51 protein-coding genes (1 of these 51 only partly in view) are annotated in these 56,805 nt (G+C 66.0%); 24 read left to right on the top strand and 27 right to left on the bottom strand.

The genetic code is table 11. The annotated features are described in order from the left end of the window. The 3 genes in view from LQ144_RS12135 to LQ144_RS12125 are tightly spaced (at most 6 nt apart) and all read left to right on the top strand, a layout consistent with a single transcriptional unit that may run on beyond the window. Nucleotides 1-230: the 3' portion of a class I SAM-dependent methyltransferase gene (locus LQ144_RS12135; protein WP_230118962.1), read on the top strand. Its footprint begins 634 nt before the window's first position; 230 of the gene's 864 nt are visible here — the last part of the coding sequence; the start codon falls outside the window, past its left edge; the stop codon is at nt 228-230. After that, a complete protein-coding gene (locus LQ144_RS12130; RefSeq protein WP_230118961.1) occupies nt 227-1,420 on the top strand; it encodes an aminotransferase class I/II-fold pyridoxal phosphate-dependent enzyme in 1,194 nt (397 codons plus the stop codon). The genes LQ144_RS12135 and LQ144_RS12130 overlap by 4 nt, the downstream gene beginning before the upstream one ends. A 6-nt stretch (nt 1,421-1,426) precedes the next feature. Further along, nucleotides 1,427-2,053 (top strand): dihydrofolate reductase family protein, encoded by a 627-nt coding sequence (locus tag LQ144_RS12125; RefSeq protein WP_230118960.1) that lies wholly within the window; start codon nt 1,427-1,429, stop codon nt 2,051-2,053. 31 nt (nt 2,054-2,084) lie between these two features. On the opposite strand, the gene LQ144_RS12120 is transcribed toward LQ144_RS12125, so the two are convergent. After that, entirely contained in the window at nt 2,085-3,299 is a 1,215-nt protein-coding gene (locus LQ144_RS12120; protein WP_230118959.1) for an MFS transporter, read from the bottom strand. A 190-nt stretch (nt 3,300-3,489) separates the two neighbouring features. On the opposite strand from LQ144_RS12120, the gene glgX reads away from it, so the two are divergent. The 4 genes from glgX (at nt 3,490) to LQ144_RS12100 (ending at nt 8,029) form a co-directional block, all read left to right on the top strand. Next, nucleotides 3,490-5,733 (top strand): glycogen debranching protein GlgX, encoded by a 2,244-nt coding sequence (gene glgX, locus LQ144_RS12115; protein WP_230118958.1) that lies wholly within the window; start codon nt 3,490-3,492, stop codon nt 5,731-5,733. Nucleotides 5,734-5,918: 185 nt separating this feature from the next. After that, complete coding sequence (locus tag LQ144_RS12110; RefSeq protein WP_230118957.1) at nt 5,919-6,152, top strand: hypothetical protein; 234 nt, start codon at nt 5,919-5,921, stop codon at nt 6,150-6,152. Between the two features lie 275 nt (nt 6,153-6,427). Further along, nucleotides 6,428-7,321 carry a hypothetical protein gene (locus LQ144_RS12105; RefSeq protein WP_230118956.1) on the top strand — a complete coding sequence of 298 codons (894 nt, stop codon included), beginning with the start codon at nt 6,428-6,430 and terminating at the stop codon, nt 7,319-7,321. A 21-nt stretch (nt 7,322-7,342) separates the two neighbouring features. After that, entirely contained in the window at nt 7,343-8,029 is a 687-nt protein-coding gene (locus tag LQ144_RS12100; protein WP_230118955.1) for a class F sortase, read from the top strand. 242 nt (nt 8,030-8,271) lie between these two features. Here LQ144_RS12100 and LQ144_RS12095 read toward each other — a convergent pair whose 3' ends face one another. Together LQ144_RS12095 and LQ144_RS12090 are read right to left on the bottom strand one after the other, a co-directional pair. Continuing rightward, the gene (locus LQ144_RS12095) at nt 8,272-9,120 is read right to left on the bottom strand and encodes a phosphatidylinositol-specific phospholipase C/glycerophosphodiester phosphodiesterase family protein (RefSeq protein ID WP_230118954.1); all 849 of its coding nucleotides are present in this window, start codon (nt 9,118-9,120) and stop codon (nt 8,272-8,274) included. A gap of 342 nt (nt 9,121-9,462) precedes the next feature. Further along, nucleotides 9,463-11,445, bottom strand: coding sequence for an amino acid transporter (locus LQ144_RS12090; protein ID WP_230118953.1), 1,983 nt, complete (start codon nt 11,443-11,445; stop codon nt 9,463-9,465). Nucleotides 11,446-11,799: 354 nt separating this feature from the next. Here LQ144_RS12090 and LQ144_RS12085 point away from each other — a divergent pair, with 354 nt between their 5' ends. Further along, nucleotides 11,800-13,230: a potassium transporter TrkG gene (locus LQ144_RS12085; protein ID WP_230118952.1), complete on the top strand. Its 1,431-nt coding sequence runs from the start codon at nt 11,800-11,802 to the stop codon at nt 13,228-13,230. Further along, the gene (locus LQ144_RS12080) at nt 13,223-13,915 is read left to right on the top strand and encodes a TrkA family potassium uptake protein (protein WP_230118951.1); all 693 of its coding nucleotides are present in this window, start codon (nt 13,223-13,225) and stop codon (nt 13,913-13,915) included. Before LQ144_RS12085 ends, LQ144_RS12080 begins: the two co-directional genes overlap by 8 nt. A 6-nt stretch (nt 13,916-13,921) precedes the next feature. On the opposite strand, the gene LQ144_RS12075 is transcribed toward LQ144_RS12080, so the two are convergent. Together LQ144_RS12075 and LQ144_RS12070 are read right to left on the bottom strand one after the other, a co-directional pair. Further along, complete coding sequence (locus tag LQ144_RS12075) at nt 13,922-14,257, bottom strand: hypothetical protein (RefSeq protein ID WP_230118950.1); 336 nt, start codon at nt 14,255-14,257, stop codon at nt 13,922-13,924. Nucleotides 14,258-14,608: 351 nt separating this feature from the next. After that, nucleotides 14,609-16,507 (bottom strand): O-antigen ligase family protein, encoded by a 1,899-nt coding sequence (locus tag LQ144_RS12070; RefSeq protein ID WP_230118949.1) that lies wholly within the window; start codon nt 16,505-16,507, stop codon nt 14,609-14,611. A 232-nt stretch (nt 16,508-16,739) separates the two neighbouring features. On the opposite strand from LQ144_RS12070, the gene LQ144_RS12065 reads away from it, so the two are divergent. The 5 genes from LQ144_RS12065 (at nt 16,740) to LQ144_RS12045 (ending at nt 24,394) form a co-directional block, all read left to right on the top strand. Beyond that, complete coding sequence (locus LQ144_RS12065) at nt 16,740-21,434, top strand: carboxypeptidase regulatory-like domain-containing protein (protein ID WP_230118948.1); 4,695 nt, start codon at nt 16,740-16,742, stop codon at nt 21,432-21,434. Between the two features lie 234 nt (nt 21,435-21,668). Next, complete coding sequence (locus LQ144_RS12060; RefSeq protein ID WP_230118974.1) at nt 21,669-21,845, top strand: CsbD family protein; 177 nt, start codon at nt 21,669-21,671, stop codon at nt 21,843-21,845. Between the two features lie 208 nt (nt 21,846-22,053). Next, complete coding sequence (locus tag LQ144_RS12055) at nt 22,054-22,863, top strand: hypothetical protein (RefSeq protein WP_230118947.1); 810 nt, start codon at nt 22,054-22,056, stop codon at nt 22,861-22,863. Nucleotides 22,864-23,020: 157 nt separating this feature from the next. After that, nucleotides 23,021-23,659 (top strand): hypothetical protein, encoded by a 639-nt coding sequence (locus tag LQ144_RS12050; RefSeq protein ID WP_230118946.1) that lies wholly within the window; start codon nt 23,021-23,023, stop codon nt 23,657-23,659. Between the two features lie 3 nt (nt 23,660-23,662). Beyond that, on the top strand, nt 23,663-24,394 hold the full coding sequence (locus LQ144_RS12045; RefSeq protein ID WP_230118945.1) for a sortase: 732 nt from the start codon (nt 23,663-23,665) through the stop codon (nt 24,392-24,394). Between the two features lie 36 nt (nt 24,395-24,430). Here the strand turns inward: LQ144_RS12045 and LQ144_RS12040 are convergent, their stop codons facing one another. Next, a complete protein-coding gene (locus tag LQ144_RS12040) occupies nt 24,431-25,252 on the bottom strand; it encodes a sulfurtransferase (protein ID WP_230118944.1) in 822 nt (273 codons plus the stop codon). Between the two features lie 214 nt (nt 25,253-25,466). On the opposite strand from LQ144_RS12040, the gene LQ144_RS12035 reads away from it, so the two are divergent. Then, entirely contained in the window at nt 25,467-26,693 is a 1,227-nt protein-coding gene (locus LQ144_RS12035) for a glycoside hydrolase family 3 N-terminal domain-containing protein (RefSeq protein WP_230118943.1), read from the top strand. A 128-nt stretch (nt 26,694-26,821) separates the two neighbouring features. On the opposite strand, the gene LQ144_RS12030 is transcribed toward LQ144_RS12035, so the two are convergent. Next, nucleotides 26,822-27,211: an Hpt domain-containing protein gene (locus tag LQ144_RS12030; RefSeq protein WP_230118942.1), complete on the bottom strand. Its 390-nt coding sequence runs from the start codon at nt 27,209-27,211 to the stop codon at nt 26,822-26,824. A 290-nt stretch (nt 27,212-27,501) separates the two neighbouring features. Here LQ144_RS12030 and LQ144_RS12025 point away from each other — a divergent pair, with 290 nt between their 5' ends. After that, a complete protein-coding gene (locus LQ144_RS12025) occupies nt 27,502-27,876 on the top strand; it encodes a response regulator (protein ID WP_230118941.1) in 375 nt (124 codons plus the stop codon). 36 nt (nt 27,877-27,912) lie between these two features. Here the strand turns inward: LQ144_RS12025 and LQ144_RS12020 are convergent, their stop codons facing one another. The 5 genes from LQ144_RS12020 to LQ144_RS12000 form a co-directional block, all read right to left on the bottom strand. Further along, the gene (locus LQ144_RS12020) at nt 27,913-28,587 is read right to left on the bottom strand and encodes a DUF1345 domain-containing protein (RefSeq protein ID WP_230118940.1); all 675 of its coding nucleotides are present in this window, start codon (nt 28,585-28,587) and stop codon (nt 27,913-27,915) included. Nucleotides 28,588-28,594: 7 nt separating this feature from the next. Next, nucleotides 28,595-29,515 carry a cytochrome c oxidase assembly protein gene (locus tag LQ144_RS12015; protein ID WP_230118939.1) on the bottom strand — a complete coding sequence of 307 codons (921 nt, stop codon included), beginning with the start codon at nt 29,513-29,515 and terminating at the stop codon, nt 28,595-28,597. Between the two features lie 2 nt (nt 29,516-29,517). Beyond that, nucleotides 29,518-30,285 (bottom strand): VTT domain-containing protein, encoded by a 768-nt coding sequence (locus LQ144_RS12010; RefSeq protein WP_230118938.1) that lies wholly within the window; start codon nt 30,283-30,285, stop codon nt 29,518-29,520. A gap of 98 nt (nt 30,286-30,383) precedes the next feature. Continuing rightward, nucleotides 30,384-30,590, bottom strand: a complete 207-nt coding sequence (locus LQ144_RS12005; RefSeq protein WP_230118937.1) for a hypothetical protein — start codon at nt 30,588-30,590, stop codon at nt 30,384-30,386. Nucleotides 30,591-30,769: 179 nt separating this feature from the next. Next, nucleotides 30,770-32,992, bottom strand: a complete 2,223-nt coding sequence (locus LQ144_RS12000) for a S8 family serine peptidase (RefSeq protein WP_230118936.1) — start codon at nt 32,990-32,992, stop codon at nt 30,770-30,772. A gap of 274 nt (nt 32,993-33,266) precedes the next feature. On the opposite strand from LQ144_RS12000, the gene LQ144_RS11995 reads away from it, so the two are divergent. Continuing rightward, a complete protein-coding gene (locus tag LQ144_RS11995; protein WP_230118935.1) occupies nt 33,267-33,776 on the top strand; it encodes a GNAT family N-acetyltransferase in 510 nt (169 codons plus the stop codon). Between the two features lie 15 nt (nt 33,777-33,791). On the opposite strand, the gene LQ144_RS11990 is transcribed toward LQ144_RS11995, so the two are convergent. Continuing rightward, nucleotides 33,792-35,105 carry a trypsin-like peptidase domain-containing protein gene (locus tag LQ144_RS11990; protein WP_230118934.1) on the bottom strand — a complete coding sequence of 438 codons (1,314 nt, stop codon included), beginning with the start codon at nt 35,103-35,105 and terminating at the stop codon, nt 33,792-33,794. A gap of 140 nt (nt 35,106-35,245) precedes the next feature. On the opposite strand from LQ144_RS11990, the gene LQ144_RS11985 reads away from it, so the two are divergent. After that, the gene (locus LQ144_RS11985) at nt 35,246-35,773 is read left to right on the top strand and encodes a hypothetical protein (protein ID WP_230118933.1); all 528 of its coding nucleotides are present in this window, start codon (nt 35,246-35,248) and stop codon (nt 35,771-35,773) included. A 125-nt stretch (nt 35,774-35,898) separates the two neighbouring features. Here LQ144_RS11985 and LQ144_RS11980 read toward each other — a convergent pair whose 3' ends face one another. From LQ144_RS11980 to LQ144_RS11970, 3 genes are all read right to left on the bottom strand, one after another. Beyond that, nucleotides 35,899-36,297: a GNAT family N-acetyltransferase gene (locus tag LQ144_RS11980; RefSeq protein WP_230118932.1), complete on the bottom strand. Its 399-nt coding sequence runs from the start codon at nt 36,295-36,297 to the stop codon at nt 35,899-35,901. 162 nt (nt 36,298-36,459) lie between these two features. Further along, entirely contained in the window at nt 36,460-36,993 is a 534-nt protein-coding gene (locus LQ144_RS11975; protein ID WP_230118931.1) for a hypothetical protein, read from the bottom strand. A gap of 17 nt (nt 36,994-37,010) precedes the next feature. Then, complete coding sequence (locus LQ144_RS11970; protein ID WP_230118930.1) at nt 37,011-38,243, bottom strand: alkaline phosphatase family protein; 1,233 nt, start codon at nt 38,241-38,243, stop codon at nt 37,011-37,013. 229 nt (nt 38,244-38,472) lie between these two features. Here LQ144_RS11970 and LQ144_RS11965 point away from each other — a divergent pair, with 229 nt between their 5' ends. The 3 genes from LQ144_RS11965 to LQ144_RS11955 all read left to right on the top strand — a co-directional run bounded on the left by LQ144_RS11965 (nt 38,473) and on the right by LQ144_RS11955 (nt 40,931). Further along, the gene (locus LQ144_RS11965) at nt 38,473-39,222 is read left to right on the top strand and encodes a phosphatase PAP2 family protein (protein ID WP_230118929.1); all 750 of its coding nucleotides are present in this window, start codon (nt 38,473-38,475) and stop codon (nt 39,220-39,222) included. A 427-nt stretch (nt 39,223-39,649) separates the two neighbouring features. Next, nucleotides 39,650-40,240, top strand: a complete 591-nt coding sequence (locus LQ144_RS11960) for a signal peptidase I (RefSeq protein WP_230118928.1) — start codon at nt 39,650-39,652, stop codon at nt 40,238-40,240. A gap of 34 nt (nt 40,241-40,274) precedes the next feature. Further along, a complete protein-coding gene (locus tag LQ144_RS11955) occupies nt 40,275-40,931 on the top strand; it encodes a CalY family protein (protein ID WP_230118927.1) in 657 nt (218 codons plus the stop codon). Between the two features lie 106 nt (nt 40,932-41,037). Here the strand turns inward: LQ144_RS11955 and LQ144_RS11950 are convergent, their stop codons facing one another. Beyond that, the gene (locus tag LQ144_RS11950) at nt 41,038-41,373 is read right to left on the bottom strand and encodes a hypothetical protein (RefSeq protein WP_230118926.1); all 336 of its coding nucleotides are present in this window, start codon (nt 41,371-41,373) and stop codon (nt 41,038-41,040) included. A gap of 203 nt (nt 41,374-41,576) precedes the next feature. On the opposite strand from LQ144_RS11950, the gene LQ144_RS11945 reads away from it, so the two are divergent. Further along, entirely contained in the window at nt 41,577-41,975 is a 399-nt protein-coding gene (locus LQ144_RS11945; RefSeq protein ID WP_230118925.1) for a hypothetical protein, read from the top strand. Between the two features lie 27 nt (nt 41,976-42,002). On the opposite strand, the gene LQ144_RS11940 is transcribed toward LQ144_RS11945, so the two are convergent. From LQ144_RS11940 to hisD, 4 genes are all read right to left on the bottom strand, one after another. Then, entirely contained in the window at nt 42,003-42,839 is an 837-nt protein-coding gene (locus tag LQ144_RS11940) for an amino acid ABC transporter ATP-binding protein (RefSeq protein WP_230118924.1), read from the bottom strand. Next, entirely contained in the window at nt 42,832-43,485 is a 654-nt protein-coding gene (locus LQ144_RS11935; protein ID WP_230118923.1) for an amino acid ABC transporter permease, read from the bottom strand. The genes LQ144_RS11940 and LQ144_RS11935 overlap by 8 nt, the downstream gene beginning before the upstream one ends. Nucleotides 43,486-43,567: 82 nt before the next feature. Beyond that, the gene (locus LQ144_RS11930) at nt 43,568-44,386 is read right to left on the bottom strand and encodes a transporter substrate-binding domain-containing protein (protein ID WP_230118922.1); all 819 of its coding nucleotides are present in this window, start codon (nt 44,384-44,386) and stop codon (nt 43,568-43,570) included. Between the two features lie 26 nt (nt 44,387-44,412). Then, nucleotides 44,413-45,732, bottom strand: a complete 1,320-nt coding sequence (gene hisD / locus LQ144_RS11925; protein ID WP_230118921.1) for a histidinol dehydrogenase — start codon at nt 45,730-45,732, stop codon at nt 44,413-44,415. A gap of 83 nt (nt 45,733-45,815) precedes the next feature. Between hisD and LQ144_RS11920 the strand changes: the two genes are divergently transcribed. Further along, nucleotides 45,816-46,748, top strand: coding sequence for a LysR family transcriptional regulator (locus LQ144_RS11920; RefSeq protein WP_230118920.1), 933 nt, complete (start codon nt 45,816-45,818; stop codon nt 46,746-46,748). Between the two features lie 49 nt (nt 46,749-46,797). On the opposite strand, the gene LQ144_RS11915 is transcribed toward LQ144_RS11920, so the two are convergent. The 5 genes from LQ144_RS11915 to LQ144_RS11895 all read right to left on the bottom strand — a co-directional run bounded on the left by LQ144_RS11915 (nt 46,798) and on the right by LQ144_RS11895 (nt 51,967). Then, nucleotides 46,798-48,525 carry a choice-of-anchor G family protein gene (locus LQ144_RS11915; protein WP_230118919.1) on the bottom strand — a complete coding sequence of 576 codons (1,728 nt, stop codon included), beginning with the start codon at nt 48,523-48,525 and terminating at the stop codon, nt 46,798-46,800. Beyond that, entirely contained in the window at nt 48,522-49,175 is a 654-nt protein-coding gene (locus tag LQ144_RS11910) for an LPXTG cell wall anchor domain-containing protein (protein WP_230118918.1), read from the bottom strand. The genes LQ144_RS11915 and LQ144_RS11910 overlap by 4 nt, the downstream gene beginning before the upstream one ends. 32 nt (nt 49,176-49,207) lie before the next feature. Further along, the gene (locus LQ144_RS11905) at nt 49,208-49,759 is read right to left on the bottom strand and encodes a signal peptidase I (RefSeq protein WP_230118917.1); all 552 of its coding nucleotides are present in this window, start codon (nt 49,757-49,759) and stop codon (nt 49,208-49,210) included. 9 nt (nt 49,760-49,768) lie between these two features. After that, on the bottom strand, nt 49,769-50,464 hold the full coding sequence (locus LQ144_RS11900; RefSeq protein WP_230118916.1) for a SipW-dependent-type signal peptide-containing protein: 696 nt from the start codon (nt 50,462-50,464) through the stop codon (nt 49,769-49,771). A 372-nt stretch (nt 50,465-50,836) separates the two neighbouring features. Then, nucleotides 50,837-51,967: an EAL domain-containing protein gene (locus LQ144_RS11895; RefSeq protein WP_230118915.1), complete on the bottom strand. Its 1,131-nt coding sequence runs from the start codon at nt 51,965-51,967 to the stop codon at nt 50,837-50,839. Nucleotides 51,968-52,354: 387 nt separating this feature from the next. On the opposite strand from LQ144_RS11895, the gene LQ144_RS11890 reads away from it, so the two are divergent. Next, complete coding sequence (locus tag LQ144_RS11890) at nt 52,355-53,167, top strand: hypothetical protein (RefSeq protein ID WP_230118914.1); 813 nt, start codon at nt 52,355-52,357, stop codon at nt 53,165-53,167. A 72-nt stretch (nt 53,168-53,239) separates the two neighbouring features. Here LQ144_RS11890 and LQ144_RS11885 read toward each other — a convergent pair whose 3' ends face one another. Beyond that, the gene (locus LQ144_RS11885; RefSeq protein WP_230118913.1) at nt 53,240-56,773 is read right to left on the bottom strand and encodes an FG-GAP-like repeat-containing protein; all 3,534 of its coding nucleotides are present in this window, start codon (nt 56,771-56,773) and stop codon (nt 53,240-53,242) included. Nucleotides 56,774-56,805: the final 32 nt, after the last annotated feature.

The raw sequence follows: 56,805 nt of genomic DNA, 5'->3' as shown, positions 1-56,805 counted from the left end.
TCCACGAGCCCGAGGACTTCCTGCACTACTTCAAGTCCCACTACGGCCCCACCATCTCGGTGTACAAATCCCTTGCCGGTGACGAAGGCAAGGTGAAGGCCCTGGACGAGGCACTCACGCAGCTCGCCGAGGACTTCAGCGACGCCCACGCCGATGCGGCCTACCAGATGGACTGGGAGTACCTGCTGTTCACCGCCAGGAAGAAGACGCCGAGGGAGGCCGGGCAATGACCGGTCTGCCACCTTCCCGCCGGGCGAAGGCCTTGGCGTCCATCCCGTCGCTTCAACGGATCCAGTCCTTCATGGGCAACTCCACCTACTCCCGGCGACAGCACGTCCCCGGCATCTGCGACTTCACGCTGGGCAACCCGCACCAGATGCCCCAGGACGCCTACGTGGACGCCTTGCGGGATGCACTGACGCCGCGCAACGACCAGTGGTTTGCCTACAAAGCCAACGGGGAGGAAGCACGGGCCGCCGCCGCGGAATCGCTTCACCGTTTGCTGGACGTGCCCTTTGATCCGCGGGACCTGTATCTCACCACCGGCGGGTTCACCGCTATCGCCCTGGCGCTGAAGGCCGTTGCGGACCCCGGCGACGAGGTGATCTACAGCCTGCCGCCGTGGTTTCTCTACGAGCCGCTCGTGGTTGAAGCCGGGCTGGTTCCCGTGAAGGTCCGGATCAACCTGGAGACGTTCGACCTTGATCTGGAAGCCATCGCGGCTGCCGTCACGGCCCGCACCCGGGTGGTCATCATCAATTCGCCGAACAACCCCACCGGCCGGATCTACGCGCCGGAGCTACTGCAGCGCCTGGCCCGCTTGCTCGAGGACGCCTCGGCCCGCAACGGCCGGCGGATCTATCTGGTCTCGGACGAGCCGTACAACCGGATCGTCTTCGACGGCACGCGGTTCCACAGCCCCACGGAGTTCTATCCGCATACACTGCTGGCCTATTCGTACGGCAAGACGCATCTGGCTCCGGGCGAACGGATCGGCTACCTGGCCCTGCCGCCCACCATGCCCGAGCGCAAGGAGCTCCGGGAAGAGATCAGCGCCCTGCAGCTGGCCATGGGCTGGATCTACCCCAACGCCGTCCTCCAGTACGCACTCCCCCGGCTGGAACAGTTCTCCATCGACGTCGGGCAGCTGCAGCGGAAGCGGGACAGGCTGGTTGAGGCGCTCGGCAGCATGGGCTACCGGCTGCGCCCGGCCGAGGGCACGTTCTACCTGTTCGTCCACTCGCCCATCGCGGATGATGAGGCCTTCACCGAGTCGCTGAGCCGGCACGACGTCTTCGTGCTCCCCGGCGTCCTGTTCGAGACGCCCGGGTTCTTCCGGGTGTCCCTCACCGCCAGCGAGGACATGGTGGAGCACAGCCTCCCGGTCTTCGCGGCCGCCATCGAGCGAGAAGGGGTGTGACCCCACATGAGGTTGACGACGACGACCAACGTCTCGGTGGACGGCGTGATGCAGGGGCTGGGCGGACCTGACGAGGACCGCAGCGGCGGCTTCGACCGCGGCGGATGGGCCATTCCGCTTCTCGATCCCGAAGCCGGGAACTATCTCAACGAGGTCTACGGCGGCGCGGCCGCGTTCCTCTTCGGCCGGCGGACCTACGAGATCTTCGCCGGCTACTGGGGCGCGATGGTCGATCCGAGCACGAACCCGATTGCCGCCGCGCTGAACAGCCGGCCCAAGTACGTGGTATCGACTACCCTCACGGATCCGCAGTGGGCGGGCACGAGTGTCCTGGCCGGCGACGTCGCCGCGGCCGTCATTGATCTGAAGGCGCAGCAAGACGGCGAACTGCTGGTGCCCGGCAGCGGTGCCCTCGTCCGGTGGCTGCTCGCCAACCACCTGGTGGACCAGCTCGACCTGCTCACCTATCCCGTCGTCGTCGGCCAGGGCACACGGCTGTTCCCCGATACCGGTCCGGACATGGCGCTCGAACTGGTCACCTCGCGGACCACTTCCCGGGGGATCACCATCCAGACCTATCGGCCTGCCGGGCGCCCGGATTACGCAACGTCCACGGCCGACCCGAACACATGACCTGCGTGCGTCGGTACCCCCAACGAACTAACTAGTAGTTCCGCCGGTGCTTCAGCTTGGGGAGTACGACGGCGAACACACCTGCCGCTACGAACCCCAGTACCCCGGTGGCCGTCACGCCGGCACCGAGAGAAGCCACGGCGGTCACGGCTGACAGCAGCACCGGGCCGCCGGTGGATCCGGCGTCGGCGATGAACCGCCACAGGCCCAGGAACTGCCCGCGGCCACGGTCGGGCGAGAAGTCGGCGCCCAGCGTCATCACCAGCCCTGAGCTGATCCCGTTGCCGAAGCCGATCAGCAGCGCCACGAGGAGCAGCCCGAGAAAGCCCGCGGTCATCGGAATCAGCATCAGCGCCGTGCCCATGATCAGCGTGGACGGGACCGCCACCCAGAGGCGGCCGCGCCGGTCCATGACCTTGCCCGCCGGGTAAAACACCAGCATGTCGATCGCCCCGGAAAGCCCGTACACGAGGGAAGCCTGCGACGCGTCGAGGCCCAGGTGGTCTGCCCACAGCGGGATCACCACCTGCCGGGAGGCTCGCAGGGCTGACAGCAGCAGGATGCCGGCGCCGGCTGTCAGGAAAACGCCGGCGTGCGAGACGGCCACCCCGCGCAGCGTTGGCGCAGGGCCGGCAGGACCGGACGTCCCTGCGTGTGCCACCAGGTCGCGGACGGTTACGGCGAGCACGGCGGCCGCCGCCATGCCGGCCACGCCCACCCAGTACGCCCCGCTGATGCCGGCGAACTGCATCACGGCCGCTCCCACGAACGGCCCGATGAAAACGCCGATCCGGCTCACGCCGCCCAGTGTGGACAGCGCCCGGGCCCGGAATTCCAGCGGCACCGCCTCGGTGAGGTACTTCTGCCGGGCCAGGCTGAAGACGCTCGCGGACATCCCGACGACGGCCATCGCCGCTGCGAGCAGCCAGAGTCCGTCGTCAATCACCAGTGACAGCCCCGCGGCGAGCAGCGCCAGCGCCCCGGCGGCTGCTGCGGCCACGATGGACCAGCGTTCGCCGAACTTCAGGGTGATGACGGACGCGGGCAGGTTGAAGAACCAGGAGCCCAGCCCCATCAGCGTCACGATCAGCGCGGCCACGGCCACGGAGGCACCCAGTTCACGGGCGGACAGCGCCACCACCGGCAGGATCGCACCCTGGCCAACACTGAACAGGAGCGCCGGGCCGAACGCCGGGACAGCGATGCTGCGGAGGCTGAAGGGCGGCGGGCTGTCAGGCGGAGTCATCCCCTTCATCCTAGGCAAGCCGGCAGGCGGAGAAGGGGCTGCAGGGCCCCGGTGTGACGAATCAGGCATCACCTTTCCGGATTCGTCATAATCGGACAGTCCTTGGCGAGCGTACTAAGTCTGCTTAGCATTAGCCTACGACGGTGGCCAATGGCGGCCCCTGAACAACTGAACAGCCGCAGGAGTGATCATGGAAGTCTGGCCGGGCAACGCGTATCCGCTGGGTGCAACCTTCGACGGGGCGGGAACCAATTTCGCGGTGTTCAGCGAGGCGGCCACGGCCGTCCAGCTGTGCCTCATCGCCAGCGACGGCACCGAGACGCGCGTGGACCTCATCGAAGTGGACGGATTCGTCTGGCACTGTTACCTCCCGCAGATCCAGCCCGGTCAGAAGTACGGCTACCGCGTGCACGGTCCCTACGATCCGGCCAGGGGCAAGCGGTGCAACCCGAACAAGCTGCTCCTGGACCCGTACGCCAAGGCCATCGCCGGGCAGGTGGACTGGCACCAGTCGATGTTCTCCTACAACTTCGGCGACCCTTCCTCCCGTAACGATGAGGACTCCGCCGGGCACACCATGCTGGGCGTGGTGATCAACCCGTTCTTCGACTGGGCAGGTGACCGCGCGCCCAAGATCCCGTACCACCGCTCGGTGATCTACGAGGCCCACGTCAAGGGGCTCACGCAGCTCCACCCGGAGGTGCCCAAAGAGCAGCGCGGCACCTTTGCCGCCGTCGCGCATCCCGCCGTCATTGCGCACCTGCAGCGGCTGGGCGTGACGGCGATCGAGCTGATGCCGTGCCACCAGTTCGTCAACGACGGCACGCTGCAGGAGAAGGGCCTGGGCAATTACTGGGGCTACAACACCATCGGGTTCTTCGCGCCGCAGAACACGTACAGCTCAATCGGTGAGATGGGCCAGCAGGTCCAGGACTTTAAGGCGATGGTCCGCTCACTGCACCGTGCGGGGATCGAGGTGATTCTCGACGTCGTCTATAACCACACGGCGGAAGGGAACCATCTGGGGCCCACCCTGAGCTTTAAGGGCATCGACAACGCGGCGTATTACCGGCTGGTGGACAACGACCAGCAGCACTACATGGACTACACCGGCACCGGCAACACGCTGAACGTGCGGCACCCGCATTCGCTGCAGCTGCTCATGGATTCGCTGCGGTACTGGGTCACGGAGATGCACGTGGACGGGTTCCGCTTCGACCTCGCCTCGGCGCTGGCCCGGGAGTTCTACGACGTCGACCGGCTCTCCACGTTCTTCGAACTGGTGCAGCAGGATCCCATCGTGTCGCAGGTCAAGCTGATCGCCGAGCCGTGGGATGTGGGGCCCGGCGGGTACCAGGTGGGGAACTTCCCGCCGCAGTGGACGGAGTGGAACGGCAAGTACCGGGACACGGTGCGGGACTTCTGGCGGGGCGAGCCGGCCACGCTGGGCGAGTTCGCGTCGCGCCTGACGGGGTCGGCGGACCTGTATGAGCGGTCCGGGCGGCGGCCGGTGGCGTCCATCAACTTCGTCACCGCGCACGACGGCTTCACACTGCGGGATCTTGTTTCCTACAACGGGAAGCACAACGAGGCCAACGGGGAGGGCAACCGGGACGGCGAATCGCACAACCGTTCCTGGAACTGCGGGGCGGAGGGCCCTACGAACGATCCGGAGATCCTGAAGCTGCGCGCCCGCCAGCAGCGGAACTTCGTGGCCACCATGCTGCTCTCGCAGGGCGTGCCGATGATCCTGCACGGCGACGAGCTGGGCCGCACGCAGCAGGGCAACAACAACGTGTACTGCCAGGACTCGGAGGTCAGCTGGATTGACTGGGACGCCCTGGACCAGCCGCTCATGGACTTCACGGCGGCGGTGAACCGGCTGCGAGCCGAGCATCCCACGTTCCGGCGCAGCACCTTCTTCGACGGCCGGCCGGCGCTCCGCGGCGAGGACGAGAAGCTGCCGGACATCGTGTGGCTGAACGAGGACGGCACGGAAATGGTGCCGGAAGACTGGGGCAGGGGGTTCGGCCGCACCATCGGCGTGTTCCTCAACGGCGATGGAATCCAGGGCCAGGACGACCGCGGCCGGCGGATCACTGACGTGAACTTCCTGCTCTACTTCAACGCGCACGACGACGACATCAAGTTCACGCTCCCGGCAGGAGAGTTCGCCACATCCTGGGACATGGTGATCAACACCGCCGGAACCGGGGTGGACCGCGGACCCATTGACGCCGGCTCGGTGCTGAAGGTGGGCGCGAAATCCATGACCGTGCTCCGCGCCCGCGCCCTGAGCCAGCCCGAGCCGAACCTGTCCATCGCGCCGTCGCTGGCCGTGCTGTCGCAGAACCACAACCCGGAGGCAGCGGCGGTGACGGCCCCGGCGGCTCTGCAGGCGGGGGTCGGGGCGGCGGCGGCTGGGACGGTGTAGGCGGCACTCCTGTTCGTACCCGTGGCGTACGTGAAAGTAGGTCACGGAGAAATGACCTGGCCGAAACGCAGCCGCAACGTGGCGGCTCCATCCTGAAGGTGCGCCGATAGGCGTAGGCCGGTTCGGCGTAGACCCCCGGGCTGAAGGGTCGAGGCGCCAGCGTCGCCAAGGGGATGGAGCCCGCCATGAACGAATCAACAATGCCCAGGGTCATCAGCTGCCGTGAACTGTCCCCCGGCGACCTCATTGAGGCCCGCTACAACGGCCACATGTATTACCACGGCAAGGTGACCGAAACGGTGCCCGTCCTGGGCATGTTCTGGATCCTCGAGTCTCGCACCGGGACCAGAAAGCTGCTGGATCCGCTGGCATTCGAGGTGATCAGGTTGCCGGCGGCGTCCGCGGATCCCGGGGCCTAGGGCAGCCCGATGACGGCGCGCGAAGAAAGGACCGCCATCATGATTGCCACATCCCCGTTTGCTCTGTATTTTTAGCTTTCACAGCGATCTTTCGGACGGCTTTCAGGTAACTCTGAGGTCTCGCCGTCTTACACCGGATGATCAGCAGTACGAGCTCTCACCTGCTTGGATAGTCCGGTGCCTTCGGAGGAAACCACAAGGGCCGTTCTACCGCGCGCTGAACACCGCTGGGGCCGTCCTGGCGGCCGCTTCGTGTTTCAGGAGACGCACAACCTATGACCGCTGTATCGAAATGGGTCGCCGCTGGTTCGTCAGCAGCAGTTCTTGCCGGGGGGCTCCTTCTCGGTGCACCGATGGCCGCCGCCGCGCCGGGGGACGCCGCATGCCTGCAGGCATCAACCCAGTTCGAGGCCGCGCTCGGCGCCGCGGGGATCACCGAAGCATCTGTGGCGCGGATCGACGCCACCTCACAGGCCGCGGCAACCGCGCAGGCAGCCTACGCTGCACTCGTGGAAGCCGCCGGTGCTGACGAGAGCGCCGCCGTCGGTGCCGCCATCGACCGCCTCGAAGCTGCCCACGCAGCCGCAGACGCCGCCGAGGAAGCTGCGGAAAACGCCGAGGATTCCGGCGACCCGGCCGCCATGGCAGCGACAACAGCCGCCGCCGACGAAGCAGAAGCCGCGGTGGACGCTGCGGAGCAGGACCTGCAGGATCTTCAGGACGCGTACAACGCCGCGATTGACACCCCGGAGATCCGTGAAGCACAGGGTGCGTTGGAGGCCGCAGTGCGAGACTTCGAAACGGCGCTGGCCGCGGTCTCGCTCGACGAGGGCTCCGCCGCCGGCCTCACGGGACTCTTCGAGGCCTTCCTGGCTGCCTGCGGTCCGGATGGCATCGGCGTGGACCCGGTGGTCGCCCCGCCGGTCACCACACCGGGAAGCACGACGCCGGTAGTCACCAATCCGGTCATCGCAGCTCCCGCCGGGGCCCTCACGGCCAATACGGCCGTGGTGGCCACGAACAAGGGCCTGAACGTGCAGACCGCCGCCAAGGCTGAACCCGGAGCCCACCCGGACCTGGCGCTGCTGGCCGGGCTGCTCGCGGCCGGCACTGCGGTTCCCGTGGCCGTGGCGTTGAGGATGCGCCGGCTGGAGCGCGGCCGCAGCTAGTCGGGCATGGAGTCACAGAGTATGGACCCGCAAGGCTTGGAGCCACAGAACGCCTCCAGCGTCCGGCCGCGCGTCGGCAGGCGCTGGCTTGCCGTGCCCGCCGTGGCCGCGGCCGGGCTGGCGGCTGCGCTGTTCCTGTTCCCGCCAAATGCCGGCGGCAGCTCCGCCGTCGTTCCTTCCATTGCTCCCACATCGGCGAGCGCAGCGGCCACCCCAAGCGGGCCCGCTGTTGCTGCCCGCCCCGCGGCCAAGACTGCCGGATCGGCGGCCGCGGCGCCTACCCGGCTGTCCATCGCGGCAGCGAACATCGACGTGCGCATCCTGCCGCTGACGCCGAGCGCGGACGAGCTGTCCTCGCAGTCCCTGGTCCCGCCCCTCACGCTGGACGCCTACTGGCTGACCTCCTACGGCGTGCCCGGCGCAGGCTCCAAAAATACGACCTACATCGCCGGGCACAGCTGGGACGGCAGGGATGCGCCGTTCAACAGGCTCAGCGACAAGTCCCTGGTGGGCAAGAACATCACGGTGACCACCGTAAAGGGAACGCTGAAGTACGTGGTGGATTCCGTCACCACACATCGCAAGGACACCCTCAAGGACAGCGACATCTGGAACATCGTGCCCAACAGGATCGTCCTGATCAGCTGCTACACCGAGGATCCTTGGGGCAAAAACGTGGTGGTCACGGCCTCCCCCGCCGCACGCTGACCCACCGACGCTCTCTCACTTCCCGTCGCCAAACCCCCAACCCTCTCTCACTTCCTACCGCCAATCCCCCAACGCTCTCTCACATCCTGCAACCAAACGGCGAACCCTCCCGCAGATATAACGCGGGAGGGTTCGATCAGTTAGTCGGGAAAAGTGCAGGACCCCTCGGCCAGCGCCATAGAAAAATGTTCCGGAGGGTTGAGCCGTCCCGTGCGAAGTGAGCGAGGCGTCCGAGAGCGTGCCTACTGCCCCTGTGCCCCGAGGAATATGTCCAACGCGGCGAGGTCGTCAGTGTTGATGTTGTCCACCCCGGCGTTGTGCAGCTCAGTCCATACGGCGTCGCGGGCCTGTCCCGGCTGGTCCGGTGTGGCCCAAAAGCGCACCTTGTAGCCCTTGGAGTGGGCGGTGTTCACGTAGGCACGCAGCTTGGCCCGCTCGATCTCCGGCATCGGACCTACGCCCTGCCAGCTGAACAGCTTGGTCCAGTTGTCGCTGACCAGCGGCATCAGCTCGGCCGGCATGCAAGAGGCGAGGTCGGTGGAGCGGCCGTCGTAGAATCCGACGCGCTTGTCCGCCGCCGTCATAGTGGCCAAGGGACGGTTCCCGCTGATGACGGCGGTGACCGGACCTGTCATGACCTTGCCCTTGGCATAACGGGTCATGAGCCCAGGATGTTGAGAAAGTTCCTTCTCCACCGCCGCGTAGGTGGCTTCGCCCTCACTCTTGATGTCGATCAGCAACTGCAGGCTGCCATCCCAGCCGGGGTAGACGCTGTGGCCTTCCTGCCGAACAACTTCGTCCAGCGGATCCAGGTACAGGCTCTCGAGCGTCACGCCGGCGCGGGCGTCCGCAAGGTCGTGGGCAACCCGCAGTTCGCCGTCCACAAGCCAGACGTCGGCTTCCACGCTGGTGAAGCCGTGTTCGAGCGCGTCGAACAGCGGGCGGCTGTGCTCGTAGTCGTTGTGCGCGTGGGCTGCGGCGTGCGGCTGCCCTAAAACGACGCCGGGCGGCGGCGCAGCCGACGATGGGGCGGCGATGCCTGCCACGGCCGTAAGGGCAACAAGAGCGGCGAGGGTGCTTTTGAGCAGCACAGGGTTCTCCTTCAGTGCGGGATGGGTCCGCCGGCCGCCTTCCGGATAGGGAAGGTCCGACGGCGTGCCCCACCACCCTGCCGCCCGTCAGGTAACGTCCGGCCACCTGATGTTGTCGCCGCGGTGAACAGGACATGTCGTCGGCCCACGTTGGTGCCGGGCCGATCCCCAACCGTCCCGACAGGACCTGCGAGAGCGTCCCGGAAAAAGCGACAGGAACTGCGAGAGCGTCGCCAAAAACCCGACAGGACCTGCGAGAGCGTCCCGGAAAAAGCGACAGGACCTGCGAGAGCGTCCCGGAAAAAGCGACAGGAACTGCGAGAGCGTCCCCAAAAAAAGGCGTCAGCCCACGTGGATGCCCGGGCGGCGTTCGGGGTCGGGCTCGTTCTCGCGGATGATCTCGCGGACCACGGGTGCGGTGTCGCCCCGGCCCAGCAGCAGGTACCTCATGAGGTGCGCCAGCGGATTGCCCTCGGCCCACTCGAAGTATGCGTGCGGCCGGACTCCCGTGGCATCCCGCAGGGCGAGGAGGATGGCGGCAATGGCGTTGGGCGCGGCCGGGCTTTCCGCGCGGAGAACACGGTGCCCGCCCACTTCGACGCCGCGCACCTCGAGGACCTCGCTGAATCCGGAGGGGTCGGTCACTTCGATTTCCAGGAAGATCACATCGTTGGAGCCGGGCACGGGGTTGGTTTTCCGCTGGGCGGCTTCCTTGTCGGAGTATTCTGCCGCGTCCCGGGCCTCGGGCCTGTTGGCAACGAGGTCCAGCTGCCCGTCGTAGTCCAGGGAGTCCTTGATGAACCGGCGCGCAGCGTCGTCGAACTCGATCCGGTCCACGCGCAGCTCGGTGGTCCGGGTGACCCGCGAAACCAGCGACACCACGACGATTCCCAGGATGAATAAGCCGGAGATGGCGATGCCGTCCGGTTTTTTGATCACGTTCTCCACAAGCGCGTAGAGCAGGACCAGGGTCAGAATCGAAAAGCCGACGGCGGCCAGACGGCGTTTGCGGCGCAAGGCCGAGATGCTGACCGCCACGGCCCCGGAGACCATCATGGCCAGGATCCCGGTGGCGTAGGCTCCGGCCTGGGCGTTGACGTCGGCCCGGAAGGCGATGGTGATCAGGACGCTGATGACCGTGTAGACCAGGACCACAGGCCGCACCGCCCGGGTCCAGTCCGGGGCCATGCCGTAGGAGGGCAGGTACCGCGGAACGATGTTGATCAGTCCGGCCATGGCGGAGGCGCCGGCAAACCACAGGATGAGGACGCTGCTGATGTCGTAGACGGAGCCGAAGCCGTTGCCGAGCAGTTCGTGCGCCAGATATGCCAGGGCGCGGCCGTTGGCTTCGCCGCCCTCCTGGAACGCGTCGGCAGGGATCAGCACGGTGGTGACGAAGCTGCTGCCGATCAGGTACACGCTCATGATCAGCGCCGCCATGGTCAGCAGCTTGCGGGTGTTCCGGATCCGGTCCTGCAGCATGTCCTCAGGCGTGGCCCCCGAGGCCGCAACCAGGGGCATCATGCTGACGCCGGTCTCGAAACCGGAGAGCCCCAGGACCAGTAGCGGGAACGCCAGAATGGCGGGCCCGGCGATGTTGCCCAGGCCAGTGCCGCCCGACGTGATTGCAGCGGTCCAGTCGGACAGGGCACCCGGCCGTGTCACGGCGTCGAACAGTCCCACCCCGATGATCACGGCGTTCAGCAGCAGGAAGACCCCCACCAGCGGAATCGCCACCGCCACCGCCTCGGAGAAGCCCAGCAGGAACACCCCGCCGAGGATCAGCAGCATCACCACCGTGATGGACACGGCCTGGCCGTGCAGGAACGGCGGAAGGTAGGGGTTCTCCAGCATGTGCACCGTGGCGTCGGCGGCGGACAGGGTGATGGTGATGATCCAGGACGTCGCCACGAACCCGAGCAGGACCAGCACGAAGATCTTGCCCCGCCAGAACGGCAGCAGGTTCTCCAGCATGGCCACCGAACCCTGGCCGTGCGGGCTTTCGTGCGCCACCCGCCGGTACATCGGCAGCATGCCCAGCAGGGTCAGGGCCACAATCAGCAGTGTCGCCAAGGGAGACAGCGCACCGGCGGCGAGGGCCGCGATGCCGGGAAGGTAGGACAGCGTGGAGAAGTAGTCCACACCCGTCAGGCACATGACCTTCCACCAGGGCTGCTGGTGCGCCCCGGCCTCGGCTGATTCGGGTCCCACCGGCTGGTGCACCTTGTGCTCCAGCAGCCACCTGACCAGCGGGCTGCCAGGCTTGGATGCCGGCTCCGGGTTCGGCACGCTCGCGGGAATCGAATACTGGTCGGCTGCGGTCATGATGTCTTTCTGGAGTTCGGGGCTGCGGTTCAGTTCCGGCGTTACGGCCGACGGCGGGGGCTACTTAGTTGCCTTGATAAGCCGGTAGATCATGTAGCCGGTGACACCACAGCCGAGGATCAGCAGGAGCAGGGGGAAGCTCTCTGTCAGCATGGCCGGACACAGCTTTGCGCGCTTCGGGTGGCCACGGGTTCCTTCGATTCAATTAGAAAGTTTGCTGATGAACCTTGGGAGCGTAGCACCGGCACCTTCCCGGCGCAGGCCTGAACCCGGGATCTTAACGCTTTCTTAACGCCTGCTTCAGGGCGTCCCCCAGCGGCCCCCAGCGGATTCTCCGGTGGTAGCGTGACGCGTATGCACGACGTTCGCGGTTCCAAGGCCCGGCCTGCCGCTTCCGGCGGGGCCAAGCGTGGCCGCCGGTACGGGGGATCGAAGGTTTTCCCCCGCATTCTGGACGTTTTCGCACCCCAGCATCCGGCCCAGGTGATCGTCCTCGGATTCGCGGCGGCGGTGGCGGTGGGGACTCTCCTGCTGATGCTCCCCATGTCCAGGAACGGCACCGAGCCTGCGCCCTTCCTGGATGCCCTGTTCACGTCCACGTCGTCGGTCTGTCTAACCGGGCTCATCACCGTTGACACCCCGGTGTACTGGACCGGATTCGGCAAGGTAGTCATCCTGGCCCTGATCCAGGCGGGCGGGTTCAGCGTGATGTCCTTCGGCACCCTCCTGGGCGTGCTCATGGCCCGCAGGCTGGGCTTTCGTTCGCGCCTCTCAGCGGCCGCCGAAACGAAAACCACCGGCTTCGGCGATGTCCGCCGGGTGCTGCTCGGCGTCCTGGCGATCAGCCTGACAGTGGAGGTCCTGCTCGCCGGGATCCTGGCGGCCCGCTTCGTGACCGGCTACGGCTACGCCCCCGCCCGCGCGCTCTGGCACGGCGTCTTCCACTCCGTGTCCGCGTTCAACAACGCCGGATTCGCCCTATACACGGATAAGCTCATCGGGTTTGCCGGTGACCCCTGGATCTGCCTGCCCATCGCCGCGGCGGTGATCATCGGCGGCCTCGGCTTCCCGGTGCTGTTCGAACTCCGCCGGCAGTACCGCCGGCCCATCCACTGGAGCATGAACACCAAGCTGGTCCTGGTGGGCACGGCCGTCCTTCTGGTCGCCGGCACCGTCTTCGTCACCGCCGTCGAATGGTCCAACCCGGCAACGCTGGGCGGACTCCGGCCCGGCGAGCGCGTCCTGGCCGGGTTCTTCCAGTCGGTCATGACACGCACGGCGGGGTTCAACAGCATCGACATCGGCCAGATGCAGCCGGTGTCCTGGCTAGGGATGGACATCCTGATGCTCATCGGCGGTGGCCCGGCCGGAACCGCCGGCGGCCTGAAAATCACCACGTTCGGCGTGCTGTTCTTCATCCTCTCCACCGAACTGCGGGGCGGAACCACCGTCAACATCTTCGGCAAGCGCCTTTCCCGCGCCGTTCACCGCCAGGCCATCACGCTGGTGCTGCTGGCCATGGCACTGGTGGTGGGCTCCACCGTGTTCCTCATGCTCATCACGGACTTCGGACAGGAACGGATCCTGTTCGAGGTCATCTCGGCGTTCGCCACCGTGGGGCTCACCACCGGGATCACGGCGGCCATGCCGCCCGCCGGCCAGCTCGTCCTGATCCTGCTGATGTTCGTCGGACGCCTCGGCCCGGTCACCCTCGGCGCCGCGCTGGCGCTGCGCGAACGCCAACCGCTCTACCAGTACCCCAAGGAAAGGCCCCTCATTGGCTAAGAACATCTTCTCCCGCTCCGCCAACAGTGTTGCCCAGGCAGACTCCGTGGTGGTGATCGGCCTGGGCCGCTTCGGCGGTTCACTGGCCCTGGAACTGGAGGCACAGGGCACCGAGGTGCTCGGCATCGACTCCAACGAGGAGACCGTCCAGTCCTACAACGGGCGGCTGACGCACGTGGTCCGAGCAGACTCCACCAGGGAAGAAGTGCTGCGCCAACTCTCCGTCCACGAGTTCGACCGCGCCGTGGTGGGCATCGGCAGCGACATCGAGGCCAGCATCCTGACCACGTCGCGCCTGCTCACCTTCAAGAAGCCACAGATCTGGGCCAAGGCCATCAGCGAGCCCCATGCCGAGATCCTGAACCAGCTCGGCGTTGACCACGTGATCCGGCCGGAGCACGACATGGGCAAGCGCGTGGCCCACCTGGTCCGCGGCTCCCTGCTGGACTACGTCGAGTTCGAGGACGACTTCGTGATGATCCGCACCAGCCCGCCGACCGAGGCACGCGACCGCCCGCTTGGCGTGCTGGGCCTGCGGGACAAGTACGGAATCACCATCGTGGCGGTCAAGCGCCCCGGCGGCATCTGGGGCCACACCACTGCGCAGACCGTCCTCTACGAGGAGGACCAGGTCATTGTCCAGGGCAGCAAGACCCAGGCCGAGCGCTTCAGCAACCTCACCTGACGGACGTCACCCCGCCTCGATGAAGGCGATCTGCCTCAGGCTGGCGGCAGGCTTCGGTTTCGGGGCGGCTGACGGCTTCCGTTTTGCGGCGGCGGCCGGCTTGGGACTCCCGACGGCGGCGGCTGGCTTTCCCATCGGAATCCGCCTGACGCTGAGCTGCTCGAGATCCAGCAGCCGGCGCGCACCGGTCCGGGCATCGATGATCCAGATCAGGTCGATCTCTTCGAGCGTGCTGGCCACTGTCCCCCGGTGTGCCAGGCGTCCGCGGTGCCAGGCCTCGATCTCCTCCCCCGCCGAAAGCTCCGCGCACGAACGCACCTCAAGGTCCTCATCCGTCATCATCACTGGGCTCCTTTCACCGATCCGGTTCTGCATGCCCAGCCTGCACCACGGAGTTTTCTGCAGGGTTTCGGAATGGTGCTCCTTCTGTGTCGGCGCTGTTTCCTGGTGGGGCATCAAACCGCACCACTCTTTTGCAAACCCGACGCAGGTTTCGCGGGCCGGACAATAGCACCGGAAGATCAAATTAAGGATCATTTTCCAAAAACTGCGCTTTTCTTGATCCAATCCTGCGTCGTTCTTAGCTTAAGAACTACTCGCTTCGAAATGTTTATAGCGAGTTCAATTTACGGACCACTAATTTCCCCCTGGACAGAGCAATATGTACCGGAGATCGACGGCTGGTAATTATGCCTAGCGGCCGGACAACGTATCTGCATGCTGACTGGCGGCCTGCGCGGCTTCGGCGTTGCCCATCCGCACATAGATGTTGGCGAGGATGCGCCAGGGCGTGTCCAGCCCGGGATCGAGGGCTGCCGCGTGCTCCAGGTCCGCTATCCCCCCGGCCGTCTGCCCCAGGCCGAACCGGGCCACGCCGCGGTGAACGTAGAGCCCGGTGGAGTATGGGGCCTCCCGGACCAGGCCGTCCAGCAGATTTTTGGCCGCGCCAAGATCCCCGCTGTAGAGGTATCCGATTGCCAGGGCCGTTCCTGCCTCCTGCGAGCGCGGCGTACGTTCCCGCGCGAGGCTCCCCCATTCGACTGCGTACCGGGCCGCCCGCTGGTCCCCCGCCGTCGCCGGGCCGGCAAACGCCTGGGCGGCGAGCAGTGCGGTGTCGCTGTCCCACGGCCTGAGTTGGTGCGCCTGCTGGAACTCCTGCTCGGCGAGGGCAACGTCGCCTGCCGCGGCAGCCTTGGCGCCAGCGCCCATCGGCCATTCTGCAAGAGTGGCGGGGACGGCAATGGCCAGGGCCGCCGCGGCGAGAACCAGGCCGGCCGCCGTCGAGGCCGCGGGCCGGAACATGCCCGCTGCCATTGCCGTCAGCTTGGCCGGAATCTCGCCGGCCATCGCCCGCGCACCGAAGACAGAGAAGCCTGGTCCATCGCGCCCCACCAGCCCGCCGCACAGGAAGGCCACCAGAGCCGTAGTGCCGATCGACGTAAAGTGCGTCAGCAGCGCCAGACCGTATGCGGCCACGGTCACCACCACCACAGCAAGGTAGCGGCGGTCTGTACCGCACGGGGCTTCCTTCATGCGCCTGGCCACGGCCAGCACGGCAACCGCCCCGAGAACGAGGACCAACAACAGCAACGGAACGCCGCCGGCGGCCAATGCCTGCAGCGGCCAACTGTGGGGCGAATCAGCAGGGAAACTGTCGCCCACTGATCGCGCCCACTCCTCGTTCAGATACGCCGGCAGCGCGTCGACAAAGCCGCTGGGCCCAACACCAAAGACCGGATCGGCGCCGATCAGGCCCAAGGTCCGGTCCCACAGCAGCCAGCGCCCGTCCACGGTTCCTGCCGACAGCAGGCGGTCACGCGCAGCGGGGACCAGCAGGACTCCGATGACCACTCCCGCGGCAGCCAGCACGGCACCGGCCGCGATACTTGGCCGCGACCAGGACCGGCTCCGCATCCACATATAGCTGCCAAACAACGCCGCGATCAGGAGCCCCGCGAGGGCGGCCCGGGAGCCAGAAAGGACCGCCACCCCGGCAGCGGCAAACAGACCTGCCCGCCGCAGCCAAAGCTGCCAGCCCCGCTCAGAGCCAGCACCGGCGGACAGCACTCCGGCGATGACGAAGCCGACCAGGCCCTGGTCAGTGGCGTTCCCCAAGGTTGCGCCCGGCCGGACGTCGGAGGCCCCGCCCAGCGGCCGCAGCCCAGCGCTTTCCAGCACAGCGATGACGAACAGAATCAAGGCGACGGCGGCTAGGGAGAGACTGAGGAGCCTGCGTCTCCGGACGGCCGACTCACCGCCAAGGACTTTCGCGCCCACCGCGAAGACTGCCACATAGACGCCAAGCGTCAGCAATCCCTCATAACGCGGCCAGCGTCCGGCCATGCTGGCCAGCGGCGTATCAGACAAGAGAATAGCGACGCCGATCCATACCACGCACGCGGCCGTCGCCGCCTGCACTGCCAGGGGAATCCGGGCCCGCAGCGGAGACAGCAGGCCTGCGAGGACGGCGATGATCACCAAGAGCAGCTTGATCCAGACGAACCTGAAGAGCCCTCCGGGCTGGAACACCAGGATTGATCCTGTCATCAGGATGATGCAGAGGCCGGGCAGCCGGGTCATCGCTTGCTTCATGCTCGGGTGGCGACCTTTCAGGGAGAGGACTCCAATATAACGGTCGTCTCCTGACCCAGGTCTATTTAAACCGGGCAGGAAGACATGGTTACTAACTCATTTGGACATACAGAGCTGGTTTTGGGAAACACTGCTTTGAATTCCTTTTTGGCGGTTACACTGAAGCGTTCTTTGACAATTAAATGATGCGGCCCAGCCGCTGCATGACCCATGGGGGGTAAAAATGCTCGCTTTGAGCAGGCGATTCCGTTTTCGGATCGCCGTTTTATTATCGGTTCTGTCAGCGCTGGTGCTGCTCGGCATAACGCCTGCCAACGCAGCCGACCTGTCAGATGCATCCATCAGCGGAAAAGTGACGGCACCTGCAGGAGTGGTGCTCACCTCCGTCGGCGTTTCGGTCAGCAGCACCGGCCTGGACTGGTATTCCGGTTACGGACAGGTCGCCGCGGACGGCAGCTATACGGTCAGCGGCCTTCCGGCAGGGTCCTACAAGGTCCAATTCGGTGGTGACTCCGGTGCAATGGGCCAATGGTACTCAGGCGCAACGTCCTTCCAGTCAGCCACACCCGTCACCCTCACGGCCGGCCAAAGCCTGCCCGGCATCAACGCAACCCTCGTCAAGGGCGCCTCCATCAGCGGCCGCGTCACCGTCCCCGCTGGCATCGACCCCAGCTCTGTCGGCGTTTCAGTCAGCAGCACTGGCGCCGACTGGTATTCCGGTTACGGACAGGTTGGCCAGGACGGCAGCTACACGGTCCGCGGCATACCGGCAGGCAGCTACAAAATCCAGTTCTCCGGAAACAACTCGGGCGTCATTACCCAGTGGCATTCGGGAGCGTCGTCCTCCGAGACCGCCACGCCGGTGGCGCTCACCGCAGGCCAGGATCTTAGCGGAATCAACGCGACGCTCGTCATGGGCGCCTCCATCAGCGGCAAAGTTACGGTTCCTGCCGGTGCGGAGGCTGGCTCCTTGCAGGCCGACGTCACCTCGGCAAGCGGAGGCTACGCGGGATCCTCCCAGATCAACGACGACGGCACGTACAAGGTCAACGGCCTGCCGGCAGGCAGCTACAAGGTCCGGTTCTCGGGGTACAACAGCGGCACTTTGCAGCAGTGGTACGCCGGCGCCTCCTCCGAAGCCGCAGCCACGCCCGTGACCCTCGTCGCGGGCCAGGACCGTACCGGGATCGACGCGGCCCTGGTCATGGGCGCGTCCGTCAGCGGAACAGTCACCGCCCCAGCAGGCGTGAATCTGGGCTCCATTCAGGCCACGGTCTACCAGGCCGGCGGAACGAACCCCAACTACGTGGCTTCCTCATCGGTCAACGACGACGGCACGTACAAGGTGGCCGGTCTCCCGTCAGGCAGCTATAAAGTCCAGTTCGCCGGCTACAACACCGCCACGCTGCAGCAGTGGTATTCCGGCGCCTCATCGTTTGAAACCGCAACGCCCATCAGCCTGACAGCGGGGCAGGACCATCCCGGCGTCAATGCCGCCCTGGTCAAGGGCGCGTCAATTTCCGGCAAGGTCACGGCCCCTGTCGGCGTGAACCTGTCCGCGGTGCAGGCCTATCTCTATACGTCAGACAGCTACTCCTACGCGGGATCTGTGCAGGTCACGGCCGACGGCACCTACAACTTCGCCGGCCTTGCGGCCGGATCCTACAAAGTCCAGTTCAGCCCAGGAACCTCGGGGGCACTCGATCAGTGGTACGGCGGCCTGTCGTACACCGAGGCCACGCCCGTCCCCGTCACGGCGAGCCAGGAGCTGACTCTCAGTGACACGCCGCTCATCAGGGGCGCATCCATCAGCGGCAAGGTCACAGCTCCTGCCGGCGTCGATCTGGCCCGAGTAGAAGCCTCCGTCTACAACGCTGACAACTTCAGGGCGTATCCGATCAGTGCCCAGGTGCAGGCCGACGGCACGTATAAGGTCGCCGGCCTCCGCGCCGGAAACTACAAAGTCCAATATTCGGGCTATGACTCTGGGGCGCTGAACCAGTGGTACGCGAACGGCACCACCATTGATACGGCCACGGCACTGCCCGTCACGGCTGGCCAGGATCTCACCGGCATCAACGCGACCCTGATCAAGGGCGCGTCGATCAGCGGCAAGCTCACGGCTCCCGCCGGCGTTGATCTGGCGATGGTCAACGTGTCCGCCACCGCAGAGGGAAGCACCTACGGCAGCTACGGGCGCGTAAACGCAGACGGTACTTACGCCGTCAAGGGACTTCTCGCGGGAACCTACAAAGTCAACTTCTCAAACTACAACTCCGGGGCCCTGGACGAGTGGTACAACAACGCCCAGACCCAGGCGGAGGCCACGCCAATCACGCTCACAGCGGGCCAGGACCGCACGGCAATAGACGCCACTCTTGCCAAGGGCGCCACCATTAGCGGCAAGGTCACGCTGCCGGCAGCCGAATACTCCTCGAACACCTCCGTCACTGCCTTCAAGGCCAGCGACAACACCATGGCCGGCTCTACCTACTCGAATTTCGACGGCACGTACTCAATCCGCGGGCTGAGGCCGGGCAGCTACAAAATCCAGTTCAGCTCCTACGGCTCCGGAACGCTGCCGCAGTGGTACAACAAGGCGTCCAGCATGGACACGGCAACCCCGGTGACAGTGACCGAAGGCCAGACCCTGACGGTGGCCGACACCACTCTGGTCAAGGGTGGCGTCATCAGCGGCAAGATCACCGCTCCAACGGGAACGAACCTCACCGCGTCACAGGTACATGCCACCAAGACCGGCGTCATCGACGGATCCTCCAGCCCCGGCTGGGTGAATCCTGACGGCACATACTCCATCATCGGACTGGAACCCGGCACCTACAAACTGCATTTTTCCGGCGGCCAAAGCGGTGCTGAAGACCTTTGGTACGGGGGCACCAGCGCCGCAACGGCGAAGGCCCTGACCGTTGCTGCCGAGCAGACCATGCCCGGCGTCGACATGACAGTGACTACCGGCGCGTCCATCAAGGGCAAGGTCACCGGCACCGGCACGAATGGCTACCCGCTGTCCGTGCTCGACTCTGCAGGCAAGACCGTCAAAAACGGCTTCACGGACGCCACCGGCAACTACAGCGTGGTCGGCCTCGCGGCGGGTTCCTACAAGGTGGCCTTCAACCGCTCCAGCGGGTATTCGCAGGAAGAAGCGCAGTTCTACCAGAACAAGCCCGAGTCCGCCGGCGTTTCACAGGCACAAGCCATCCCGGTGACCACGGGCCAGGCCGTGCAGAACATCGATGCCGCACTGACAGCAGGCGGGTCCGTCACCGGAACCGTCCTGGACAAGGCCGGGCAGCCAGTGGTCAACGCGTTCGTCCAGGCCTACACGCCGGACGGCTCGCTGGTCACCCGGGACGGCAGCACCACGGCAGCCGGAAAGTACAGCATCAGCGGTCTCACGACGGGCAAGTACGTTATCCGCGTGCATGGCGGCCTGGCTGCCGGTGACCTCTATTCCGGCAACGCGACCACCGAAGCCACAGCCACTCCCGTCGCCGTTGTCAGCGGCAGCGCCACCACGCACGACCTTTCCTTCGCGGCCGCGAACCTGCCCCTTACTTCCCCGGCGCCTACCATCACGGGTACAGCCAAGGCCGGGTCCACGCTGACGGCAGTCCCGGGCACGTGGGGACCGTCACCGGTCGCGCTGACCTATCAGTGGAAAGCGAACGGGACTGCCAGCGGGCTCGCCATCGCCGGCGCCACCGCCAGCACCTACAAGCTGACGACGGCGGACGTCGGCAAGACCATCACGGTCACCGTAACGGGGACCAAGACCGGGTACACCACGGCGGCCAAGACCTCGGTGGCAACAGGTACGGTCATGGCCCTCAACCCGGTCCTGACCGCGCCGGTCCCGAAGGTCACCGGCACGGCCAAGGTGGGCTCCACCCTGACCGCAACCCCGGGCACCTGGGGTCCCGCACCGGTCACGCTGAAGTACCAGTGGAAGGCAAACGGCGTCGCCATCACGGGCGCCACCGCAAGCACCTACAAGCTAGCGGCCACGGACCTGGGCAAGACCGTGACTGTTAGCGTCACGGGGGCCAAGGCCGGCTACACGACCGCGGTCAAAACGAGCACGGCAACAGCCAAGGTGGCCATCGGCACTCTGGCCGCGCCCACGCCCGGAGTTTCCGGCACCGCCAAGGTTGGGTACACCCTGACGGCAACGGGCGTCTGGGGTCCGGCACCGGTCACGCTGAAGTACCAGTGGAAGGCGAACGGCATCGCCATCACCGGCGCCACCGCAAGCACCTACAAGCCGGCCGCTGCAGTGATAGGCAAGGCGCTGACCGTCACGGTCACCGGGAGCAAGGCCGGCTACACCTCCCTGGCCAAGACCTCGGCGATCACTGCAAAGGTGGCCGCCGGCACCCTGACCGCACCCGTACCGGTCATCACCGGCGCGGCCAAGGTCGGGTCCACCCTCACCGCAACAGGCACCTGGGGTCCGGCACCAGTCACCTTGAAGTACCAGTGGAAGGCCAACGGCATCGCCATCACCGGCGCCACCGCAAGCACCTACAAACCGGCAACCACCGTGTTGGGCAAGACCCTGACCGTCACCGTCACCGGCTCCAAGGCCGGCTACACCACGGCGGCCAAGACCTCGGCGGTTACGGCCAAGGTGGCGGCCGGAACCCTCACCGCGCCGGTGCCCGCCATCACGGGCACCGCCAAGGTCGGGTCCATCCTGACGGCGGCGCCCGGCACATGGGGTCCGGCGCCGGTCACGTTGACGTACCAGTGGAAGGCGAACGGGGTCGCCATCACCGGCGCCACCGGCAGCACCTACAAACCGATACCGGCCGTCAGCGGCAAGACCTTGACCGTCACGGTCACCGGTGCCAAGACCGGCTACACGACGGCGGCCAAAACCTCCGCGGCCACGGCCGCGGTGAGCTAGGCAAACCGCCCACTCGGGGCACAAACAAAGGCCACGGCCGTTGCAGCACCTGAACACACCAGGCGTTGCGGCGGCCGTGGCCGCTTTAACAGAGAATCCGGCCATTACGTGGAACCGCCTTCGCCAGGAAAGCTGGCGCCCCGCGCAGGATCTTTCTGGGTAGTCCGCCCGTAAAATATAGACGTGGCCTACGCGCCAGTAGGGTCGCACTGGCCACTCGAGAAGGAGGTCATGATGGGTTTGGGAGACAAGATCCACAATGCCGCCGAGAAACTCCACGGCAGAAGCAAGGAAGCAGCCGGACGCACTACCGGTAACGAACGGCTTAGGGCTGAAGGCCGAGGGCAGCATCTCCGCGCCGACCTCAAGCAGGCGGGCGAAAAGATCAAGGACGCCTTCAGGCGGCACTAGGTCCCAGCTTGAGACGTGAGACCCCATTCAGCCGATCCTGGACGGGGTCTCATTGTGTGCGGGGACGGCGCGCCTCGCCACGGCGTTCCCACCAACAAAAAGTGCACCGAATCACAATTCCACCCATCCGCCCCCAACATCGCTCCGAACTGCATGTGTCCCTGTCAGGGGAGAACCACCACCACTTGCACGAGGAGAATGCTTTCCGATGAACAAGACACTTCGCTTCATGGCAGTTCCCACCCTTGCCCTGGGCGCACTCGCCCTCTCCGGCGCTCCCGCCATGGCCCATGAAGCCCCGGCTCAAACCGGCACCACGCACTCCTACCAGGCCACGCTCGGCCAGCTCAACGGCAGCTCCGCCTCAGGCACCGTCACCGTCGACGTCACCGGCAACCAGGCCCACGCCGTGCTGAACGTCTCCGGCCTCGCCCCCACCTTCATGGACGCACCGTTCCCGCACGTCCAGCACATCCATGTCGGCGCCGCGGGTCAGTGCCCCGGCCCGGCCGCGGATGCCAATGGCGACGGCGTCATCTCCACCACCGAAGGCGCACCCTCCTACGGCAAGATCGGCACCACACTCTCCACCAAGGGCGACACCAGCCCGGCCGCAGGCCTGGACCTCAAGGTCGCCGGCCAGGGCGGCAGCTACACCATTGACCGCACCTTCGACCTCAACGCCGAAACCAAGGCTGCGCTCGATTCCGGCACCGCCGTGGTGGTAGTTCACGGCCTGGACCCCGCCACGCTGAGCGCGGCCGGCCAGGCAGCCAAGAGCGACCTCGTCCCGTCCCTGCCGCTCGCCGCGACCTCGCCGGCACTGTGCGGAACGCTGGCCATGGGCCAGATGAGCATGCCGGTCGGCGGCGCTGACACAGGTGTCGCGCAGCAGCCCGCCGGTACAGCAGCCGGTACCGACGCCGGGACCCTCGCCCTGGGCGGCGGCCTCGTCCTCGCCGCCGCTGCCGGCGGCACCTACGTGATCCGTCGCCGCAAGGCCGCACAGGCAGCCTAAGCCAGGACTGACCACTCCGGCATCGACACGGGCATGAGTGCCGGCTGCTGCGGAGCCCGACGCATCCGCAGCAACCGGAGCTCTGCCCGTGCCGCCGGCTCCTACAGGTTCCTGCAGGTTCCCGTGCAGGACACATTGCGAAGGACAAGGCGCCACCATGAGCAAGGCAAACAGAAACCGTAATCACCTGCTGGGATCCCTGGCGGTGGCGTCCCTGCTGCTGTCGGGATGCGCGGCAGCGGCCGGAGCGCCCGGATCAGCATCCACTGCATCGGCCTCGGATTCCCCGGCAACGCAGCACTCCGTCGACCATTCCGCAGCAGCGGCGTCCTCCGCCACCCCCGCCACCGAGTCCCAGGACAGCCCGTCCGGGGCCGCCAGGATGGTCTGCGGGCCGGAGACCCAGGACAACGTCTCCGAGATTTTGCAGCTGAAGGCCGCACCGCACAGCGTCTCCACTTGGGCCGACAAGACCTTTACCTGCACCTACCACCTCGCCGAGGGGCCCTTGGTGATCTCCGTCAAGGAATCAGCAGACCCAGCCTCGGCGCGGAAGTACTTCGACGCCCTGGCAGGCAAGATCGGCGGAACAGAGCCGATCAAGGGTCTGGCAAACCTGGGTTTCCCCGCCTACCAGACGGACGACGGATCGGTCGTCTTCCTCAAGGACAACAACACCCTGTACGTCAACGCCACAAAGCTGCCGGCCGCCGTCGGCCCCCACGGCGCAACCCCCACCGCGTTCGCCTACCAGGTGTCCACCACCATCCTGGCGTGCTGGAAGGAACACCACTAAGCCATGGCACCCCCATCGACGCGGCCACACCGAGGCATCCTGCGCAGAGGCGCCCTCCCGTCCGCCGCGGTCTCCCTCCTGGTCCTATGCGGACTGGCCCTGGGCGGCTGCGGGGCAGCCGGTCAGGCGGCCGCCCCTTCGGCAACCGGCGGACCGCAGACCGGAGCCGCAGCGTCGGGTGCCGCGTCGCCGTCGGCCGTTCCGTCCACAAAGGCACCGCAGATTAAGAGCCCGACGGCGGCAGCCGCCAAGGCGGCCAAGATCCCCTCCCCTGCCCGGCCGGCTCCGGCACCCGTGGCGCTGAGTGTTCCGGCCATCGGCGTGCAGTCGCCGCTCGTGAAGCTGGCGCTCCGGCCCAACAAGTCGCTGGAGGTGCCGCCGGACGGCCCTGGCGCACCCGCCGGCTGGTACAGCGGCTCCCCCGCGCCGGGCGACACCGGTCCGGCCGTGTTCCTGGGCCACGTCAACTCGACAAGCGGCGGCCCCGGGGTCTTCGCGAACCTCCGCAGCCTGAAACCCGGCGACGAGATCGCGGTGCAGCGGGCCGACCACAGCACCGTGGCCTTCACGGTTGCAAAGGCTGCCGCCTACAGCAAGAACAGCTTCCCCACGCTTCAGGTGTACGGCAACACCAAGGGGCCCGAGGTGCGGCTCATCACCTGCGACGGGTACGACCCCGCAACCGGCCTGTTCAACGACAACTACGTGGTGTACGCCAAGCTCAAGGCCAAGTAGGCCGGCCAAACCAACCCGCTGCGCAGTTCCAATCGCTCAGACCGTCCCGACGGGCAGCTCCGACGCCCGCGAATACTGCGACCAGCCGCCGACGAACAGCTTGCCCCGGCCCATGCCGAGGTACTCCAGCACCAGCAGGTTGTGGCAGGCTGTCACCCCGGAGCCGCAGTAGTTGACCGTGTCACGAGCGGAGCCAATCCCGGCCCGGCTGAAATTCTCCAGCAGCTGGGACCGCGGGACCAGCTTTCCCGAGGGCCCCAGGTTCTCCCTGCACGGCACGTTTACCGCACCGGGAATGTGCCCGGGACGGGGATCGACGGGGTCCTGCATCCCAAGGTAGCGGTCACGGTTCCGGGCGTCGATGACTGTGGCTGCGGCTGACGCTTCCGTGATGTCGGCCAGCAGTCCGGTCGGCCAGGGACGGGCGGTGAAGTCTCCGGGCACGGCTGCCGGAATCGCCGTCTCCAGCACGTCGGCATAGGACGTCAGGCCGCCGTCCAGGACAGCGGCATCGTGTCCGGTGACTCGCAGCATCCAGACCAGACGAGCCGCAATGACGCCGCCGGCATCGTCGTAGGCCACCACCACATCCGAGCCGTTGATACCGCTCTGACGCATGCCTTCGGCGAAAACCTCCGGATCCGGCAGCGGATTGCGCCCGGATTCCTTCGTCGCCGGCGCGGAAAGCCAGCGGTCGAGGTCGACGAACACGGCGCCGGGGAGGTGGCCGCGGTTGTAGGCGTCCCGCCCGGACGATCCGTCCAGGTACCAGCGCGTGTCCGCGACGACCACCCGCCGTCCCTGGCCTGCGCACCATTCGAGGTCCACGAAGGGCTGAATATTGCTTGCTTCCGACATGGGCTCCAGCGTAATCCTCCGTCTCGGAGTTCGAGATGGCCATATCAACATGCGGACTCTGCGCGCCTGACGCATTTGCTGCCCGCGACGTCGAGGGGCCACGGCGGTCCCTGCCCGTCCGGCCGGACGGGCGGGGCCCGCAAATAGCCAACGGACAGAGCGGAACCGGCGTACGCTGGTGGATATATGAGTGCCCCAGCCAAGCCGTGTGACCATGCGTGAACTAAGTAAAATTTCGGTCCTGGGAGTCTCCCTCCTGCTCGCCTTGGCGTCGTGCGCCCCGCCGCCGTCGCCCGCGCCCGGCAAGCAGGCGAGCCGGGCCGCCGGCACCCACGTTGCCGCTCCCGCCCACATCACCACCGCCGCACCGGCGGCGATGGCACCCCAGGCGCTTGCACCGGCTGCGCTGACCCCGGCGCAGCAGCTTGCCAGGCTGACCCTGGCGCAGCGTGTGGGCCAGCTGTTCATGATTGCTTCTGCGGCCACCGGCGCCGACATTAACACCATGTCCGATATCACCAAGTACCACGTGGGCAGTGTGTACCTGGCGGGGCGCAGCCGCGCTGGCACCGGTGCCACGGCCGCCGTCGTCCGCCGGATGACCGCAACCGTATCGACGGCCACCACCGGGGGCATCCGGCTCGCTGTGGCGACCGACCAGGAAGGCGGCTTCGTCCAGGTCCTCGGCGGCCCGGGCTTCTCAGTGATTCCGACGGCGGTGGCCCAGGGCAGGCAGGCGCCGGCAGTGCTGCAGGCCAATGCGCGCGTCTGGGGGAACCAACTGCGCGCCGCCGGGCTTAACCTGAATCTGGCGCCAGTACTGGATACCGTCCCGAGCGCGCAGTTCGCTCCGCACAACGCGCCCATCGGCTTCTTCGGCCGCGAATACGGGTTCACGCCGCAGACAGTCTCCAGCCGCGGCGGAGCCTTTGCTGCGGGCATGCGCCAGGCCGGCGTCGCACCTGCGGTCAAGCATTTCCCGGGGCTTGGCCGCGTCACCCTCAACACCGACACCACCCGCAACGTCCACGACACCGTCACCACGCGCACCGATCCCTACCTGCTGCCGTTCCGGACGGCCATCCAGGCGGGCGCCCGCTGGGTGATGGTGTCCAGCGCCTACTACAACCGCATCGACGCCGCCCACATCGCCCCGCTCTCGCCGGTGATCATGCGCACCATGCTGCGGGGGGACCTGCACTTCACCGGGGTCATCCTGTCCGATGACCTGTGCAATGCCGCGCAGTTGGCTCCGTGGGCCAAGGGCGCCCGGGCCACCGGTTTCATCCACGCCGGCGGAACCATGCTGCTGTGCGCAAACCCGCGGGACATTCCGGTCATGACCTCAGCGGTGCTGCAGCTCGCGCAGCACAACCCCGCCTTCGCGGCCGAGGTCAACGCCGCCGCCCTGAAAGTGCTGACGGTGAAGGCCGGGCACTAGCGGCGGACCCCCAAGAGGCCGGTGACGCGCTGGGCACCGAGCCGCCAGATTCGCATGTCATAGACGCACCTATGGCCCCGGACGCCGTCTTACGAAATTGACGCCCAAGACACCCTCGGCCTGGCCCCTCAGCGGACTCTTTGCTGGTTTCGGGCCTCGGAAACGATGCGGGACAGCTCCTTGGAAAGAACGGAACTGGCAGTCTCTGAACTTGGCCAGTGACCGATCTGTAACCGACGTTCCAGGGTACGGGCGCAGTCTTCCATCTGCAGGGCGCCGACCATTGCGGACGTAACTTTGAGGCTCACCACGGCATCCAACGTTTTTTCCAGGTCCTCGGCCGCGACACCGGCAACGATGTTGGCCGAGCGTGCCGGCAACAAATCCAAGTACTCGCTAAAGAATCTGTCCGCCACGCACTGACCGGCCTGCTCGGCGAGAATGCGTAGAGCAACGGTGTCGAGGACGGGCGGCCGTTGTCCTGCCCTTGTCCCCGCCGCCTGCTGACCTGTCCTCATTTGGGACTACGGGTCAGGCGCTGCCCAAGAACTGCCTTGGGACGGCTGCGCTGTTGCGAGATGTTCACACTCATTCCGATCCGTCATAGGCACCACGACGCCGCTGTACGGCGCACTGTTAAGTGTTCTCCAGAAGGCTCAAAGTCTATGCAGCCTATCCCCAAGATCGGCTCAGCTTTCCCCAAGTTACGGCCGGACCCGCACTGGCGCCTGCCCCCCGGGGCGCTTCGGGCTTCCTCTTGGTAGGGTTTCGTCAAGGGCAATACTGGGGCGGCCCAAGGAGAATTTTGATGGCGGGTAGCCGGACGGCTGTTGTGGTTGAAGACGATGCGGACGTCGGCGGTCTTATTCATGCAATCCTGGGAGCCGGCGGCGTTACCGCCCGACTCGCAGAAACAGGCACCGCAGGTGTTGACGCCGTACGCATGCACTCCCCCGATATCGTAATCCTGGACTTCGGGTTACCGGACATCACAGGCCTGGAAGTCATCCGCCGAATCAGGAGCTTCAGCGACGTCTACATCCTCATGCTCACGGGCCATGAAGAAATGATGGACGCCGTGATCTCGGCAGGAGCCAACGCCGTCATGTCTAAGCCGTTCCGCCCACGTGCATTGCGAGCCCAAGTCGACGAGGCGCTCGGGCTGCAACTCCCTCGACCTTAGGCGCGCGTGTTCGCGGCCCCTCAGCGGACTCTCCGCTCAGCGGACCAGGCCGGAAACGAGGTTGATGGTGGTGGCCAGCACGATGGCTCCCAGCAGATATGAGAGCAGGGCGTGGCGCAGCACAGTGCCGCGGATGGCGTCGGTTTTCAGGTCGGTGTCGGAGACCTGGAAACACATGCCGACGGTGAAGGACAGGTAGGCGAAGTCCAGGTAGCGCGGCGGCCTGTCCTCGTTGAAGTCCACGCCGGCCTTGTCCCGGTAATGAATCGAGGCGTAGCGCAGGGCAAAGAGCGTATGCACCAGGAACCAGGACATCGCCACGCTTCCCAGCGCCAGGGCGATGATCGCTGCCTTCCCTCCGCCTTCAGTGGTGGAGGCGTCCAGCAGGATGAGGGCCACACCGCCGAAGCTGGCTATGGTTGCCGCGAGCACCAGCGCATCCGAAGCGGCCCTGCCCGGATCGTCGCGCCGGGCGTGCGCGGCCGTGGCTCCCGCGTCCAGTCCCCCGATGATGGTCCAGACCCAGATGAGGTAGGTGGCACACGCGGCCGCCCAGCCCATCGCAGGCGCGTACGACCACGATTTCAGGAGCCCCACGGCAACGGCCGCGCCGATACCCACCACGGCCATCACCAGAAGGCGAAGCCGAGAGTGATGGGCCGGCCTGTCGTATTCCGTGGCCTGGTGCCCTGCCCTGTCCGTTGCGCTCATGGTCTGATCATTCCAGTTCCGCGGCCGGAAGCCGGGCGGCGGCCTGGCCGTGGCCGCTTAGATGTTGGCGGTTGAGGGCGTCCAGCTCGTCATCCGTGAGGTCGTCGAAGGACCGGGCTTCGTGGCGGTCACTGCGGGCGAAGCGGACGAACATCAGGATGATCAGCGGCAGGTCGACTATTTCGGCGAGGAACCACAGCAGGTCTCCGGCCATCTGCTGGTCCCGGAGAGGACCCGGCTGCCAGCTGCGGTGTCCGGCCGCGATCCGCCCGGCCCCGTCCAGGATCCCCGGGCTCAGCCGCATCAGGATTCCGGGCACGGCATCGGCAAGGAGCTCGATAAAGACGTAGATGAACTCGACAACGATCAGCGCATTGACGGCCTTGGTTGATCCATCCTCGATGATCGGCACCGCCATCAGCATCCCGAGCAGGGGCACGAATACGGTCAGGACCACGTCCCATACCGGGCTGGTCCGCAGCGGATAGAAAAGCGGTGTGAGGAACAGGCTGAACATGCCCAGCCCCAGCAGCGCAGCAACCACGGTGTTGCTCAGGGAGCGCACCACGCCGTGGTTCAGGATCTTCTCCAGCCGCGAAGCGCCGGCAGCGCCCAGGGAGTTCCGGGCCAGGGTTAGCGGCTTTCCCGCTGCCACGAGCAACGGGACGATGAAGAGGTAAGAGGTTTCCTTCAGCGTGAAGACCCACCGGAGATCGTGGCTGTAGACGCCCGTGAAGCCGAAGCTGAGCACGGCGAAGCTGCCCAGGCCCAGCACGTAGAACGTCGCCGTCCGCCACCACGGCCAGGTGATGCCGCGGCTCCCTGCGGCCCGGACGCCGCGCGCGTAGAACGCAGCGGCCAGTAGCAGCAGCACAAGGGCCGGCCAGTTAGGCGTCCATGAAGTCCAGACGACTTCCCACGGTGGCATGGTCAGTTCCTTCGTGCGACTTCTTCAGCCGGCAATCCGTCCGCGGCGTCCCCGCGGACGTCTGCGTCAGCGCCGGCGTCGGCGTCGGCCTCATTGGCGTCCTCCTGGACGTCGGCTTTCCTGCTCCGGCGGTGCTTGAGGTATTCGATGCCCCAGGGCACCACGGAGACCAGGACCATGACGACGGCGATGACGTCGATGTTCTTGGCCACGATATCGAAGTGTCCCAGCCAGGTGCCCAGCAGCGTCACGGACGTGGCCCACGCGAGGGCGCCCACGATGTTCCACAGCGAGAAGGACTTGTAGCCGTAGCGGGCGATCCCCGCGCTCAGCGGCGCATAGGTCCGCACGATCGGAACGAAGCGGGCCAGCACAATGGCCGGTCCGCCGTGGCGGCGGAAGAAGTCCTCGGTCTTGTCCAGATGGGAGGTCTTCAGGATTTTCGCATCGTCCTTGAACCACCGGCGGCCAAACTTTCGTCCGAGCATGTAGCCCACCTGGTCCCCGGCCACCGCCGCCGCCGTGATGACGCCGATCAGCACCGGCAGCGCCAGGTTCAGCTGCTGGTGAAGGAGTCCGGCCGTGAAGAGCAGGGAGTCACCGGGCAGGAACGGGAAAAGGACACCGGATTCGATGAACACCATGACTGCGATGACCGAGAGGGTGGCCGGCCCCAGGCCCTGCAGCAGGGCCGCCGGGTCCAGCAGGGACGGGATCCCGGCGGACGACGCCACGGCCGGGGCCAGCGCAAGGGCATGAAGAGTATGCATGGAACCACTCTCGCCCGCGGTCTCAAAGAAAACCCTAAGAAAACGGACGCTGGCCCGCCGTCGTGGACGGCGGGCCGGCGTTTCCGGTGGTGCGCGGCCTACTCGGCCAGTTTTGCCACCGCCTGGGCCCACAGGAAGAACTTGTTGGTGCCCAGGTCTTTGATGGTCTTGATGCCGAGGGCCTCCTGGAGCTTTTGGGCGTCGGACTCGGACAGGCCCTGGAGTGCACCGACGGGTGCCTTGGCCAGTTCCTCGATGCTCTTGCTTTCGTATTCAGAATCGAACTTACTGCTGAGGCCAGCCACTGTGAAGCTCCTTTGCTCAAGTGAAGCCCGGACGCATGCCGGGCAGGCGGTCCGCCCAAGGAACAGCAAAGCACGAGTCGGCGCCGGCGTCGAGACACCGGAGTTAAACGGGAAACGGCCGCCGCGTCAGGAGACGCAGCGGCCGTCTCCAAGTCCCAAGACTCTCCTGAGCAGGGGCGTCAGTTCCAGCCCGAGCCGGCAGTAGACCGCCCCAGGAAGCCGCCCACGCCGTTGCCCTTGTACAGCCAGAGTGCGCCGGCGGAATCCACCGCGAGGACGTCGTTCCTGGCGTCGCCGTTGAAGTCGCCGCGGGCGGTGATGGCCGTCATCGCGTTCCAGCCGATGCCGGCCTTCAGCCTTCCGGAGAAGCCGCCGCGGCCGTTGCCCGTGTACAGCCAGAGCGCACCGGCGGTGTCGCGGGCCAGCACGTCGGCCCTCCGGTCGCCGTTCATGTCACCGGGACCCACGACGGCGGTCATCGAGTTCCAGCCGGAGCCCACCTTGACGCGTGCGAGCCAGCCGCCTCGCCCGTTGCCCGGGTACAGCCAGAGCACGCCGGCTGTGTCGCGGGCCAGGACGTCCGATTTCGCATCACCGTTAATGTCGCCCGGACCGATGATGCTACTAAAGGCGTTCCAGCCGGAACCCACCTTCACCCGTGCGAGGAAGCCTCCACGCCCGTTGCCCGGGAAGAGCCACAGCGCTCCGGAACTGTCGCGGGCCAGGACATCGGCCCTGCCGTCACCGTTGAAATCGCCGGGAGCGACAATGGCCGTCATGCCGTTCCAGCCCGTGCCGGACTTCACCCGTGCCAGCCAGCCGCCGCTGCCGTTGCCGGGGTAGAGCCACAGCGCCCCAGAGTTGTCCCGGGCCAGCACGTCGGACTTCCGGTCGCCGTTCAGATCGCCGGCGGCCACCACGGCGTTGATGTGCAGAACCGCGCCGGCGGCGTCCACGAGGCCGGCCCCGCAGCCTGACGGGCAGCCGCCGGTAACTGGACGTGCTGTCCGCTTCAGGCGGGCCTCGACCGCGGCGGGCGTTGCGGTCGGCCCCATCTGCGCCATCAGCAGCGCGGCCACGCCGGCAACGTGCGGGGCGGCCGCGGACGTGCCCTCGGCAAAGTAGTAGGACGAGTCCGTCTGGGCGGTGGTCGCGCCGTCGTTGCGGATGGACAGGATGCCGCCCGAAACGCTGTCGTCCGGGTTCCCGCCGGGAGCCGGTGTCATGTCGCCGCCGGGGGCGGTGACGTCCACGTTGGGGCCGAAGTTTGAGTACGGGGCAAACGAACCGCTGGGACCACTGGCTGCAACAGTGATGACGTTCTGGCAATTCGCGGGCTCCGAGGTCGCGGCGGACACGCTCTCATTCCCGGCAGCAACCACCACAGCGGCACCCCGGCCGGTGGCGGTGTTAATGGCATCCTGCCAGGTCTGCGAACATGCTTCTGTGCCGCCAAGGCTGAGGTTGATGACGCGCGCCGGGGTGGGATTCAGGGGCGCATCAGCCACGGGAGCTCCCGACGCCCAGATCACGGCGTCCGTGATGTCCGAGGTGAAGCCGCCACAGGGTCCCATGGCCCTGACCGGCAGGATTTTGGCCTTTGGAGCCACGCCGGCAATGCCGTCAGCATTTCCGGTGACGGCACCAATGATGCCGGCCACGAAGGTGCCGTGCCAGGACGACTCGGTGGCAGCCGCATCGGCCGCGCAGAATCCGGGGTCGGTCCAGTCCCCTTCGTCCGTGGGGTCGGAGTCGCGGCCGTTGCCGTCGCGGGCTTCATCCGGGTCGGTGATCATGTCGTAGCCCTGCAGCACATTGGCATTCACGTCGTCGTGGCGGGTGATGCCGGTGTCCACCACGGCCACCACCTGGCCCGCGCCCTGGGTAACGTCCCAGGCCCGGGTCACCTTGATGCCGCCCGTTTGCTGGGACAGGTTCCACTGGAACGGAAAGTAGGGGTCGTTCGGGTCGGCGACCTTGGGGTGCATCAGGACGTCGGGCTCTGCATAGGCCACGGCGGGATCGGCACGCAGTGACGCGAGAAGCTTTGCCGAATCGCCGGCGCCCAGTTTCTTGGCGGTCCGCAGCACGCGGGCGCCGCCGGACGTGGCGCGGAGGTCCTTCACGGTGGAGCCGAGTTTGACGGCGGCCCGCCCGTAGGTCTTTGCCCGCTCCGCGGGTACGGTAGCCGCCCCGTCCTTGAACTTCACAATGAACTGGTTGGTCGCCGCTGCTGCACCGGAGGAGGGCCGCGCAATCGAGGCTGCGGGCGGCACTGCCGGCAGCGGCGCCGGGGCATCGTCTGCCGATGCCGGCGGGCCGATCAGCGCACCGGCGGCCAGCACCGCAACGCCGGCCGAGGCCAAGAGGGAGGAGAAATACGATCGGCGCGCGTGAGACATCGAGACCATTCCTGTTCGGCGCGTCAACCACAACTGGTCGGGGCGCGGAAGTTAGGATGCGACCCCCTAGCCGCATCCAAAATGAGTGTAGCTGTTGGGTAGGACTTTTTGTTGGGCCAGCCGAAACCTGGCTGTCGGAAGAGAGCGACTTCCCTGAACCCCGTTGTTAAGGCTGCGGTTACCGGGGGTCCAGTCCCGCGTCTTCCCCCGGAGGCGGGAATGCCCCACACTGTGTGCAAGAGTCTTTTCCCCACTGGCCAAAGGCAGGTCATCCATGGTCCCTCTTATCTCCCTCGCGGCTCTCGTCGGGCCTCAGGAACACAAGCCCGACGCCCGTATTCCCCGGCCACTTGACGCCAGCGACTTGCCGGAGCTGAAAGACCTTTATCTGCGCGCCTACGACCCGGAAAAGGAGCATTCAGATGGCTTCCATTCCGTCGACAGGATCGGCACAATCTTCGACGGCGCGCACGGCACCCCCATCCCCGAAGCCTCGCTCCTGACGGTTGGCCCGGACGGCCGCATCACGGGGGCCATCATCATCACAGACCGGCACGTCGGAAGCTCGGGCCCGGGAACGGCTTTTATCGCCGAACTCTTCACCCACCCGGATCACCGCAGGCAGGGCGTCGCCGAAGACCTCCTGCGCCATGCCATGCACGTCCTGCACACCTTGGGACACAACATCCTCGCGGTCAGCGTCCACAGCGGTAACGCCGCTGCCATGGCCCTGTATCTTTCCCGGGACTTCCGCCGCCTGAACCACCGGACCGGGAACGACTGAACCGTTTCTGCGGCGTCACCCGGCGGTGGCTGCTCCGAGTGTGACGTCGGCGGCCTGAGTCTGGCCTCCGCGCAGGAACGTGATCTTGACGGTGGTTCCGGCAGCCTGTTCCCGTGCGGCCGCCGTCAGCTCAGAGGCGTCAGTCACGGTCCGTCCGGCCAGTTCTGTGATCACATCGCCGGCCTTCAGCCCGGCTTTGTCCGCCGCGGATCCCGCGGTTACGGACGCCACTTCGGCCCCGGTCGTAAAGTCCGACGAGGTTCCGGAGGCCTTGTCCTGCACCGAAAGGCCCAGCTGGCCGTGTGTCGCTGCGCCTGAGGCGATGATCTCCTGGGCCACGCGCTTGGCGGTGTTGATCGGGATCGAGAAACCGACGCCAATGTTGCCGGACTGGGAGGATGAGGAGGACGATCCGGCCGAGGCGATGGCCACGTTGACGCCGATGATCTCACCCTGTGTGTTGGTCAATGCGCCGCCGGAATTTCCGGGGTTGATGGCCGCGTCAGTTTGGATGACGTTGATGCTGATGGACCCCTGCCCCGACGTGGAGGAGTCGGTCTGCGAGGTGGCGGAGGAGTCCGTTTCGATGGTGCGGTTCACCGCCGAGACAATGCCGTCCGTCACGGTGCCGCTGAGTCCGAGGGGCGCTCCGATGGCTATGGCGGCGTCGCCGACCTTGACCGCGCCCGAGTCCCCCAGCGTCGCCGGGACCAGGCCCTGGGCGGTGATTTGAATGACGGCCAGATCCGAGAGCGGGTCCGTGCCCACAATTTTCGCCGTGTAGACCTTCCCGTCGCTGGTGCGGACTTCGATGGCTGCGTTCGCGGCCTGCCCGTCCAGGGTGACCACATGCGTGTTGGTCAGGATGTGGCCGTCCGTATCCAGAATGATGCCCGAGCCGGTGCCGCCGGAGCTGCCGGAACTTGCGCTGATGGTCACCACACTGGGCGTCGCCTTCTGAGCGGCAGCGGTCACCGCGTTGACGCTGGAAGTGTTGTTGACGATCACCGGCGTGTACTGGGCCTGCGCCGTGGCTGACCCCTGGGTTGGCGGGTTCAACAGAGCGGTAGTCCCGACGGCGGTACCTCCGCCCAGCAGACCTGCGGCCACCAGACAGGTGACGAAGACCGCAGGACCCACCCTTTTCCGGTCCCTCGGGCGGGTTGCCGTCATGCCTGCTGTGGTGGGGCCGGCCGCCGTGGTCCCGGCCGCCCAGGCGGGGACTGCGCTGGCAGTGGCTGCGCTGGCAGCCGCTGGGTTTGCCCCGGCGCCCTCGCCGGCGCCGCGCTCCATGTAGTCATCCTGCATTGGACGTTCATACTCGTTCATCGGTCATCCTGACTTCTCGAAGGCTATGACCTCATACTCGACGCCGGTCCTATCGGCCGTCTGTCCGGCTCCTGTGACGAAGCTGTGAGCAATTCCCGGAGACGGTCAACCTATTTGGGAGGCACGCCTAGACTCCTGTGATGGCCACTCTTACTGAGAGCGTTTTCCTCAACGGGACAGTTGGATCCGGAAAGACCACCACGGGCGAGGCCCTGCACCGGCTGCTCGCCGACGACGGAATCAGCAACGCCGTCATCGATCTGGATGGGCTGCGGCGGAGCTGGCCCGTGCCCGCAACGGATCGGTTTAACCATGAACTCGAGCTCCGGAACCTCCAGTCCCTGGCATTGAACTATCGCGAGGTCGGCGTTCGGCGGTTCATCCTTGCAGGGGTCGTTGAGCACTCTGCCGAGGTGGATCGCTACCGTACTGCCCTGGGCGGAGGCGCCCTGACAGTGGTCCGATTGGATCCGTCTCTCGCAACTATTCAGGACAGGCTCAGGAATCGGCACGAGCCCAACAGCCCGGAGCTGGCCTGGCACCTGGAACGCAGCGTGGAGCTACATCGGATCCTGAATGAAGCCCGCCTTGACGCCCATGTGGTGGCAATCGGCAGCCAGAGCCCCCAAGAGGCCGCCCATGCCGTTCGCACGCTCATCGGGTGGTAGCCGCGCTGCGGAGGCGGAAGGCGCCGGGAGATATTCGGCCCGCCGAGTCGCTCATCACCGCAAGTCACCAGCTCATCCTGCCCCAGCCTTGGACTGTCTGCACGAAGACCTGCGGTCCGCCACAGCTAGCGCAGTTGGATTAGTCCAGCATTGGTGGGACGGAAACCGCATGAATCGAAGTAGAAACTCTTCAGGTGGTCATCGAAGTCAACATGAAGCCATTCGCAGCCGGCCTTCCTCGATTGTTCGGTTGCAACGGCGAGGAGTGTTTTCCCGATGCCCTGACGGCGCGCTCTGTGTGCCACCAAAGTGTCTTCGATGAACGCGTGGACATGACCGTCCCAGATCACATTGACGAATCCTACGAGACCTACGTCGTCGCGTGCTGTGACCCAGCCCAGACTGAGGCGCCAGAGCACGTCACTCCAATCGTCTTCAACGTATTCATGATCGAAGCCCTCCGCGTGCAGCTGGTTGATCTCTTCGTTCTTAACCGCTCCGCGCCATTCAAAGGTGATCGTCATGCTGAACAGCATTACAGATGCCCTCGCTTGTAGCCCGCCTTTGCCCTCGCGTATGAGGACGCCGCGACCTTCTTCAAGAAGCAGCTCAATTCCTGATAAGGGCGTCGAGCGTGGACCCGTCTCCTCCGGCCATATTGCGGGCTGCCCCGTTCGCTCTTCGTGTCACCGGTCGCGACGGCCGCGACGGCTCAGGAACTCGGACCCGGCATACCCGGCACCGAGGACAATGAGGCTGCCCAGCCATCCGAGCGCCAGGAAGATCATCGTGATCCGGTCCCTGTCCTCATAGGGAGCCAGCGACTGCCCTGCCACCACCACCCTTCCCACCGAGGACCGTGCCACAATGGCCATCCGCAGGCCGGGCTCCGGCTGCCACGTCACGGTGTCAACGCCGGAATCGCGTGCCGTCCGGAGCACGCCGGACGGCACAACCGGCAGGGATCCGTGAAGGGTCGCCGTCCCCGACTCCGGCTTGTCGTCCGACCCGTATACGACGACGAACACTCCGCTCTCAGGGGTCAGCTCCACCCGCGGCGCCGGTTCAGTTCCGGCAGGAAGCTGCACCAAGGCCGCGGCGGCAGCGGCCGGTGCGTCATTCGCCGACCGGCGGCCGAGCTGCTGAAACGCAACGTAGACGCTGCCGAAGATCAGCGTGACCACCACGGCTGCCGCCAGCCATCCGAGAATTCTTCCCATGTGCTCAACCAACCACGTCAGCGCCGGGCGTTGAAGACGTCGGGCCCGAAGCTGCTCACGCCGGCGGCGCGGGCCATCCCGAGGCGGGGCAGCGAGAAGATGTCCTCGATGGTGGCCAGCAGGCTGTAGTGGTTGTAGAAGCGGGTCGAGGTGGTGCCGCCCCGAACGAAGGGCGAGAGCACCAGGGCACCCACGTGTCCGCCGGCCGTCCCGCCGGGTTTCCCGGGAGGGCCGACCGATCGCCCTTCGGCTTCGTCGAAGGTGATGACCAGGACCCCGTCGCGCTGGAACGCCGGTGAACGCAGGATGGGCGGAACCTGCCGCAGGAGCCAGGCGTCCGCGGTCGCCAAACCGCCGGGACGCCCGTCCACGCACGGGCTGTCGTGGCCGTCGTGGCACAGGTTGGGGGTGATGTAGGAGAGGTTGGGCGTCGTCGCGGCTGACCTCAGATCGCTGGCCAACGCCCTGAAATCAACCACCCGCCGCCTGCAGTCCGGTGAGGACGTGATCGCCTCGAAATACACGAAGGGGTTGTGCCGCGTCGCGTACTGGTCACCGCGCTTGGCACTCTGGCTGCCGTCTCTGGCGCCGGGCTGCGGGTGGCGGCAGGGAATGCGCATGTCTTCCATGTACCCCTTCCAGCTCTTCCTGGCCGCAGTCAGCTGACCGGCAACTGTTGGAACGGACCTCGGGTAGAGGCAGCCGTTGCCCCTGAAGACGCCGCGGTACGGAGGACCGGCGGGCTTGAACCGCGCATAGGTCCCGCAGTCGGCACGGGTCATGGCATTCGGTGTCTGCCCGGAAATCTGCGCCAGATAGTTCGGCTGGGAATGGTGGGCAATCGCGTAGTACTGGGACAGCAGGACACCCCTGGCGCGCAGAAATTTGGACAGATAAGGGGTTTTCGACGCCGGACCCCAGACCGTGCCATAGCCCCTGTTCTCGAGGTTGATCACAAAGATGTGGCCGGGCCTCGCGGCCCGGAGCACCGCAGCCGCATTCGCCACCGACTCTGCGGCCGGGGCGGGCGCCGCCGCGGCCGGGACGGGCACAGGGGCGGGCGCCGGTGCTGGGACCGCCGTCGGAAGTGGGGCCGCCGTTGCCGCGGCGCTGACGGGAGGTGACGCATTCTGCGGGGACGGCGCCGGCTGGCTGGCCGCCCCCGACACGATGGCGGCAACGCCTAGGGCCAGCCACTGTGCACCCCGCGGGGCACCTCCGCCCGGCCTCCGACTGACCTTCCTGCCCATCGTGTCCTTCTCTCACGGACCTGTCCGGCAGTCGTCGGCAAACACCGCATCGGGAATCTTCGGAGTTCAGAGGCCCCGACGGCTGGCACCAGCATAGGCCTCCCCGAGCATTGTTCCCAGCGTCCTTTCAATATCCGGTGAGAGACTGCTGACCGGCGCAACCTCCGTGAAGCTGCCGTGCCCGTGCCCGCATAGCCTGTGCCTGGCGCACCGCCCAGTAAGGAATGACATGAAGCAGCCCCCAGCCTCGGTGACTCCCCTGCACCTGCCCGGACGCTCCTGGTGGCTGCTTGCCGGATCTGCGTTCCTGTACGCCGCAGCGATCACGCTCGGAATCTTGGCGAAGCTGTACGGCTCGCCCGGCCCGGACCTCCTCTGGGATGAAGGCATGGCGAGGGACCGGACCACCGCACGGACCGGCCTGTCGCTGGCCCTGAATACCCTGTTCTCGCCGGCGGGCAACATCACCATCCTGCTGCTCGGCTGCGCCGTTTTGGCGTTTGTCTTCCGCAGGCCCCTGGCCGCGCTGGCCTTCGGGTCCCTTACCAGCGTCGGCTGGCTGTCCTCGGAAATCGGGAAGCTCACGGTTTCGCGGCTCAGGCCGCCCTCCGGGGCAACCCATGCGCTGCTCCTCGAGTCCGGCCGCACCAGCTTTCCCAGCGGGCATACCGCGTTTGCCGCGTCCCTGGCCTGGGCCGTCCTCCTCGTGCTCGCCCGGACCCGGACGCAGCGCAACTTCGCCGCGATCGGCGGGATGGTCCTGACCGCGATCGTCGGGCTCTCCCGCCTTTACCTGGGCGTGCACTACCCCAGCGACGTCATCGGCTCCGTGCTGATCAGCACCGCGGGCATGCTGCTCTGGCTGCCCCTCTGGAACAACCTCATCGAACCCCGGCTCCGCGCAAACGCCCTGATCAGGAACCTGACGGCAGGCGCACCTCGGGAGCACCAGTTGGCTGTCCTGCCGACGAGGCGCTGACAGCGCGCGACTGCCGACAATCTGGGGGCTGGACCCCAGCTTTTTCCAAGCCTGAAATGTCAAAGTTGGGTGTCCGGCAGCCAGAAGATCCTCACACGTTTTCGCTGCAGGACTGTCGGGTCCGGCCGCATTCCCCCCAATACCGCCGGACCCGGCGCACCAATGAGGCCGGGCCCGTCCGGCGCCTCCCGTGATTCTCCCGGGATGCACGACGGCGGCAATCACTCCCAGCCGACTCTCACCGTGATCCGCGCCGCACGGCGGCGGAAACTCTCTTGATGGACGGCTGCGTTGTCAGCCTGTCTTGATCAATTCTTGAGCAACTGCTGATCCGTTTTTGACCCGAAGCAGACTCTTTCCTGAGCAGCCCCGGGCATCGTTGGTCCTGTTCCACCCCAACGGTCTCGAACGAAACGGAAACGTCCCCATGGGCACTGCACCCAGCTCAGCCACAGCCCCCGGCACCAAACCGGTCACGGGCCGGTTTGCTGCAGTCCGCCGAGTCGTCAGCATCGTCGTCGGCACGGCAGCCACGCTGCTGTTCCTGGGCGCTTGCATCGCGGCCCCGCTGCTACACATCGGGTTTTCCCCGGTCCTGACCGGGAGCATGCGCCCCGCCTTCGCCCCGGGTGACCTGCTCATCACCGCCCCGGCGGCCGTGAGCAGCCTGCAGCCGGGACAGATCGCGGTCTTCACCCCGCCTGGTGAAACCACGCCCTTCGCGCACCGCATCACCGCCGTCGTCGGAAATCCTGAACATCCGGTGATCGCCACCAAAGGTGACGCGAACCCTGCTCCGGACCACTGGCGGGCCACGCTGAACCAGGACCAGGTGCCGGTGGTGGTCACCACTGTTCCTTATGCCGGCAACGTACTGCTCTGGACGCAGAACCCGGTCCAGCGGGCCATCCTCACCGCCCTGTTCGGGCTGGCTGTCACCGGGGCCAGCGTCCGCTGGATCCTCCGGGCACCGCCAGCCGCATCACCAGCTCAGACCAGCCCGTCCCCCACTACCTAAACCTTTTCCCCACCCCTCAAAGTAAGGATCTGTCATGTCTGAAAGCCCAGCCCGTTCCGTCCGCCGCCCCAACCCCCGTCTGCTCGCTGCCTTCGCAGTGGGCGCCGCCGGCCTGGCCATCACCGGCGGCGGCGTCTTCGCCGCACTGAACGCGACTGCTTCCAACACCACCGCCCAGAACGCCACCAGCGGCATTCTGAGCCTGACGATGGCCAACAACGGCACCGGCTTCAGCCAGGCGGTTTCCAACCTCGCCCCCGGCGACGTGGTGAACCGGTACGTCAACCTCACCCAGGGGGCGGACCTGGACGGCAAGGACCTGACCCTCGCCGTCGCGGACTCGACGCCGACGCTCCTCACCACCAGCGCCGCCAAGGGACTGCACGTCACCGTCACCCAGTGCTCCGGCGCCTGGACGCCCGGAACCGGAGCCGGTTCCTGCAGCGGCACTGCCACCCCGCTGCTCACCAACACGACACTGAGCGCACTCAGCACGGCGCCGGTATCGGTCAAGGCCGGCGCCAACGCTGCGGGCAGCACCGTGAACCTGCAGATTTCCCTGAGCCTGCCGGACCAGGCCGAGACGACGGTTAACGGGGCAGCACCGGCCGGCACCATCCAGGGCCTGTCCTCGTCCCTGACCTGGACCTTCGGCGAAACCCAGCGCACCGCTACCACCACCGGAAGCTGAGTGCAGTGAGCGTGCACGCGCCAGGCGGCAGGACGGGGGCCGCTGCGGCGGTCACCGTCCTGCTTCTGTGCACCTCACTTGCACCGGCAGACGCGGCGGGCGCCGCTCATGCGGCGTCACCCGTCAGGACCGTCAGCAGCGCCAGCTGGGGGGCGGTAGCGGCCACAAACGTCTCTCCCCCGTATACCTTGGCCCCACTGGTCTTGACGTATGCGAACGGCGGAGCGACCGGCAACGGCAACGGGCTGAAGGAACCGGCCGAGTTCTTCACCGTCGTGAACACGGGAACGCTCGTCATTACGTCAGCCACGTTCACGGTGACTGCATCTAACTCCGGAGCTTTCAGTATTGACGCGTGCAGCAACCAGTGGAATGAGTCGGCCGATACGTGCCCCGGAACGCTCACTGTGGTGACTACCAGCCCCTCTGCAAGCTCTACCACCGTGCCGTCCCTTCCCGGCGGGACTATCCGCCTACGGGCTCGCCTCACCAGTTCAGCGCCTAGAAACACCACGTTGACCATCGGCCTGACGGTCAGCCGGGCCCAGGTCCGTGCGGCCACCGTCACCGGAAGCTGATCCCATGCCCGCCGCACTCACCCAATCCAGGGGACCCGACGCACCATCCTCATCGAACGGAAAGACAATGGCACTTCAAGGCAATGAAGCCGTGTTCTCCGCCACCCGGCTGCTCCGGCTCGCCGAGGACGTCGAGAGCGATGCCGTCGCCATCAGCTATGCCGCCATGTTCCTGCGCATGCTGCCGGGACGGGTCGGGAGCATCCTTTCCACAGTCCGTGAGGAGGACATCCCCGCGGCCCTTGACGCAGCGCTCAGCCTCAAAGTCCGGGCCCACATGGTGGGCGGGATGGCGATGGAACGGGACTGCCGCACCCTGGAAGAGAATTTGCGCAGCGGAAATTATGAGGCCGCAGCCAGGTCCGCCGGCGAGGTGGCCAAAGACTGCCTGCCGCTGACCCGGGCCTTGGAGCAATTCCTTCAGGGCTGGCAGGACCTGGAGGACTCAAAGAGCAAACAGCCGTGACCACCCGTGCCGGGGTCCGTTCAGGGTTTACGCCGGCAGGATGCCCGACCGGCTGAGCAGGGCCCTGGTCTTGGGATGCTGCGGCGCGGTGAAGATCCGGCTTGGCGGCCCCTCCTCCACGATCACCCCCTGGTCCATGACCACAATGCGGTCAGCGATATCCCGGGCGAACTGCATCTCGTGGGTGACGATGACCATGGTGGTCCCCTGCTGGGCGATTTTTTTGATGACAGCGAGGACTTCACCCACCAGCTCGGGGTCCAAGGCGGATGTCGGCTCATCGAAGAGCATCACGCTGGGTTCCATGGCGAGGGCGCGGGCAATGGCAACGCGTTGTTTCTGGCCGCCGGAGAGCTTGCTGGGATAGTTCTCCATTTTGTCGGCCAGTCCCACCATTTCCAGGTTGGGCACGGCGACGCTCCGGGCCTCGGCCGCAGAGAGCTTCTTGACGTCCCGCAGCGGAGCCATGACGTTGCCCAGGGCCGTCTTGTTGAGGAACAGATTGAAGTGCTGGAACACGAAGCCAATGTCCGTGCGCTTCTGGGCAGTGATGGACGCTTTTTCAGCGATCAGCTCACCGTCGCGTTCCTCGTAGCCGATCAGGTGCCCGTTGACGTAAATACGGCCGGCTTCGATGGTCTCGAGTTTGTTGATGCAGCGCAAAAGCGTGCTTTTGCCGGAGCCGCTGGATCCGAGGATGGCGATGGTCTCGCCGCGGTGAACCACAAGGTCCACGCCTTTGAGCACTTCCACCCTCTTTTCCACGTGGTGCCGGCCCGTCAGCCGGTTCCAGAGGGTCCTTTTCGTTTCGGAGACGAAGGTCTTGTGGACATCGCGGACGTCGATGATGGTGTCCTCAGCCATTGGCCCGTGCCTTTCGTTCAAGCACTACCACGATGCGCGAGAGTGGGAGGCTGATAATCAGATAGAGAATCGCCGCGGCAGTGTAGATGGCCGTGGTCTGGAAGGTCTGGCTGTTCAGGATGTTGGCGGTCTTCAGGATCTCGGTCACGGCGATCACCGATGTCAGGGCGGTGTCCTTGATCATGGCAATGAAGTAGTTGCCGATCGGTCCCATGGAGACCACAAAGGACTGCGGAATCACCACTTTCCACAGGGTCTTCGTGGGCGTGTAACCAAGGGACAGCGCGGCCTCGGTCTGGCCGTGTTCCACCGACAGGATTGCGGACCGGAAAACCTCGGAGAGGTAGGCGGCGTAGTTGAGCCCCAAACCCAGGATGCCGGCGGGAACGGGTTCGATTTCGACGCCGATGCTGGGGAGGACGAAGAAGATGTAGACCAGCTGCACGAGCAACGGGGTTCCGCGGATGACCTCAAGGTAGAAGGTCGCAACCCCGCGGAGGACGCTAAACGAGGAAATGCGTGCCAGGGCGATCAGCAGGCCCAGTACCAGCGCCAGCAGCATGGCGCCCAGCGCCAGTTGCACCACCACGGGTACGGCCACCAGCAGAGCCGGAAATACGGCGAAGGTGTTGTTGATGAAGTCCATGAAGGAATCCCTAAATTAGGGTCGGGCCGGCGGGCAGCACTCCCGTGAAGCGGTGTCCGCCGGCCCTGCCCGCTACTGAATGCTACTTGGACATGTTGGCTTCGCCGAGACCGTACTTCTTGAGGATCTCGAGGTATTTCGGGCTCTTTTTCAGGTCTGCCAGCCCGGAATTCAGGTCCTGCAGCAGCTGCGAATCATCCTTGCGCACTCCGGCTCCGATGATGCCCGGGTAGAAGGGCTTGTAGGGCGTCACGAGCTTCAGCTTCGGGTTGGGCTTCTGCACCAGACTGTAGCCAATCACGGCACTGTCGGTGAAAACGGCGTCAACCTGCTTGTTTTCCACGGCGGCCAGCAGGGCGGCCTGTGAGTCGAAGAGCTTGACCTGGCTGCCGCCCAGGCTGTCCACCAGATCCTTGAACACGGTACCCGTCTGCGCCCCGAGGACCTTGCCCTTCACATCGTCCCGGGAGGCCAAGGTGGAGTCCGCGGGGACCACCATTGCTTCGCCTTCGGTGTACCAGGGATCGGTGAAGTTGATCTGCTTCTTGCGGTCGTCCGTAATGTACATGGCATCCACGATGACGTCGGCCTTCTTGGCGCTCAGCGCCGCGATCAGCGTGGCAAACTCTGAGGTGAAGACCTTGATCTTCCAGCCCTTGGACTCGGCGATGGCCTTGATCATGTCCCCGTCAATGCCTTTGAGTTCGCCGGACGCCTGATCGGTAAAGGAGAAGGGTGCATCGTTGGACGTTGCGATGGTAATGGTCTTCTGTTCAGCGCCGCCCGTGCTGCCGCCGCCCGCCCCGCCTCCTGAGCCGCATGCGGTCAAGGCCAGGGCAACGACAACGCCCATGGGCACCAAAGCAGCGAAGCGCCTGCGGAGCATCTTTGTATTCATCATGAACTGCCTTTTGTTAGTGGTGGGTTCTATCGGTTGAAGCGCTCGAGGCGAAGCGTCGCGGTGGCCTTGTGGGCTTCCATTCCTTCGACACCGGATATCGTCGCCACGTAGTTGGCCAGCCGCGGCGTCGCGTCCTTTTCGACCCGCTGGTAGGTGAGCGGTTTGAGGAACCTGGAGACGGAGAGCCCTGCTGATGACCGGGCCCCCCCTCCAGTGGGCAGCACGTGGTTGGTGCCAGAGGTGCCTTTGTCCGAGTAGGCCACCGTGGACCACGGTCCCAGGAAGATGGACCCGTAGTTCTGCAGGTTGGCGTGATAGTACGAATCGTCCGACGTCTGGATTTCCAGGTGCTCCGGGGCCAGCATGTCCATGATCTGCACTGCCGTTTCCCGGTCCTCCGCGACATAGACGGTGCCGTAGTCCCGCCATGCCGGCCCGGCAATGTCCCGGGTGGCCAGCGTGCGCAGCTGCTTGTCGATGTGCCTGATGACTTCTTCACCCAGCTCGCTGGACGTGGTCACGAGGGACGCCGGTGACTGCGGGCCGTGCTCGGCCTGGCCGAGGAGGTCCGCAGCGACGAGTTCCGGGTCCGCGGTTTCGTCGGCTATGACGGCGACCTCGGACGGGCCGGCCAGGAGGTCGATGCCGACCCGCCCGAACAGCTGGCGTTTGGCCTCGGTGACGTAGGCGTTGCCTGCGCCCACCAGGATGTCCGACGGTTGCTCGCCGAGAAGGCCGAAGGCCATGGCTGCCATGGCCTGCACACCACCGAGGACGAAGGCCCGGTCAACGCCGGCGAGGTACGCGGCGTACAGAACGGCCGGGTGTCCGTGGTCGGGCCCGGCAGGCGGAGTGCAGGAGATGACGCTGCGGACGCCGGCCGCCTTCGCGACCCCCACCGTCATGAAGGCACTGGCAAGGATGGGGAACCGACCGGCGGGCAGATAGGCCCCGACTCGTGCGACGGGAACGTACTTGTGTCCGGTGAAGACGCCCGGGATAAGCTCGACCTCGAAATCGGTGAGGTGCTCGCGTTGCTCGACGGCGAAAAGCCTGGTCCGCTCGGCGCTGGCCATCAGGGCTTCCCTCAGTTCCGGCGAGAGCGAGTCGCCGGTTCTGGCCAGCTCATCCTGGCCGAGCTCCATGCTTGTGCCCTGCCACCCGTCGAGCTGCTGTGAGTAACGGACGACGGCGTCAATTCCGTTCTTCTCGATGTCGCCGAGCATCTCCGAGACCGTTTGAATAACCTCAGGCAGCCGCTGGGCCGGGACGCCGCCGACCGCGGGATCCTTCAGCGTGGCGAAGTTCCCCCGGATGTGTCCCCGGTCACGTTCAGTTAGCTGCATGGGCTAAACGTACGTCCAGTCGAACCATCGCACAACGGGCCGTCAACCCGTGCGTGCCATAGGGCTGCCCTATAGGATGAGCCATGACCCTCGTGCAACTTCGGGCTTTCCTCGCCGCTTACGAGCTCGGCTCCTTTACTGCCGCTGCACGAAAGTTGGAAACAACCCAGGCGTCCGTCTCGGAGCTCATCAGCAGGCTCGAACAGGAGCTCAGCCACAGCCTCTTCACCCGCGGTGGGCGGCGGCTCATACCCACCACGGCCGCCGTTGAGTTGCAGGTCCATGCGCGGCAATCCGTGACGTCGTTTGACAACGGCGTGGAGGCCCTGAAATCCATGTCATCGCTGGACGGCGGCGTCTGCACCTTCGGTGTCCTGCGGTACGGGGCGCACTATGACCTTGCCGACCTCGTCCAGCGTTTCCACCGGCGCTATCCCAAGGTGAAGGTACGGCTGGTGGGCCTGAATTCCGTCGCCGTAGCCGAATCTGTCGCATCCGGTGAAATTGAGGCGGGGCTGATCGTTCTCCCCGTGGTGGAAACGGGGCTCCAGGTCCGGCCGCTCTTCCGGGATGAGGTGTTCTACGTCTCCGCCCAGCGTGATCCCTCCCGCGGTCCCATGACCATTGAGGAATTCGCGGCGTCAAAGCTGGTGCTGTATGACGCGTTTGCCGGCTGGCGGGACCCCACGCGCCGGCAGATCTTGGAGCGCGCCCGGCTCAAAGGCCTGAAGATCGATCCCGAAATCGAAGTGGAACACGTTGATACCGCCCTGGGCCTTGTGGCCACGGGGGCGGCAGACACTTTTGTGCCGCAGGCAATCGTCAACGGACCTGGCTTCCCGAAAAACGTTAGGGCCGTTCCCTTTGCCGAACCCTTGTACGACACCATCGCCCTGATCCAGCGGGAGGCCGCCTACCTGTCGCCGGCAACCCGCAAAATGGCCCAGATGGCCGAGCGGACGCTGCTGGCCAAGGTGGCGCCCGAGCAGAACGTCCGGCGGCAGAATCGGACTTGACGGAGCACGTCGCCAGAACAGGTTCAGCTCCTGGGAACCGGGCCTGTCCTTACCCTGTGCGGGGCCGAAAGACGACCGGACCGGCTGACGACGTCGCGAGGTAGATTTCCGATGCGCTCCCGGCTGCGGCCACCCGAAGGGCTGATACCTTGAATTGCCCGTCAGCCGAGCTCCCCGCAACTGCGGCACTGACGGGCGCGCCGGGCTGATCGGGTTGAACGTTGACGGTCAGCGACAAGGTGTCCGCCAATGGAGTCAGCGACGCTGTTGCGGCCCCCACGACCGGAACAACAGCGGACTGGATGGCGGCGGACGCGGTGGGCAACAATGCCCCGGGGCCAAACAGCGCAGCGTCGAGGGCACCCGCCACCACCGGCCCTGTTCCCGAGAGCAGGGCTGCGGTGATGGGACTGAGCAATGCCTGCAGGCCGGGAATCCCGGCGCCCAGCACCGAGGTGGACACCGACGGCGACGGCGGCAGGGACGAACGGAACGCTCCCAGGGTGGTGTCGTAGCGGATGGCTACTTCAGCCACATCGATTTTTCCTAGAAGAGGGACAACACTCTGCAGCGTTACCTTGGTCTCCATGGTGAAGGACGTGGCAGCGAGCGCCCTGTCGACCTCGGCGGTGACGGCCTTGCGCCAGGTATCCAGCAGGGCCGCGGTCCGTTGCGTGAGACTTTGAACCGTCCCGGCGTCGAGGATAACGCGGGTGTTCGGGGGCAGCTTGTTGAGGCCAGCAGGTCCGGAGGTGAGCTTGGCCAGATCGAACAGGATCCGGGCGTTGACAAGGTCCACCGTGACCACGCCGTCCGTCAGCGGAGTGGTGAGCAGCGGCGTCACTGCGGAAAGGTCGGGAGTCCCGAGGGTGATCTTGGTGGTGACTGGCCCCACAAGCAGGCCTGTGGTCGCTTTCGAGACCAGATCGGTGACGCCGCCGGTGACCGCTGTGGTGAGTGAACCTGCCGGCGTGCCGATCGCGGCCAGGTCCCCAGTGATGCCGTCCACTGTTTCACCCACACCGTATGTCATGGTCCGCACCGAGTCCGCGGACATGTTCAGCCGCAGCCCGGCGATGGCGTAGTCGCGGGTCACGGTGGGGCTTGCGCTCAGCCTCGGCCAGCCGTTACGGAGCGTGCAGGCATCCACCTCGGAGGAGCTGGCCATAGCCCCAACGTCCAGGGTCATCGCAGCATTCGAGGACGGGACAAAGGACGCGAGGTTGATGCTGGCCGCAGTCGGCGAGGTAGTGGACCCGTTGGCCGTGCCCGTCCCATCGATGGCGCCGGACTGGTCACTGACCAGTCCCGCGGCTCCGGCGGCCTGGCCGCTGGCGGTTGCCCGCCCCCACTGCGTGTAGGCCCCGGCCGTGCCAGCGGGTTGGTTCAGACCCAACGCCGCCGAGAGCAACGGGCTGCCGAGGGCTCCTGCCTCCACAGCCGCCGTGTAGGTCACCGGGTCCACCTGCGTGGCGGTTCCCGGTTCCACCGTCACGGTCCCGCCGGTATTGCGGACGGTCAGGCCCTGGACAGCCGCCAGTGTGTCCAGGTCCTGCCCGCCCACTGCGCCGGACACCTGCCTCGCCGCGGACTCCGTCTGGAACAGGGTGGAGGTGCTGCAGTCGCCGGCCACCATCACTCCGGCGGACGCGCTGACGTATTCATCGTCGGTCCACGCGGCGAGCGTGCCCGCGGTCGAGCTGAGCAGGGCTATTGATGCCGCGGTGAGCACGGCCACCGGCGCCAGTATCCGGAGACGCGGGCCAAAGCGTTTCACGTTAGCCTCCGACGGCGGGCCAAGAGTATGCCTGCGCCGGCGGCAATCAGCGCGAGACCGCCCGCGACGAAACCGAGGAGATCGGCACCGGTGTAGGCGAGTGGCTTACCCGCAGGCTCGTCCCCGCCGCCGGCCACCACCCCTATGCCGAAGTTCAGTGTGCCGGCCTCAGGGCCGGCGGTAGACGGGCGTTCCAGGCTGAACAGCACCCACGGCGCGTCGCGTGCGGTGAAATCCCCCACGGGATAACTCAACGTGCCGGCCGCCGAAAAGCTCTCGGCTGCCAGGATCCGGCGTTCGGCAACGGGACAGCTCAGGGCAGCGTTCCTGCCGCTGGTTCCCAGCCATTGGACGGGGCAGGAGCGGGCGGTGATCCGGTAGGCGCCGGGCCCCTCCGCCAGGGAGCCGGCAGCTTGCACCTGGATGGTGGCGGAGGCGCTCTTTGGGCCGTCCAGCAGCACGCCCACCTGCCAGCTGAAAGATTCGCCGGCCGAAAGGGGCGGAATGTCCAGCGGGTAGACCGACGACGTGAGCCGCAGCATGCCCTCCCCGCCCGTCTCGGGCACGGGCACCACGGCGTCGGCGGAGGCCGTGCCCGCCCCCGCCTGAAGCAGGACTTGGAGCAGGAGCAGGACCGCGGCGGCAAGCACGGCACTCCGACAGCGTTCCCGTCCCATCACCCTCACCCCTCCCGTGGTGCCGCTTGACTCTCAAGGCGCGGATCGACGTCGTACGCGGCGGCCTCCTGCCGCGGCCAAAAAACCCAGCCCACCAGCGCGGCCAGCAGCACCGTGCTGGCCCCGATGGCCCAGGGTGAGCGCAGTCCCATGACCCAGGAACCGACCGACGGAAGGGAAAAGAGCACCCTCCGTGCTGACTGGACCCGGTATTCCACCGGGTCCTCGGAGCTGTTGGCGTCGCCCTTCAGGATCAGGACTGCGCCCTCTTTCGACGCCGGATCAGGCGTCACCGACACGACGCGGTGCGTGACCGGCATGGCGCCTGCCGTCCGCTGCACGGTTGCGACGTCCCCGGGCTTTAAGGACGACGCCGGGACCTCCCGCACCGCGGCCATCGCACCAACGGGATACACAGGTTCCATCGAACCGGTACGGAAAACCACGAAGGTGACGCTGAAGATCGCCGCGGCAGCGATGCTGGCGATGCAACCGGCACCCAGCACCGCCAGCAGCGTCAGTCCCCAGGAGGACGCCCTGCCGAAGAAGCGGTTCACCGGAACGCGCTAGGACCCGTTGATGCTGGTGAAGCGCCAGAGTGGAACCACGTTCTTACCCTGCAGCGAGGCGTCGACGGTGGTGGCCGGCAGGGTCATGGCGAAGCAGATGTTCACCGGGGCACCGGCTGCGTTGGATGCGCCGGCGGCGAGCGAGAATTCGTTCAGGCCGAGGGTATCCAGCTCGGACCCCGCCGGGACCAGAACCGTTCCCGCGGTTTTGTCTCCCAAAGCACTGCAGTTCGCGGCGTCCAGACCGACCCAGGCCTGGTAGCGCATGGCGGCGTAGAGGGCCGTGCTGTTGGCGTTGCCGACGGCAGGATTCGTGGCCTGCCTTGCCTCGGCCAGTGACACGGTGAGGCCTTCGGACCCGGCCTTGGCACGGAGTTGGAAGGGTGCGTAGACCGTCTCCCCCGGCAGCAGGTCAGCTGCCTCCATGGTGAAATCCAGCCGGCCGCCGTTCGCGTTCGGCTGGTCAGTCCAGGAGCCGTCAGCGAATGGAGCGACCGTATTCTGTTCCATGGCGTAGGTTTTGGTGCCCGGGTTGTTCGCGGGGCCGGCGCCGCCGAACACCCATTCGTTGTCCGTCCACGCAGCGAGCGTGAAGGCAGCCCCGACGCCGAGGACCAAGCCTGCCGCCAAAACGGCGCGGACCTTCCCGGGGCGAGAAGCGGATTTTGTGGCAGTGGTATTGCGAGCAGACATTTATCCCCCAGGACAGTCCGCTGCCCGGGCGCCAAGCGCGGGGCGTGGGGCACCGCGCTCAGGCAGGCGCGCCCACGCAGGGCAGCGGATAGACGACTTTGAATTTCCAGTGCAGAAACTGTAATTAGCCTATTACTTCTTATTTGCGACTTGAGGTGCTTTTGATCAACGTAGGCCAAGGATTTGCGCAGGAATTATGGGGATAACGAACGGAGCCCGCCAAGTCGTGGCCCCAGTGCGGAAAGCCTTGCCGAAGGGCCATACCTCGGGCATTGTCGGCGTGAACAACCGGCTTCCTACGTGTGCTTGACGTAGAGACCGGCAACAGCTGGTCAACGGACACCACGGCGAACCGTGCTGATCTGGCGGGGGTTACCCTTCTTCGGCAGCGGCGGCGTCAGCGGTTGCTGCCTCGATGATCCAGGCGGACCAATCCAGGGGATGCACGGAGGGCCGTCCCAGTAAGTAGCCTTGGGCGGCGGTCATACCGGCCCTTGTGACGGCGGCCAGTTCCTCCTGGCTTTCGATGCCTTTGGCGGACAGTACCGCTCCTGTCTGCTTGGCTAGCTCGACCAGGTCCGTGCCCTGGGTCTGTGCCGGGTTGGGATGGATGATTCCTTCAATGAAGCTGCGGTCGAGTTTGATGATGTCGGGGACCAGTTGCAGGATTTGGTCCGGGGAGGCAGTATCGGGGCCGGAGCCGTCAACGGCAATCCGCACACCCTGCTGCCGCAGCGGGCCTAACACCCGTATCAGGCCATCCAGATCCTGGCCTGAAACCTGGCCCACCATCTCGATAACGATTCTGTCCAAAGCCACATCTCCGCCCTCCAGCAGCGCCAGGATCCGCGGGTCCCTACAAGATGCCGGGCTGAGGTTAAAGGCAACGAACAAGTGATCGGGGATCTCCCGTGCAGCCGACAGGGCACAATGCAGGGCGGCGATTTCCAGGTCCGGGCCCAATCCGAGGGCAGCGGCTTCCCGGAACCAGGTGTCGGCGCTGGCCCCGTCGCGGCTGACGAAGCGTGTCAACGCCTCGAAGCCAGCCACGTGTCCCGCCGGCAGTTCCCGGATGGGTTGGAAAGCAGTCAGCAGCATCCTGGTCCCCAAGACGGCCGTGATTCGTTTTCTGCCCCACCGGTCAAGCGGCCCGGGCACGAGCCGGGGCTTCTCAGGCACCGACGGGTCTTGGCCGCCGTCCACCTGCTCGTGTGGTGTGTCGCCATCGGCTTGGGAATCTGTTAGGTCCGTGGTCGTCACTGCTATCAGGTGCTGGAGCAGCGCGCGTTCGGGCTCGTCCGCGTTCGCGGCCAACAGCTCCCGCAACTGCGTCCTGGCCCACGCCCCCTCCGGGACCGTATCCGTCAGGACATCGTTGATCAGATCCAGCACTTGGCCGCGCAGCGTCGTTCGGTCCACGTCTTGTGGCGGTGAGTCCGTGCCCCCGGGCTCCGGACTTTGTTCTGCGCCGGTGACCGCCGGAAATGACTCGTCCCTGGACATCGGCTATTCCTTTATATGTCGGCGCACCGGCTGAGCCCTGTGCTGGCTAAGAACACCTCTCCCTTAAGTGGTATAGGGCTCTGACCTTCGAGAAGACTACTACGGGAAGAACGCATCGTGGCCGTTCCTATAAATACATTTTCATTTCCCAGGGTAACGCCCCCGGAATGGCCGGAAGCCGTCAGCGTGGTTTAGCTGTCTAGCCGTAAAAGTCCCCCGTCCGGGTGCCGCACCCTGGAAGAGAATTTGGGCAACGGAGACTACCTGTAGGACTCAAAGAGTAGACAGCCGTGATTATGGGCTGCGCGCTCCGCGCTCTTGACCACGAACGTCTGCTCCGCTCATGCTGGGTTTCTGTTTTGCTCAGTCACGACCGGAAGGCCGACGATGTCTCCTCATAGCCCAACTGCCCCCACACGGCGCTTCCGGTTGCCGCTGGCCGCAGCCGCCGCGGCAGCCCTCCTGACGTTCGCCGCCTTGCCGGCGCACGCAGCCACAGCTCCCGGCCCCGGCAACGACGTGTCGTGGCCCCAGTGCGGCAAAGCCTTGCCGACGGGCCAGAGCTTCGGCATTGTCGGCGTGAACAACGGCCTGGCCAACACCACGAACCCGTGCCTCGGCACGCAGCTTTCGTGGGCGGGCACATCCACGGGCGGAACGGGCCAGCCGTTGGTGGCCCTGTACGCCAACACGGCAAACCCCGGCGCAGCCGGGTCGTGGTGGCCCACCAGCAACGCGTACGGCGGCACCACCGTAAGTAACCCGTACGGCGAATGCACCCAGGGCTCCTATGGGGCCGCCTGCTCCTACATGTACGGATACGCCAAGGCGTACGACAATGCGAACATCCGGGGCGTCAGCAACCCGTCTTCTTACATGTGGTGGCTTGACGTGGAGACGGGTAACAGCTGGTCAACCGACACCGTCGCGAACCGTGCCGATCTGGAGGGCATGACAGCCTATTACGCCAGCATCGGAGCCCGAACGGGCATCTACTCCACCGCAACCCAGTGGCGCCAAATTGCCGGCACGGTTCCGTCGTCCAGCAACCTCTACAGACTGCCCAGCTGGCTCGCCGGCGCCAACTCCCTCGCCGTCGCCAAGCGCAAATGCGCCGACGCCCCGCTCACCGCCGGCGGCAAGATCACGCTCACCCAGTACGTCTCCGGCGGATTCGACTACGACCACTCCTGCATCTAGTAGGCGACGGCGGCCGTCGCGTGACTCACGCGGCGGCCGTTTCCTGTCAGGGGTTTCCCTGGCCTCCGGGCGTCAGTTCCAGCCGGTCGCTGCCTGCACACGGCCGAGCCAGCCACCGGTGCCGTTACCCCGGTAGAGCCAGAGAACTCCGGCTGAATCCACGGCCAGGACATCGTTCCGGCCATCGCCGTTGAACTCTCGGGCACTGACAATGAATGTCATGGCGTTCCAGCCGGGGCCTGCGCTAGTCCGTGACAGGAATCCGCCGCGGCCATTGCCACGGTAGAGCCACAACGTTCCACCGCTGTCGCGCGCCAGAACGTCTGATTTCCGGTCGCCGTTCATGTCGCCAGCACCGACGACGGCGGTGAACCCGTTCCAGCCGGTTCCCGCCTTGATCCGCGCGAGCCAGCCGCCCCGGCCGTTGCCTGGGTACAGCCACAATGTTCCGCTGGTGTCGCGGGCCAGCACGTCGGCTTTCCCGTCACCGTTCATGTCACCGGGACCTACGATGGCGGTAAACCCGTTCCAGCCGGTCCCCGCCTTGATCCGTGCGAGCCAACCTCCCCGGCCGTTGCCGGGGTAAAGCCACAAGGCCCCGGCGGTGTCGCGGGCCAAGATGTCCGCCTTTCCGTCGCTGTTCAGGTCGCCAGGCCCAACGATCGAGGTGAAACCATTCCAGCCGGTGCCCGCCTTGATCCGGGTGAGCCAGCCACCGCGACCGTTGCCCGGGTAGAGCCACAGTGCGCCGCTGCTGTCGCGGACCAGGACGTCAGCCTTCCGGTCGCCGTTGAGGTCGCCCGTTCCCACGACAGATGTAAAGCGGAAAGTCCCCTTGAAGGTCAGGGACCAGGATGACACCGTGCTGGCCTTGAGCACGTAGTCCGGCTTCGCCTTGGCTGTCACCGTGACCGTGCCGGCACCCAGGTAAGAGCCCGGAGCGACCATCTTCCCGCCCACGAGGTAATCAACACCCTGTGTGGAGGGAACTGTGTACCTGTCCTGTGCAGTGCCGTCCTTGTCCGCGAACGTCACAGCCGCCGGAGTCACGACGTACGGAGTCGCCTTGAAAGTGGCCGTCCAAGTGGCCGCAGCACCATCCGCCAGAGCGTAGTCCGGCTTGGGCCTGGCGGTGACAGTCACTGTGCCGGTCCCCGGGTACGTGCCAGCCGGAACGAGCTTGTCACCAACCAGGTAATCGACGCCTTCGGTGGCGGGAACGGCGTACGTGTCGGCCGCTGTACCGTCCTTCTCCGTGAACACCACCGCAGCCGGCGTCACCAACAACGGGGTGGCCTTGAACGTCGCCGTCCATGATGCAGCACCCTCGGTCAGAACGTAGTCCGGCTTGGCCCTGGCAGTCACTGTCACCTCGCCCGTGCCCGGATAGGTACCCGCCGGAACAACCTTGTCGCTCACCAGGTAGTCCACGCCCACGGTCTCGGGAACGGCGTACGAATCCTCGGCCGTGCCGTCCTTGTCCGTGAACACCACCGGAGCCGGCGTCACCAACAACGGGGTGGCCTTGAACGCCGCCGTCCATGATGCAGCACCCTCGGTCAGAACGTAGTCCGGCTTGGCCCTGGCAGTCACTGTCACCTCGCCCGTGCCCGGATAGGTACCCGCCGGAACAACCTTGTCAGCAAGCAGGTAGTCGACGCCCTCCGTGGCCGGGACCATGTACGTGTCCTCCGCCGTACCGTCCTTATCCGTGAACACCACCGCAGCCGGCGTCACCAACAACGGGCTCGCCCTAAACGTCGCTGACCATGATGCCGCGGGACCCTCCGTCAGAACGTAGTCCGGCTTGGCCGTCGCCTTGACAGTTACCGTCCCGGCGCCCGGATAGGTACCCGCCGGAATCGCCTTGTCATTGACGAAATACTCAACACCGGCCATAGCAGGGACCGTGTACGTGTCCTCGGCCGTGCCGTCCTTATCCGTGAACACCACCGCAGCCGGCGTCACCAACAACGGGCTCGCCTTAAACGTTGCTGTCCATGACGCGAGTGCACCCACCACAAGAGCGTAGTTGGGCTTCGTCTTGGCGGTGACCGTCACAGTCCCCGTGCCCGGGTACGCGCCCGCCGGAACGACCTTGTCGCCCACCAGGTAGTCCACGCCTTCAGTGGCGGGAACGGTGTACGAATCATCGGCCGTGCCGTCCTTGTCCGTGAACACCACCGGAGCCGGCGTCACCAACAACGGGGTGGCCCTGAACGTCGCCGACCACTCGGACACCGCGCCGGCCTTGAGGACATAATCGTCCTTGGCGTTCGCCGTGACCGTGACAATCCCGGCGCCCGGATATGTCCCCGCCGGGACAACCTTGTCACCAGTGAAATATTCGACGCCGTCCGTCGCGGGAACCGTGTACGAATCCTCGGCGGTGCCGTCCTTATCCGTGAACACCACGGCAGCCGGCGTCACAAGGAACGGGGTCGCCTTGAACGTCGCTGACCATGACGCTGCAGAGCCCTCCGTCAGAACGAAGTCCGGCTTGGCGTTCGCCGTGACAGTCACCTTCCCGGCGCCCGGATAGGTACCCGCCGGAATAGCCTTGTCATTGACGAAATACTCAACACCGGCCAAGGCCGGGACCGTGTACGAATCCTCGGCCGTGCCATCCTTATCCGTGAACACCACCGCAGCCGGCGTCACCAGGTACGGGGTCGCCTTGAACGTTGCCGACCACTCCGACACCGCGCCGGCCTTGAGGACGTAATCGGCCTTGGCCCTAGCCGTGACAGTCACCGTCCCGGTCCCCGGGTACGTGCCCGCCGGAACGACCTTGTCGCCCACCAGGTAGTCCACGCCATCAGTCTCAGGGACCGTGTACGCGTCCTCGGCCGTGCCTTCCTTGTCCGTGAACACCACCGCCGCCGGAGCAACCAGGAACCGGGTCGCCTTAAACGTCGCCGACCACTCCGACACCGCACCGGCCTTGAGCACGTAATCGGCCTTGGCCCTAGCCGTGACAGTCACCGTCCCGGTCCCCGGGTACGTGCCCGCCGGAACGACATTGTCGCCCACCAGGTAGTCCACGCCCTCAGTCTCAGGGACTATGTACGAATCCTCGGCGGTGCCTTCCTTGTCCGTGAACACCACCGCCGCCGGAGCCACTTCATACGGGGTCGCCGTGAACGTCGTCCTCCATTCCGAAACCGCGCCGGGTTCGAAGGCGTAATCAGCCTTGCCTCTGGCGGTCACGGAGACGTCGCCCGTGCCCGGATAGGTGCCGGCGGGAACGACATTGTCGCCCACCAGGTAGTCGACACCCTTCAGCGCTGGAACAGTGTATGTATCCTCCGATGTGCCGTCCCTATCAGTGAAGATCACCTCTGAGGGAACGATGATCCAAGTAGCGATTGCCGACTGAGCTCCAGCGAAGTCCAAGTCCACGGGCCTGGGATCCTTTAGACCCGAGGGGCTCTTGTAGGCAGGCGCACCAGGCCGGTAATTCACGTAGGCGCCAGCGCTGTAAACATCAATCGAAATAAGATTCAGCGCGCCCGCCGCCCACGTAGCATCGACGGGCACCGACGCGGTTCCAGAGAGGGCGTCCTCGCCGCGGCTGTACCAGGTGGCGTAGTGGTAACGGCCCATCGAGTCCGTGAGTGTAAACGTCACATTGTTCA

It is taken from the genome of Arthrobacter sp. Bi83, from assembly GCF_918698095.1.
In the GTDB taxonomy this organism is placed as follows: domain Bacteria; phylum Actinomycetota; class Actinomycetes; order Actinomycetales; family Micrococcaceae; genus Arthrobacter.
The sequence above is the reverse complement of the archived record's forward strand: the minus strand, read 5'-3'. Positions and strand labels throughout refer to the sequence as shown.

What these genes read in the sequence shown, in the direction of transcription:
- LQ144_RS12030 (WP_230118942.1), bottom strand. Translation starts at nt 27,211, where the DNA reads ATGAGGACAGGTCAGCAGGCGGCGGGGACAAGGGCAGGACAACGGCCG.
- LQ144_RS11965 (WP_230118929.1), top strand. Translation starts at nt 38,473, where the DNA reads ATGAAGCAGCCCCCAGCCTCGGTGACTCCCCTGCACCTGCCCGGACGC.
- LQ144_RS11990 (WP_230118934.1), bottom strand. Translation starts at nt 35,105, where the DNA reads ATGAACGAGTATGAACGTCCAATGCAGGATGACTACATGGAGCGCGGC.
- LQ144_RS11985 (WP_230118933.1), top strand. Translation starts at nt 35,246, where the DNA reads ATGGCCACTCTTACTGAGAGCGTTTTCCTCAACGGGACAGTTGGATCC.
- LQ144_RS12120 (WP_230118959.1), bottom strand. Translation starts at nt 3,299, where the DNA reads ATGACTCCGCCTGACAGCCCGCCGCCCTTCAGCCTCCGCAGCATCGCT.
- LQ144_RS11960 (WP_230118928.1), top strand. Translation starts at nt 39,650, where the DNA reads ATGGGCACTGCACCCAGCTCAGCCACAGCCCCCGGCACCAAACCGGTC.
- LQ144_RS11995 (WP_230118935.1), top strand. Translation starts at nt 33,267, where the DNA reads ATGGTCCCTCTTATCTCCCTCGCGGCTCTCGTCGGGCCTCAGGAACAC.
- LQ144_RS12050 (WP_230118946.1), top strand. Translation starts at nt 23,021, where the DNA reads ATGAGCAAGGCAAACAGAAACCGTAATCACCTGCTGGGATCCCTGGCG.
- LQ144_RS12125 (WP_230118960.1), top strand. Translation starts at nt 1,427, where the DNA reads ATGAGGTTGACGACGACGACCAACGTCTCGGTGGACGGCGTGATGCAG.
- LQ144_RS11975 (WP_230118931.1), bottom strand. Translation starts at nt 36,993, where the DNA reads ATGGGAAGAATTCTCGGATGGCTGGCGGCAGCCGTGGTGGTCACGCTG.
- LQ144_RS12110 (WP_230118957.1), top strand. Translation starts at nt 5,919, where the DNA reads ATGAACGAATCAACAATGCCCAGGGTCATCAGCTGCCGTGAACTGTCC.
- LQ144_RS12015 (WP_230118939.1), bottom strand. Translation starts at nt 29,515, where the DNA reads ATGCCACCGTGGGAAGTCGTCTGGACTTCATGGACGCCTAACTGGCCG.
- LQ144_RS12035 (WP_230118943.1), top strand. Translation starts at nt 25,467, where the DNA reads ATGCGTGAACTAAGTAAAATTTCGGTCCTGGGAGTCTCCCTCCTGCTC.
- LQ144_RS12040 (WP_230118944.1), bottom strand. Translation starts at nt 25,252, where the DNA reads ATGTCGGAAGCAAGCAATATTCAGCCCTTCGTGGACCTCGAATGGTGC.
- LQ144_RS12130 (WP_230118961.1), top strand. Translation starts at nt 227, where the DNA reads ATGACCGGTCTGCCACCTTCCCGCCGGGCGAAGGCCTTGGCGTCCATC.
- LQ144_RS12000 (WP_230118936.1), bottom strand. Translation starts at nt 32,992, where the DNA reads ATGTCTCACGCGCGCCGATCGTATTTCTCCTCCCTCTTGGCCTCGGCC.
- LQ144_RS11940 (WP_230118924.1), bottom strand. Translation starts at nt 42,839, where the DNA reads ATGGCTGAGGACACCATCATCGACGTCCGCGATGTCCACAAGACCTTC.
- LQ144_RS11930 (WP_230118922.1), bottom strand. Translation starts at nt 44,386, where the DNA reads ATGATGAATACAAAGATGCTCCGCAGGCGCTTCGCTGCTTTGGTGCCC.
- LQ144_RS11970 (WP_230118930.1), bottom strand. Translation starts at nt 38,243, where the DNA reads ATGGGCAGGAAGGTCAGTCGGAGGCCGGGCGGAGGTGCCCCGCGGGGT.
- LQ144_RS12055 (WP_230118947.1), top strand. Translation starts at nt 22,054, where the DNA reads ATGAACAAGACACTTCGCTTCATGGCAGTTCCCACCCTTGCCCTGGGC.
- LQ144_RS11980 (WP_230118932.1), bottom strand. Translation starts at nt 36,297, where the DNA reads ATGACGATCACCTTTGAATGGCGCGGAGCGGTTAAGAACGAAGAGATC.
- LQ144_RS12070 (WP_230118949.1), bottom strand. Translation starts at nt 16,507, where the DNA reads ATGAAGCAAGCGATGACCCGGCTGCCCGGCCTCTGCATCATCCTGATG.
- LQ144_RS11920 (WP_230118920.1), top strand. Translation starts at nt 45,816, where the DNA reads ATGACCCTCGTGCAACTTCGGGCTTTCCTCGCCGCTTACGAGCTCGGC.
- LQ144_RS11890 (WP_230118914.1), top strand. Translation starts at nt 52,355, where the DNA reads ATGTCTCCTCATAGCCCAACTGCCCCCACACGGCGCTTCCGGTTGCCG.
- LQ144_RS11935 (WP_230118923.1), bottom strand. Translation starts at nt 43,485, where the DNA reads ATGGACTTCATCAACAACACCTTCGCCGTATTTCCGGCTCTGCTGGTG.
- LQ144_RS12010 (WP_230118938.1), bottom strand. Translation starts at nt 30,285, where the DNA reads ATGCATACTCTTCATGCCCTTGCGCTGGCCCCGGCCGTGGCGTCGTCC.
- LQ144_RS12075 (WP_230118950.1), bottom strand. Translation starts at nt 14,257, where the DNA reads ATGATGACGGATGAGGACCTTGAGGTGCGTTCGTGCGCGGAGCTTTCG.
- LQ144_RS11895 (WP_230118915.1), bottom strand. Translation starts at nt 51,967, where the DNA reads ATGTCCAGGGACGAGTCATTTCCGGCGGTCACCGGCGCAGAACAAAGT.
- LQ144_RS12020 (WP_230118940.1), bottom strand. Translation starts at nt 28,587, where the DNA reads ATGAGCGCAACGGACAGGGCAGGGCACCAGGCCACGGAATACGACAGG.
- LQ144_RS12090 (WP_230118953.1), bottom strand. Translation starts at nt 11,445, where the DNA reads ATGACCGCAGCCGACCAGTATTCGATTCCCGCGAGCGTGCCGAACCCG.
- glgX (WP_230118958.1), top strand. Translation starts at nt 3,490, where the DNA reads ATGGAAGTCTGGCCGGGCAACGCGTATCCGCTGGGTGCAACCTTCGAC.
- LQ144_RS11955 (WP_230118927.1), top strand. Translation starts at nt 40,275, where the DNA reads ATGTCTGAAAGCCCAGCCCGTTCCGTCCGCCGCCCCAACCCCCGTCTG.
- LQ144_RS12045 (WP_230118945.1), top strand. Translation starts at nt 23,663, where the DNA reads ATGGCACCCCCATCGACGCGGCCACACCGAGGCATCCTGCGCAGAGGC.
- LQ144_RS11945 (WP_230118925.1), top strand. Translation starts at nt 41,577, where the DNA reads ATGGCACTTCAAGGCAATGAAGCCGTGTTCTCCGCCACCCGGCTGCTC.
- LQ144_RS12105 (WP_230118956.1), top strand. Translation starts at nt 6,428, where the DNA reads ATGACCGCTGTATCGAAATGGGTCGCCGCTGGTTCGTCAGCAGCAGTT.
- LQ144_RS11900 (WP_230118916.1), bottom strand. Translation starts at nt 50,464, where the DNA reads ATGTCTGCTCGCAATACCACTGCCACAAAATCCGCTTCTCGCCCCGGG.
- hisD (WP_230118921.1), bottom strand. Translation starts at nt 45,732, where the DNA reads ATGCAGCTAACTGAACGTGACCGGGGACACATCCGGGGGAACTTCGCC.
- LQ144_RS12100 (WP_230118955.1), top strand. Translation starts at nt 7,343, where the DNA reads ATGGACCCGCAAGGCTTGGAGCCACAGAACGCCTCCAGCGTCCGGCCG.
- LQ144_RS12085 (WP_230118952.1), top strand. Translation starts at nt 11,800, where the DNA reads ATGCACGACGTTCGCGGTTCCAAGGCCCGGCCTGCCGCTTCCGGCGGG.
- LQ144_RS12025 (WP_230118941.1), top strand. Translation starts at nt 27,502, where the DNA reads ATGGCGGGTAGCCGGACGGCTGTTGTGGTTGAAGACGATGCGGACGTC.
- LQ144_RS12060 (WP_230118974.1), top strand. Translation starts at nt 21,669, where the DNA reads ATGGGTTTGGGAGACAAGATCCACAATGCCGCCGAGAAACTCCACGGC.
- LQ144_RS11885 (WP_230118913.1), bottom strand. Translation starts at nt 56,773, where the DNA reads ATGGGCCGTTACCACTACGCCACCTGGTACAGCCGCGGCGAGGACGCC.